A 56,417-nucleotide genomic window follows, 5' to 3' on the forward strand; every position below is an offset into this window, starting at 1 on the left:
CGCAGTAGTGCTGCCCGCCAATGGCGGCCCAGATGTTCTGTTCTCCGCCGTAAATGCCTTCCCGGCTCATTTCGTGCGGCCAGGAACGTTCCTCCCCCGTGGGGGTATTGGCTCCGTGGAAGTTGACCATAAGCTTGTTTTTCGCCAGGTTTTCCGCTACGGCGTCGTAGAAGTCCAGGCGTTCCTGAGAGGCGGAGTCCATGAAGTCTATCTTGATTCCCCTGATTCCCGTTTTGGAGAGTGAGCTGAAAAAGCGGCGCATATTTTCCCAGTCATTGGCGGGGTTGTTGACGTCTGACCATCGCACCCATACCCAGATGCCTACGTTTTTGCCGGCGGCGTAGCTGGCCAGTTTGGCCAGCTTGTCCATGCTTTCCGGAAGTGATCGGCCCCATTTTTTCCACCCTTCGTCAACGAGGTGATATTCCCATCCGAATTCGGCAGTCATATCGACAAAGGCATATTGGTCGTTTTCCAGGACATTCCCGCGGTCCCACCAGGTCCAGGTGGAACGGCCCGGCTTGATCCAGGGGGCTTTGGAACCTTCCGGAAAAAGATTCCTGTCCGGTTCCGGAGCCAGGGAAGGGATGACGTCGTCCCGGACCAGGAAACGGGGGAACCCCTCTTTATGACCGGGTTTTACTTTGAACCTGTATGCCCCGGAATTCTCGACCGCGTCTATTAACCATGACCAAAGCAAAGCAACTCATCCTTCCTATTTCCTACCCGGACAGCGGACGCTGGTATGCTCCCGTCCGGAAAATCAAAATCGACGAACGGACGTACGCCCTAAGGATGGGGGAACCTGTCCAGCTGGGTACCGTCAAAGAGATTGAAAAAGAATTCCGGGTGGGCCGCCGCGTGCTGGCCCGCCTGGCGGACATTGGCGTCATTGAGCGGGTGCGCCCGTCTCCTTTTCAATCTATGTACTACTTTGCGGACATTGCCGCATTCCTTGAGCGGACGCGGACGGCCCCGGCGTTCTGGTCCTCCGTCCGCCGGGAGGCTTATCTGAACGGACCTTCTCCGCAAGATGCCTCCCTCCGGTTGTAATCTAACATTTTTTATCCTGGCCGCGGCGTGAAAGCCGCGGCCTGTTTTGTGCCATCATGCGAGCATGTTTTCACGTTCCCCTTTCCTGTGCGGCGACTCCCTTTCCCTGATGGAGTGCATGGACAACGATTGTTATCACGCCGTCGTTACGGACCCGCCGTACGCTTCCGGCGGCCTGACGACGGCGGAACGCAAGGCTTCCCCCGCCCGGAAATACCTGTCTTCCTCAAGGTATCTTTCTTTTGATAACGACACCAGGGACCAGAGCACCCATTTTTTGTGGTCCGTCATGTGGATGCAGGAGGCAATAAGGATCACCCGGCACGGCGGCTGGCTGATGGTCTTTTCCGACTGGAGGCAGCTTCCTTTGACCTCGGACGCCTTGCAGGTGGCCGGGTGGACATGGCGCGCCGTCGTCACCTGGGACAAGACGGAGGCTTGCCGCCCACACCAGGGCATGTTCCGCAACCAATCGGAGTTTATCCTCATTGCCACGCGCGGCAGCATCGGCAAGGAGCAGGACCGCCCGCGCGTGTTTCCGGCTGGCGTTTTCCGGCATTATCTCAAGCCTTCCGACAAGATGCACCTCACAGGCAAGCCTGTTCCGCTCATGCGCCACCTGATGACGGTTCTTCCTCCCGGTTCCCGCGTCCTCGACCCTTTCATGGGGAGCGGGACGACTCTTGTTGCCGCCCGCGACCTGGGACACGTCGCTCACGGCATCGACCTTTCCCCGGATAATGTTCGCATTGCCGCGGACCTCCTGGGCGTTCCTGTTCCCTGACCGCGGCCAGCCCGCGGAGAGTTCGCCGGGCTTCCGCGAGACACGCGCGGACCGCTGGCGGGAGTGTCTCACATGGGACAAATGACCCTTACGATTTTTCAAAATTGACCCTTACGGGCATTTATGGGCTTAACTTCTTGCGCCACCCTTCCATTTTTCCCCGGAACGCACGTATTTTCAACCGTTTTCAAGCTTCTTCAAGAGAATTCAACCCTTTTCAAGCATTTATGGTTGGTCACAATGCTGGGCATTTTGTATTCCCAGGGGTGGGGGGTGGATTATTCCGCAGAGATGGTCATGAGGCTGTCCAAACTGTTGGCCGGTTCCGGTTATGATTTGTCGTGGCTCACTTTGTCCGCCCCCATTTTAGCCCATTGGGAGCTTCTGGGTCAGCAGGAGGGAACTTATACGCGGATGTGCTGTTCCATTCCGGACAGGAAGATGAACCAATTTTCAGGCGTGCGTCTGGTGCGGACTTCCAAAGAGGGGGGAAGTCTCTTTATTGACAAGGTGATCCTGCTCAGGGATGGGCAGGAAGTTATGTCCCGTTCTTTCCGTTCGGCTCTTACCCAGGAATCTCCTGTTCTGGAGGTGTCCATGAATATGGATGATTACGCAGAGAATGTAGAGAATTTCGAGTGGTCAATAGAAGTGATCATGGCTCCGGCCAACACATGCGGCATCATGGAAATGATGCGGAAAAAGGAGCTTTCCAACGGTAAAGAGAAGCAGATTTGATGGAAAGCTGCCGGAGCGGTCTGGCGGATACGCGGTTTCGTATTCCTGCCGCAACCCCGTTCCCGGCATGGAAAGGGGCAAGAACTGTTTTCCGGGTTTTCATGTTTTCCCATGGGTGAATTCAGCCACGAGATGACCGCAGCGGATTTAAATGTTTTTCAGCATGTCCAGCGTTTCCCGGAGTTTGTCCGCGGGAGCGGCGCTTGCCAGCCGCGGGAATTTGTTGGACAACAGGATAAAATCCCCGTTTCTGGTGAGCATCAGGCGCTGCCCGCTGATTTCCACCATGGAGATGTTGGCATGAGATGCCAGGATTTTGATTTTGTGGGAGTCCAGCAGGTGGCGCACCGTTTCCGGCGCGGGGCCGAAGCGGTCTTCCCAGGCGCGGAGCAGATTGTCCGCTTCCTTAAGGGTCCGGACGGTGGCCAGATCCTTGTAGGCGGAGATGCGCAGGGCCGCGTCACTAATGTATTCCCTGGGAAGGAAGGCTCCCAGATAGTCCTTGCGGGATTTTGCGGCGAACTGCGTTTCGCTGTTAATGATAAAGTCCGTTCTTAGAGCCGCATCCGGACGGGGGGCCGTGCGTTTGCCCTGCATCTGGGCGATGGATTGCTGGAGAAGCTGGCAATACAGGTCAAAGCCTATGGCGGCGATGTGGCCGCTCTGCTGGGTTCCCAGCAGGTTGCCCGCACCGCGTATTTCCAGGTCCCTCATGGCAATTTTGAAGCCGGAACCCAGTTCCGTATACTGTTTGATGGCGGAGACGCGTTTGCGGGCGTCTCCCGTGGCGGCGGCGGATCTGGGGAGCATGAGGTAGGCGTAGGCCCGGTGGCCCGCACGGCCCACGCGGCCGCGGAGCTGGTAAAGGTCCGCCAGTCCGAAGCGGTCCGCGCGGTCAATGATGATGGTGTTGGCGTTCGGAATGTCGATGCCGGATTCGATGATGGTGGTGGCCAGCAGGATGTCCGCTTTCCCCTGCACGAAGGTGCGCATGACCTTTTCCAGTTCTTCTTTAGGCATTTGGCCGTGGCCGATGACGATGCGGGCCTTGGGCACCAGGGCCTGGATGCGGTCCCGGAACAGTTCGATGGTTTTCACGCGGTTGTGCAGCAGGAAAATCTGTCCTCCGCGCTCCAGCTCGCGTTCCATGGCCTTTTTCATGATGCGTTCGTCGTAAGGGCACACGCTTGTCTGGACGGGCTGCCGGTTGACGGGCGGGGTTTCAATGGAGCTCATGTCACGTGCTCCCATCAGGGCAATGTACAGGGTGCGGGGAATGGGCGTGGCGGACAGCGTCAGCACGTCAATTCCCTTGAAGCGTTCCTTGAATTTTTCCTTGTGCCTGACGCCGAAGCGCTGTTCCTCGTCAATGACTACCAGGCCCAGATTTTTCATGGATACGTCATCGGAAATGAGCCGGTGCGTGCCTATGACGATGTCCACAGCTCCCGTTCTGAGCCCTTCCAGCGTGGAGCGGATGTCCGCCGCGCTGCTGAAGCGGCTGAGCATTTCAATACGTACGGGGTATTCGCTCATGCGTTCCTTGAACGTGCGGAAATGCTGTTCCGCCAATACGGTGGTGGGGACCAGCACGGCCGCCTGGCGGCCTCCCGTCACGCATTTGAAGGCGGCGCGGATGGCAACTTCCGTTTTTCCGAAGCCCACGTCTCCGCAGATCAGGCGGTCCATGGGGCGGGTGGATTCCATGTCCGCTTTCGTCTGGGCGATGGCGCGGAGCTGGTCCTGGGTTTCCCGGAAGGGAAAGGAGCTTTCAAATTCCCACATCCATTTGCTGTCCGGGGGGTGGCTGTAGCCTTTTCCTGTCTGGCGTTCCGCCTGGACGTTGAGGAGCTGGGCGGCGTAATCCGCCACGGATCGTTCTGCGGATTTTTTGGCGCGCTGCCATTTGGAGTCCCCCAGTTTGTTGAGTTCCGGCGTTTTGCTTCCCAGGCCTATGTATCGTGAAACCAGGTGAGCCTGGCTGAGGGGGACGTGCAGGATCGTGTTGTCCCGGTAGAGGATGTTCATTTCCTCGTCTCCGGAGTCAGGGGAGGCGGAAATGTTGATGAATTTGCCGATGCCGTAGCTGGTATGCACCACCAGATCACCGGGATTGACGTCTTTCAGGGATGCCTGCGCGCGTGCCTTGCGCGCCTTGTCTTCCCGGCTGGCGCGGCGGCGCGCCGTAGCGGACTGGTACCTGCCGAACAGTTCCGAGGAAGAGAGGACGGCCGTTTTCGCTTCCGGGATGCTGAACCCTGCCGGAAGTTCTCCGCGAAGAGGGGTGATGGACAGCAGAGCGGGCGTTCCGGCGCAGATGTCCCGGAAGCGTTCTTCCTCCCCTTCATTGGGGAAGAACATGCTGACATTCCATTTCCGGTCCAGCCATTCCCGGATTTGGCGTTCCGCCAGTTCACGGCGCATTTCCTGCATCACGAAGTCCCCCGCCTCAAAGCTGCCCAGGGGATTGTCATGGATGGCAAGGGAGAAGTCTTCTTCCCCCGCCGCATTTTCCGGGGGAGAGGTGAGGATGCATACGTTCCCCCGTTCCTTGCAGAAAGGGGCGGTAATAACCAGGTCGCCCGGTTTGATCCAGTCCCGCAGGGTTTCCGCGCCCTCGGCTTCCGTCAGTATGAGGTTGACGTGTTCCGCCTTGCGGAAGGAAATCTGGGAATCCACATCAAATTCCCGGATGGATTCAATTTCGTCGTCAAAAAACTCCAGGCGCACGGGGTGGGAGGACTGGAGAGGAAAGACATCCAGGATGCCGCCGCGTCGGGACCATTGCCCGCGGGAAATGACCTGTGGAACACCTTCAAATCCCGCTTCCCCAAACTGCCGTATCAAGTCGTCCGGTGCGTGCGTCTCCCCCGTTTTCAGGGTGATCCCCTGGTTTTGCATGCCGTCGGGGGACGGAACCTCATCGTTCAGGCTGCCTTCCGTTAAAATGATGGTTTGCCCGCCCGTGCGGCTGGAAGAGATGCGGTGAAGGATATTCAGACGTTCCGCGGCGAGCTCCGGGTCCCCCATTTCCTCCCCCAGGGCCACCTCTTTTTCCGGAATGAAGAGGAGGTGGCGCACTCCCCAGGTTTCCAGTTGGGCTGCAAGGGCTTCCTGAGCCCGCAAATGGGGCGCGACCACCCAGGCCCGTGCGGTATCCGGAAGGGTTCTGATACACAGGGCCGCTACAAACGGCACCCCGGGCAGGGAAGTATGGTCGAAAACCGCCTGTTCCTCTGTGCCCAGTTTTGCCAGTTCCCGGTGAAAGGGGGCGGTACGGGCTACCCTGTCCATCAGGGCGGATATGGAAGCTTCTTCTGCCATGCGTGTCTGTGAATCCCTGTTGAGGGAAGTGTGCCGCCTTTCCCTCCCGTGTCAACGGTTTTTCAGGGCACAAACCGCCCTTCGTTTTCCGTCGGGGGACTGTTTCCACGGCACGCCGCGGCATAGTTCAGGAAGAGGAACGGAAGCGGATTTTAACGCCGGCCTTGCGCCATTTCTGTTCAATTTCTTTGGCCAGTTCTTCATAGCTCCGTCCGTCAAGGAGGAGTTTCTGAGCTTCCTTTTCACTGGTTCCGGATTGAATGGCTTTCATGTAATTCTTGATGCGCCGGGCATCGCCCTTGCCGTCCATGTGGTAAAAATAGTAGGCCATCAGGGCGGCCAGGCCGTAGTTCAGGTTGGCGTTTTCTCCCGTGAACTGGGAATAGGGCATGTTCATGTAAGCTTCCAGGCCGGGTGCCTCAAAGTCATCCCCAAGGGCCCGTCCCCCCGTATTTTTTTTGCCGTATTCCGTCACGCGGGAGACAATGTGGGATCGGTTGGCTCCAAAGTTGAAGCGGCCACCGGCATAGGGCGTCATGCCCATGTATTCCGCGGAGCCTTCACAAAACCAGCTGGCCTGCTTAGCCTGCGAAGACATGAGCTGGTGCGTCAGTTCATGGATGAGTGTGGAAGCGTCCTTGTCACGGTCAATGACGTATGTGCTTCCCATGGTTTTGACTCCCAGGGAATCGAACGGAACCAGAATTCTTCCGCGGTCCCCTGGCCGCGTTGTCCCCAGGAAGATGCCCGCCGTGCCTTCGCGTCCGCCGTTTTCCAGATAGGTGCTGAATTTTTCATACAGGTAGGCGGGGAATTTGGCGGAATCGTCATGGGCAGGGGAGTTTCCTATAGGAAGGGTTTTGTTGGCCAAGTGGGTGGCCTCAAAGAGGAGGCCCAGGCGCTTGATCATGCCGGTGCCCAGCTTGGCGTCGCAGATAAAGCGGAAATGGGGTGTTTCATAAATATATTCTCCCGGTTCCTCCTTGATGGTTTCCACCTTGAAATTGTCCGGGCATTTGACGCTCCTGGGCCACGGCAGGTGGTAATTGTCCGCCGTATTGGAGGGGAGTGCCCCACCTTTTTCCTGTTCCGCGATGAAATCCCTGTCTTCCCGGGAGAGCTGGGAGAGGGGAATGGAGACGGTTTGGCCGCCGGAACGTTTCAGCACGGCTTTCTGGCCGTCCAGCCTGATGAATTCTGCTTCCAGTTTTTTCCCTTGGAGGTTGGTCCAGGTGCGCCCCTGTGCAAGGGGGGTAAGGAAAAGGGCGAACAGAGTTCCCGCCGCCAGGCAGAGGCGTGCGGGCTTTTTCATCAGGGGTAAGACGGGAGGCATGAACATAATTGCGTTTAATGTTTGGGACGCGGCAGCATCAGGAGCAGCAGCCCGCAGAACAGCATCAGGCATCCTGCCGCCGCCAGGGTGGTGGTCAGCGGAACGCCCTGATCCTTGAACCATCCCCCAAAGAAGGAGATGAGGGCGCCCACGCCGGCGGATGTGAGGTTGAGGAGGCCATAGCCGGTTGCGGAATAACGCTCGTCGATATGGGAGCGTAGCACAGGCATGAGGGTGGCGTCCAGTGATCCCTGCGCCAGCCCCTGCGTGGCGACCAGACCCAGCATGAGCACGAGCGGGACGGTGATGTCCCAGCCGAAGATGCCGGGCAGCAGCGCCAGAACCACCAATGGGCCGGATATGGTGAAGGTGATGCCCGGCACCAGGGCGCGGGCGCGGGCGTTGCGCCTGTACCACATGTCCGCCAGGATGGCGCCTCCCAGCACGGCGACGTATTTGGCCACGGAGCTCCACAGGGTGGCGGCGGGGCCCGCTTCCGCGGAGGAGAGCTGGTATTTGTCCTGAAGCAGGGTGGGATACCAGGTGAGAAGGAACCAGTTTCCGGCTCCGGCAAAGGCCACTACGGCCAGTAGCATCCACATGGGGCGTCCGCTCAGAAGGCTGGAAAGGACGGCTCCGGTGGAAAGTTTGGAAGAGGGTTCCTTGATGGCCTGTTCGTCATTGTCCACATTGAGCAGCACCGTTTTTTTCTCCGGTACGGACGGTTTTTTTGCCTGGGCCGTATCCGCCGGGGCTTTGGACGGATCTTTCAGGAACAGGATGAGGATGACGGCGTACGCCACGCCGATGAGGCCGAACAGGGCGAATGTCATGCGCCATCCCGTCCATGAAGCCATGGTGGCACCGAAACCGGCGACGGCCATGCCTACATAGATGCCGCTCATGTGCAGGCCCGTAGCGATGGAGCGCGTGCTGCCGCGGTGGTAGTCCGTAATCAGGGCCAGGGCGGCGGGGATGTAGAACGCCTCGCTGATGCCCATGGCGCCTCGCGCAATGAGCAGGGAAGTGTAATCTTCCGCATGGCCGGTCCACCATGTGACCACGGACCAGACGACGAGAGAGCAGAGGATCATCAGCCGGCGGCTGTAGCGGTCCGCCAGAAAGCCGCCCACCGGGCTGAGCAGGGCGTAAATCAGCAGGAAAACGGAGGTGACCATGCCGAACTGGGCTTCCGTCTGTGGAATGTCCCGTACGATGGGTTCATGCAGGGCGGAAAGGAGCTGGCGGTCAAAATAGTTCAGCATGACCACAAACCACAGGACAATGACGGCTACCCAGGCCCACAGGCCCGGCTTGGTGTTCGGGTCCGTGACGGAGGCAACATTTTTAACGCCGTTGCGCACGGCGGAGACGATGATGATCGCCAGGACGATGATGGTCAGAATGAGAACGGCGTAATCAACCGTGCTCATTTCAAAGTGGTAACCTGCGGAGGCGGAGGCGTTTACGGGAGTCCGGACGCCCGGGGCCGTTTCCCCGCTGATGGTCATGATTTCAGAGCCCCTGACAACGGCGGGAACCGTGGCGATGCCCACGGGCCATTCCCCCTGGCGCGTCCATGTGTTTCCGATGACGTCGTAGACCAGGATATCCCGGGACTGCGCCACAGGCCTGGACGGGTCCGGCGAGTTGCCGCGCTTGTCTCCGCCGATCAGGAGAATGGAGTTTTCCCGCACCGGGGCGGGACCCGCGGCGGCGGCTACGGGCATTCCCGGTCCGGCAAGCTGCTGCCTGCCGGAGGAGCCCCATTTGGAAGGGTCCTTGGACGTCATGTCGTAGCCGATCATGTCGGAAAGATACGTCCTGGAGGTTTCTCCGGAGTTATCCCTGGACAGGGAACAGCCGCCTATGATGAACAGGGTGCTGTCGCAGACGGCAGCGGTGGAGAGAATGCGCCCCTCTCCGGGAAAAGGGGGAAGGGAAACCCATTTCATTTTATCCGTGTCCGGCGTGGTGTCCAGCATGTAGATGGTATTGAGTGCGGTTTCCGGCTGCTCCCGGTCTCTGCCGCCGATGACGAACAATTTGTTCCCGTGGGCGGCGCAGGAGGCTTCCGTTACGGGGACGGGAAGGGGAGGAAGCTTTTCTACGGAGCCGTCCGTTTTAATCAGCAGGGCATCTTTCAGGATGCCCTGAGCATTGTGGCCTCCGGCCACAGCCAGCCCCTTGCCCACGCTGGCAAAGGCGGCGTAACCCAGCGGGACGGGCAATGTTCCCGCCTTGCTCCACTGGCCGTTGCGAAGCTTGAAAATATCCTGGTAGTAGGTTTTGGGGCCGCGTTCCTCCGGAGTTGAGGCGCCCGGCGCAGCCTGGGGGAAGTTGGCGCCCCCTGCGGCGATGACGGACTGGCTGCCGTCGTCTTCCGTGACGGTTCCGGCAACCATGCCGGCGCGGCCTGCCGGGTCCGGAAGGTCGGGAACAGTTCCGGACGTCCGGACATCCACGGAAAAGGAGGCGTCAGCGGCCGGAGCCGCGATGAGAAGCAGGGCTGCCAGAGCGGAGCCGCAAGCCTTGGAAATTCGGGTAAGGGAGCGTGTCATGTGCATATGTTGAGAGGTTTAATTGGATTCCGGTCAAATCAGGGGAGGGAGATGCTCCACACTTCAGGAGAGCGCCTGCCGGGTTTGAGCTCTCCGTTCACGGCCGCGAAACGATCCTGCCACGCGCAACACGGAAGGACAGCCCTGGGCGCGGCGATGGGGCCTGCGTCGTGCCATGTCATGTCTGCCGTGTCCAGGCACAGGGATTGGTTATTGAAGCCGGGATTAGTTTGGGGAGTGTATTTTTTTCCGGAGCCGTCATCCCCCCCAAGCAGGTAAATGACGCCGTTTCCGGAAACCGGGGCCGGGGTGGGGGCTGCGGCGATGGCGTAAGGCATGTCCGGCAGGCGCGTCCATCCGTGTTCCGGAGTATAGCTCCAGGCTTCCTTCAGCAGTTCCCGGACCTGTTGGCCGTCCTGTTCCCGCAGGCCGATGCCGCCGAGCACGTACAGGGCTCCGTCTGTTGCGGCCATCTGATGCAGGAAGCGGCCGCGGCCCGGCAGCGGGGCCTGTTCCAGCCATCCCTGTTCCGTCCGGCGTGTGTCCAGCATGAAGACCCGGTTGGTGCAGTCCTGCTCGCCGGGGCGTTCGCACCCTCCTGTAAGATAGACTTTCCCGTCCAGGACGGCAGCCGCCGTATATGCCAGGGCGATAGGGAGGGAAGGGAAAGGATGCGTGGTGACAGTTCCCTTCGCGAGATTCAGCAGGTAAACGTCTTTCCGGTGCCCTTCCTTGCCGCAGCCGCCGATGCACAGCAGGCCTTCCCTGATGCCGGCGGAGGCGCCGTATGCATAAGGCACGGGCAATGTGCCGGCCTCTTTCCATTCGTTTTCCCCCGGAGAGAGCGTAAAGATACGGTCCGTCCACGTTTTGGCTCCCCCTTCAAGCATGGGCTTTCCCGGGAAATTGGTACCTCCTGCACAAATCATTATTTCTCCGCAGGTCCCTGCGTACATGCCGGCGAAGCCTTCCGGATCGGGAAGGGCGGGTAAAGGTGTCCAGGATGAAGAATAGCGGCTCATAATACGTGTAAATGACTCGCCATATACTAGCTAAAAACCGGCGGCTGCGCCAGTATTAACCTCTGGTCCTATTTTTTTGAATAAATTCCTTTCCTTGCGCCTCTTACCAACGTAGAAGAGGTTAATCATATGAAAACAGGAACCCGTTTGTTGATTTTATGCCTCCTGGCTCCTGCCGCCCTGGCGGAAAATATGTCCCTGCGGTCCGGCAGGGTGCTGAAAGACGCCGTTGTGGTGTCTTCCGGAGATGATTTTGTCAATATCCAGTACACGGACGGGGTGGCCAAGGTTTCCTATAAAGATTTGACGGATGCCCAGCAAAGGGATTACAGGATGACGCCGGATGAAGTGAAGGCCAGGCTGGACCAGCGAAGGATGGAGGAAGCGGCGCGCAGAAAGAAGGCGGAAGAAGCCAGGAAGGCGGCCGATGAAGAAGCCAGGAAGATCCGGGAGTCCCTGTCTGAGGCGGAGCGGCATCCCCGCTATCTGGAAGGGGCGGATATTTCCCGCATGTTTTTGCTGATGGGGGAACTTACCAAGGTGGAGGCGGAGGTTATGGCTCTGCAGTGGAATGCCCTGGAAGCGGACCGTGTGGGTTTGCCGGAAGACGCCCGCGTTTTCCGCGCAAGGGCGGCAGCCTATCAGGAGCAGATAAGCGCCATCCGTAAAAAAAGGGAAACCGCAGAACAGTATTGGCAGGATTTGGAGAAGAAATACCTGGCCTTGAAAGACGGTACCCAGAAGAAGATTGCAGATTTGAATAAGCAGGTTTCCCAATTGCAGGGGGAAGTGAGGGAGGTGGCCAGCCAGCCGAGAACGGAACGCATCATTGTCCCTCCGATTATCAGGACGTGGAATTACCCGCCGCCGCCTGTCATTATCCGGCCCCAGCCGCCCCCTCCCCGTCCCGTGCCTCCGCGTCCGATACCTTTGCCCGTAAAGCCGAGTTTGTACAGAAGTTAAAGATGCTCCGGAGCGTTCCCTTTTCTGTCCATGGGCCTGTGCCGTTTACTGGAAAAAGGGACGGACGGATGGGAATACGGGGAACAGGCCGCCCGTGCGGCTGCCGCCAAGGCCTGCCGGAACATTCCTTTGCCGCGGAGGGAAAGCATCAGATTCCGGGCAGGGGGAACAGTTTCATGCGGCCCCCCTGGAAGGAGGCCAGATGCCTGAATCCTGCCTGCCGGGCCAGTTCCCCGGCCCGCTTGAAATCCCGCCCTACATCCTCCGGCCTGTGGGCGTCTGAACTGATGGTGAGGGGAATTCCCGCCTCCGCCGCCATTTTCAGGAATTGCCCGTCCGGATATTGTTCCCCGCACTTGTTGTGCCAACCGGCTGTGTTAAGTTCCAGGCAGGCTCCGGTTTCCCGCATGGCTTCCAGCGACGGTTCATAATAACGGCGCAGGTCTCCAGAAGGGCGGAAGCCGAATTTTTTAATCAGGTCCGCGTGCCCCATGATGTGGAACATTCCGGAGGCGGCCATGTTCCGGAAGCGTTCCCAATACTGTTCCCATGCGTCCTCCACATCCGTCCGGTGCCAGAAATCCATCCTGTGGGGATTGTCGAATTCCTCCTTTTCCCCCAGATAATGGACGGAACCGATCAGGTAATCCCATGCGTGCAGGCCCTGCAGGTGCTCTATCCATGGTTCGATGCCGGGAAACCAGTCGCATTCCAGAGCGGAACGGACCGTCAGTCCGTGCAGCGCGGCGCATTCACGGGCTTCCGTGAGCCAGTCCAGGTAGGCCGGCATGTCCGCCTGCTTCATGCGCCAGTCGTCAAAAGGTTCCCCAGGCATCGGGGCATGGTCTGAAATGCCGTATTCCCGGAGTCCGGCTCGGACGGCTGCCTGCACATATTCCTGCGGAGTGCCGGAGGCGTGCAGGCACAGGGGGGTATGGGTATGGTAATCGCAGTACATGGAGGGGAATGCCCATGCTAGCATGGCGGAGCGGACGGTTCAACCCGGAGGGATGTCTTTGTTCATTATTTGCCGTCTTTGACTTTATGAGTTGATTTTATGGACAGGATTTTTTAGAGTTGCGTTAAATAGGACACGTGACATATGAGTGACTGGCAAGGCTTTTCCCCGCTGAATGATTTTACAGGGCCGCTCCTGGATAACCTGAAGCGCCACCCCAAGCGCATTGTTTTTCCGGAAGGGGAGGATGTCCGCGTGCTGCGCGTGTCCCAGCGCTTTGTGGAAGAGCAGGCCGGCGCGCCTATCCTGCTGGGGAGGAGGGAAGTCATCACGAGAATGGCGGAAATGAACGGAATTTCCCTGAAATTCGTCCGTATCATTGAACCGGAAAAAAGCTCGGATCTTCAGATGTTCTGCGACCGTTATGAACGGGCGGAGCAGATGTTCGGCAACGGGTTGCCTATGAATACCCGTGAAATTGTTTCCGAACCGGTTCATTTTGCCGCCATGATGGTGCTCTACGGCCAGGCGGACGCCATTGTGGCCGGGAACATGAAAAGGGTGGCTTCCGTTTTCCGCGCAGTAAACAAGTACAGGCAGGATCCCGTTCCCACCAAGCCCCTGTTTGCCATTTCCATTGTGCTCGTTCCCGAATTTTCCAAGAAATTCGGCGGCCGCGGCGTCTATTTTCTGGCGGATACCGGGGTAAACCCTGAACCCACGGTGGAAAATATGGCCTATTTTGCCGTAGAGACGGCCAAAATGGCCCGCCACATGCTGGGTAAAAGCGTTCGCGTCGCCATGCTGAGCGCGTCCACTTCGGGCTCCGTTCCGGAACTGGCTGCGGACCGCACCAGGGCCGCTGCGGCGCTGGCGAAGAGCATGGTGCAGAAGGATTGCCTGAACAATGAAATCTCCATAGAGGGGGAAATCCAGATTGATGCCGCTCTGTCGTCAGATTCCTACAGCGTGCGCGTGCACCGCAACTCCATGCTTCAGCCAAGTGAGGTTTGGGTCTTCCCGACTCTGGATGCTGCGGATATCTCCAAAAAACTGTTGTGCATGATGCCGTCCGTATACAACTATGGCCTTATTCTGGGCGGTCTGCTCTTCCCGATTGCCCAGCTGCCGCGGCTGACAGATGAAGACAGGATGTTCGGTACTGCGCTGGTGGTGGGGAATGAAGCCATTAAATTCCACCTGTTGTATCCGCAGGGGGTTGCTCCGCTTTATTGACCGGGCGCGGCGTGTCCGTGACCAGCAGGCGCTTTTCCTTGCGTACGGCCAGTTTTCCGCCGGGCAGGGAAGTTCGGGAAGGGCCGTCCGTATTCAGGATGTCCATTACCCGGAGTACGGCGTTTTCCGTCAGGTCCGGAATATGTTGCCGGCGCAGGTAATCATGCACGGCGCATTGTCTCAGCTCCGCAGGAAGCAGGTTGATTTTCGGCAGGAACAGGCGCCCCTGGGGATCTGTCAGGTTCATGGAGTCCAGCGCCTGGGAAAGCGCCGTGCGGATTTGATTTTCCAGGCGGCAGGCACGTGAAAAGGGAAGGCTGGTGTCCCTTTGGAACAGCGCATTCAATTTGGGAATAATCTCATGGCGCAGGGCGTTCCTGGTATATTCGGCAGACTGGTTGCTGGAATCTTCCCTCCATGGAATATGGCGATGCTCCAGATAGGAGGTGATATCCTCCCGGGAAAAATCCAGCATGGGGCGTACGACGGTCAATCCGTTGGCCCAGGTGGAGACGGGGAACATACCGTGAATGCCGGAGGCACCGCGGCAGAGGTGAAGAAGGGCCGTTTCCTGCTGGTCGTTCCGGTGGTGGGCCAGAGCCACGAGAGCCCCCGGGTAACCGGCGGCCCATTTCAGAAACGAGGCCTGCCTGGCTTCCCTGGCCGCTTCTTCAATGGCTATTCCGCGGGTATGGGCCATACTGCGGACATTGACGCGTTCCCGGACACAGGGAATACCCAGGGTGGCGGCGTAACGGAGCACAAACATTTCCTCTTCCTCCGCTTCCGGACGCAGCTGGTGATTTACATGGCATGCAACCAGATTGCATCCCGGCATGCCGGACAGCAGGGAAAGCAAAGCCATGGAGTCCCTCCCCCCGCTGATTCCGGCAAGGACGGGGCGGCCGGAGCGGAGGAGTTCCGCGGACTGGCTGTCAAAATGGTCCGGTGTCAACATGGTGCTGCTGCGAGTGAATCAGGAAAAAGAGATCAAAGGAAGCCTGCAAATAAAAACCCCGTTTTCCGGGAAGGAAACGGGGTTGGAAAATTGCTGAAGGCAGTTCTTACTTGTTGAGCTTGGGCTTGCCTCCGCTGCGGCGGACGGTGCCGAAGCGCTTCTGGAATTTGTCGATGCGGCCTTCCGTGTCCACAAACTGGTTCTTGCCGGTGAAGAACGGGTGGGAATCAGAGGTGATACCGCAGGAAACCACGAAATGTTCAACCCCGTCAATAACTTCCGTCTTGGGAGAACGAACAGTGGAACGGGTGATGAAGCGGCGTCCGGTGGTGATGTCAACAAAAACGACCGGATTATACTGGGGGTGAATATCTTTCTTCATGGTGATGTATTGCGTTTCCGACGCAAGGGGAACGCAAGTATAAATATGTTTCATTGCATGTCAAGCATCCCCGCGTAAAAATAAGGAAGTTTGTGGATGACGGTTCGGGAGCTTGCGGAAGGAACGGTTGTGGAGATGATATGACGGAAAAATGGAGCAGGTGTTGAAGAGGCCCCCCTGGTGGGCGTGGTTTTCCCTGATGGGATTGGAAATCCCTTCTGCCGCCATTGCCTGGGCTTTTGCCGTCAGTCAGTCCCATCTGGTGGTAGTTTCCTCCCCCTGGCTGTATCAATTCCTGTTTGTGGCTGTCTGGTGCGTCAATATGCTGGACCGGGTGCTGAAAATATTCCGGGGCGGTTCCGCTGTCTACACGGATGAATGCCTGCTTTTTGCCAAAAAGCATTGTTTCGTTATCTCCCTGCTCATTATGGTGGCGGCCGTGACGGGGCTTTGGATCATGTTTTTCCAATTGGGTGTGGTTATTTTTCAATTTGCCTTTCTGCCTGGCGTCTGCAGTCTGCTCTTTCTCTATTTCTCTTCCAACCCTCATCAGAAAGGGAGCCTGTCTTCCGGATTCGTCATGGGGGCGTTTTTTGCCGCCGTTTCCTTCGCTACGGGTGCCGGAATACCGGCCTACTTTTACGGGACGGTAGGCGGCGGCTGGGGAGGCCAGCTTTCCGAACCCACCTGGTATCTGGTAGCGCTGGTCATCCTCTGCATGTTCAGCCGCAAACGGTGGAGTGAAGAAGAGGATGAGGACGGGCAGGATTCCGCCGACCGCGACATGGTATCCCTGGTATGGATGGGGGTGATAGTCATTTACGTTGTATTCTGTCTGGCCGCCGCCGCCAGGGAATATACCGGGGATGCGTGGATTTATTATGGGCTGGCAATGGCGGGGGCATTCATGTTTGTGCTGGACAGGCTGAAGATGAACATGCCTCCCCTCCTCCTGCACACGCTATCCTGGGCGGCACTGATTTTCCCATTGCTGTTGAGCGGTATTCTGGCGCAGGCTTCCTCCTGATTGGCTGGGCGGATTCCTGCTATGGAGCGCGGCAAAATACAGGGAAGTTGAAAAAATAATATTTTGTGGTTGCAATATTGGGAAGAGGATGATAGATTCTGCCCCGCAAGCACGTTCTGCGTGCAGGCAAGTGGCTCGGTAGCTCAGTCGGTAGAGCAGGGGATTGAAAATCCCCGTGTCGGCGGTTCGATCCCGTCCCGAGCCACCATTTTTTCTCCCAATTTCTAATCCCTCCTTTTTATACGGGAAGTAGCTCAGCCTGGTGGAGCGCCTGCTTTGGGAGCAGGATGTCGCAGGTTCGAATCCTGTCTTCCCGACCATTTTAAAGCCTGTGGATCAAATGATTTACGGGTTTTGTTTTTTGAGCTGTTCCCTGGTGGTTGTCCGTAAAATAGATGGAGTGGAAGCGGGGTATGCCTGGAAAGATGAAAAACACCCCTGTTGCGGCGGGGCGGCCGAACCTGCAGCCAGTTAAAAAAGCCGGAAATCTTTTGTGTCCGAAACAACGCGGACAGAAAGGCGATGCAAAGTTCTTGTAACACCCGTGTGCTGACGAAAGCCTGGTCCCGGCGGCCCGGATTTTTTCTGACGGCGGGGCGGATGAATAAGATTTGTTAATGTGCCGGGCTGAAAAACGGTGTAAAGAAAACCGCCGCGGGGTGGGAGGTGCGGCGGAATGGAGAAAATGATAGATGATAGAAATAGTTTTATTTCTTTTTTAGTATATAATATTCGGCCAGGACGCCCTGATTGACTGTGCCTTCTTTGTCTGACAGCATTACTTTGCTTCCATCAAGTATTTTATAATAAGATTTTTCATTGGAAGAGGATTGGGCCAGTTCCATCAGGCGGCCATTGATGAAATGATAAGAGCCTTTTGATTCGAAAATAGCGTCTTTTTCTCCTATGTATTCGCTTCTCAACACATAAGTGTTATCGTTGTTTAATGTTAACGCCGTCCTGATTCCTTCACAATCGGCAGCAGGAAGAATTCCTTCATAAGTGCCGTAAAAATTTAAATTCTCCAACTGTTTTTCTGTTTTTGTTTCGCCGCTCTCAATTCGAGAATGATGATTTTGGGGGGAATCACAGCCGGTTATGGCAACTAAACATGCGGTCCATAAAAAATTTATTTTCATGACAAGTTTTTTTCAGCTGGTGGTTTGTGACGTGCGATGCTTGATCCAATGGGGCAGGGAAGGGAGTACGTTCGTTTCCTGTTTTTCCGGTTTTGCCGTAATATAATGAAAGTCTATGGAAGGGGCAAGATATTTTCTTTTCATGGAGCCCGCGAGTATTGATGAATGCCGGATTAAGTAATTTATCCCGTTTTTATTCAACTTTGCCGGAAGAAGAGTTTTCCAACCGGGATTGAGTGTTTTGCAGTCCGTTTTGCGAAGATGTTGTTTTTTTTGAGGGGAGCCGAGTGTCTGGGGAAGCCCCCTCTTTGCAGATATTGCCGAGAAGGCTGGATTTTTTGCTTGAGATTAGGAAGAAGGATTGCAGAGTGGCTTGATGAGGCCCGGCCGACAAAAGACATTTTCCGTTTCCTGGCTGGCGGGGTTGGGGTGGTCGTTTGGCGGGTATGTGACGGGAACACTTCTGGCGGCGGGTGCGGGGGCGCTGGATTTTCCCTTGCTGGCGCAGGTGATGCTTTTGGCCGCGGCGGTTTGTTTTGCTGCCTCTCTTGTTTGTGCGGGAGCGTGTTTCCGGGGCAGCAAGATTGCCCGGTGGTACTTGCTTCTTGTCCTCGTGATGATTATGGTTGCGGTTCTGTTTGGGAATGGAGGCGGTTAATTAGTCATTTGTATATCTTTTGATTGACCGCGTGCGCGCGTATGTATACTTTCCGGTCATGCTCCTTCGATTCTTATCGAGTCTCTTTTTTGCGTCCGGCATTGTTTTGACCGCTCAGGCGAATACCCAGCCTTATCCGGATTCCGATTCTTCTGACGGATACGATACCGGTTTTTATGCAGAGGCTTATTCCGGCGGCTACGACAGCGCTCCGGCTCCGGCGGGGGAATCCGCCTCCAGGCCTGTTTTCCCCACGCAGTCCTATTTTGAATTGCTTGGCCCCATGGATTCCAGAAACGGGCGCGGAAGCGTGGATATCCAGAATTGGATGACGGATTTGAATTTGTGCAGGATGTCCAGCGGTTCCTGGAATTTTTCTTCTACGGCGGCCTTGCGTCTGAGCTGGTTTAATGGAAAAGGAGCGGATGAGATGGATGTGGACCGGCTGTACACGATTTGGCTGAATGTGAACGCCTCCTATGCCATCACGGGGAAGACGCGCCTGGTTTTCGGTGTGACGCCCCAGATTTCCACGGATTTCGATACATGGACGAGCCATAATATTTTCTTGGGAGGCCATGTTCTTCTGGCAGGCCCCTTGAACGACCGGTTCAGCTATGGAATCGGCATCGGCTGTTATCCGCAGCTTGGGGATTATCCTTTCCTGCCCCTTATCCAGTTTAAATGGGAAGCTTCCCGCAATTGGACGCTTCAGCTGGAAGGGGCCCGCCTTTCCTATATCAACAAGGTGAGCGATGGGTTGAAGTGGGGACCCTTCGTTTCCGTGGCGTCCGGCACATGGACGATTCACCATGACCGCCGCGTCCGCCAGTTTGCATGGATTTCCGGCGTCGCCGGCATAGGCGCCGATGTGGGGTTGGGTCACTGGGGCAGCGTGCGCCCCAGGCTGGTGGCGGATGTCGGTTTTTCCTTCGGGAATTCCGGCACTATCAAGACAAGCAACGGAAGCCATGATTTGGAAAAGTACCATTATGACCCCGGTTTTTATTTGCGTGCGGGGCTGCTATTTGAGTTTTGACCGGCCAACAGGATTAGCGAATACATGACAAAGGCCTCCGGTGCGTTGAATGTGCCGGAGGCCTTTTACATATGGGGACGTTTGAAGCCGGGACGGTTCCCGGAGGCAGTCAGGCTTCTTCAACGGAGGGTCTGCCCACGGAGTGGTATTCAAATCCTACGGCCCGGAGGTTTGCCGGGGAGAGGATGTTTCTTCCGTCAAAGATGATGCGGTTGTGCATGACTCCGGCGAGTTTCTGCAGATCCGCATTCGCATATTCGCTCCATTCCGTGGCGATGACCAGAACTTCCGCATCCCGGGCGCATTCGTACATGTCTTCCACCAGTTTGACCCCCATAGGGTTCAGAATGGGGGCCGCCGTGTGCATGGCTTTGGGGTCCGTAGCGGTGACAATGGCTCCTTCCCCGCAGAGTTTTTCACATAGTTTCAGGGCGATGGATTCCCGGACGTCGTCCGTGTTCTGTTTGAAGGCAAGGCCCCAAACGGCTATCTTTTTGTCCTTGAGGACCCACAGGCGGTCCCGAATTCTGTCCAGGAAGTGGATATGCTGGGTATCATTGATGTGTTCCACTTCCTCCAACAGGGTGAAGGGAATGCCCAGCGTGCGGCTGATGTTGATGAAGGCTTTGACGTCTTTCGGGAAGCAGGACCCGCCGTAGCCCAGCCCCGCGTTGAGGAAGTGGCGTGAGATGCGTTTGTCCATGCCGATGCCTTCCGCCACCAGTTCCACGTCTGCGCCCGTTTTTTCACAGACCTTGGCGACAGCGTTAATGTAGGAAATTTTCAGAGCCAGGAAGGAGTTGGCTGCGTGCTTGATGAGTTCCGCGGAGTTGACGTCCGTTTCCAGAATGGGGGCATGAATGGGCTGGTAAACGCGCTTGATGACGTTCATGGCCTGTTCCGAGTTGGCTCCAATGACAATGCGGTCGGGGTGCAGCAGGTCGTCCACGGCGCATCCTTCCCTCAGGAATTCTGGATTGGAGACAATGTCGAACTGAACATTCGGCCCCGCATAGTGCTTGATGGTCTGGCTGACTTTTTCCCCGGTTTTGACGGGTACGGTGGATTTGTCCACAATGACCTTGTATCCCATTTCTGGTTGGAGCGCCTGGGCGATTTCCCTGGCCACTTTTTCAATGTAGGTCAGGTCCACGGAACCATCCGTATTGGGCGGCGTGGGCACGGCGATGAAGATGACTTCGCTTTCCGCGATGGAAGCGGCGATGGAAGGGGAAAATTCCAGCCGCCCCACGGCTACGTTTTTTTTCACGAGCTCTTCCAGCTTGGGCTCGTAAATGGGGATGGCCCCGGATTGAAGAGTACGTATTTTTTCCGTATTATTATCCACGCAAATGACGTGATGGCCCATTTCGGCAAAACAGGTGCCTGTGGTCAGCCCCACGTAACCACTGCCGATAATTGTTAAATTCATAGTGTTAGCGTAAATATTGGTAAAAACTTAACTGTATGGAAAAGTAAGAGCAGTCAACCCCTGAGCATTATGGGATAGGGAATTTTTTCTGTCAAAATAAAAAGTTCCTGATTGAGCGCCTCCTTTCCTTGTGGTATAACCGTGACCAGACAGGAAAATATCTGTTTATTTTAATTTGAACGTTATGAAAACACCTATCACCGTTACCGTTACAGGAGCCGCCGGCCAAATTGCCTATTCCCTTCTGTTCCGTATTGCCTCCGGCAGCATGCTGGGGCCGGATCAGCCGATCAACCTGCGCCTGCTGGAAATTCCCCCGGCCATGAATGCTCTGGAAGGGTTGGTGATGGAGTTGCGTGACGCCGCGTTCCCGCTGGTTAATGAAATTGTCCCGACCAGCGATCCTGATGAAGCGTTCGCCGGCGCCAACTGGTGCCTGCTGGTAGGCTCCGTTCCCCGCAAGGCCGGTATGGAACGCAAGGACCTGCTGGATATCAACGGCAAGGTGTTCATCGGCCAGGGGCAGGCCATTGCCCGCAGCGCCGCCAAGGATGTGCGTGTGCTGGTGGTCGGCAACCCCTGCAATACGAATGCCCTTATTGCCATGCACAATGCGAGCGGCGTTCCCTCCGACCGCTTTTTTGCCATGACTCGCCTGGATGAAAACCGTGCCAAGAGCCAGCTTGCGGAAAAGGCCGGCGTCCATGTGACGGAAGTGACCAACATGGCCATCTGGGGCAATCATTCCTCCACCCAGTACCCTGATTTCACCAACGCCAGGATTGGCGGAAAGCCTGTGACGGAAGTCATCAAGGATACGGAATGGCTTAAGGGCGATTTCATTACCACCGTGCAGCAGCGCGGTGCCGCCATTATCAAGGCACGCGGCGCTTCTTCCGCCGCTTCCGCCGCTTCCGCAGCCGTGGATACCGTCCGCAGCCTGGCTACCCAGACTCCGGAAGGCGACTGGTATTCCGTGGCCGTTTGCTCCGACGGTTCCTACGGCATTGAAAAAGGTCTTATCTGCTCCTTCCCGGTCCGCACCACCAAGGATGGCGGCTGGGAAATCGTGCAGGGGCTGCCGGTTGATGCGTTCTCCCGTGAAAAAATTGACGCTACCGTTAATGAACTGAAGGAAGAACGTGACGCTGTTTCCTCTTTGTTGAAGCATTAATGTTGATTTGCTCTTGCGCCGGGTTTCCCGTTTTCGGGAAGCCCGGTTTTTTATGTCCTGAAGATTCCATAAACCTCATTTTCTGCGGGACAGAAGTTTTCTTCCGTGTTAAAAAAAACGATGGATGCAGCATCCGCTAGTTTATGGATCAGGACCGCATATTATACAGGGGAGAGGCTTTTACGCTGACCGGAAATTCCTTGCGCCAGGATGCCGCGCATTGGGCGGAGGTACAGCCGGACGGTCAGGTGAAAACCATGAAAAACGGCCGCTATTCCGAGTGGCGCATCTTTCCGGAAGCCGGGAACGCCCCGCATTACCGGGGAAATTTTGAAGTGCTTAATCAGGCTTACGGCCTGGCGTTGCATGAGGCTGGAGCCCTGCTTAATGAAGAAGGGACGTTCCGGACGGGAGCCAACTGGCCTACTGTGTGGACCCGGGATATTTCCTATTCCACCCATCTGGGATTGGGGTTGTGGAATGTCCGTGCCTGTATGAACAGTCTGAATGCACGGGTCCGGAACGGGGAGGTGGAGCAGGATACCGGCACGGGCGGTTCCTGGCCCATTTCTTCCGACCGTGTGGTGTGGGGGATGGCTGCGTGGGAAGTTTACTGCCTGACGGGGGATGCCGACTGGCTGTCCCTTTCCTGCCGGGTGATGGAAAAGACATGCATGAGGGATGAACAGGTGCTTGCGGCCACGGGCGGCTTGATGAAGGGGGAATCGTCCGTGCTGGACTGGAGGGAGCAGAGCTACCCTGCGTGGATGACTTCTGCCGATATTGGGGATTCTTGCAGCCTGTCCACCATGCTCCTGCATGCGGAGGCCCGCAAGATTCTGGCGCGGATGTTCCGGGAGCTGGGGCTGGAGGAGAAGGCCCGGGAGTGGGAGGAGAAGAGCGTTTCCCTGGCCGCGGTTATTGAGCGTTTTTTCAGGATTCCGGAACATGTCCTGTACGGGCAGTACCTGTACGGACGCGGGTATCCCGTACTGTCGGAGAAGGTGGATTCCCTGGGCAATCTGCTTTGCGTCCTTCTGGGGCAGGCTGGCGGTTCCCATGCCGCCGGGATGGTTGCCTCCCTTCCTCATGGCGTTTATGGCATTCCCTGCATCCATCCCCAGATGCCTGATAGCGTGCCCGCCTACCATAACCGCGCCATGTGGCCTTTCCTGGAGGGCTATTATGCGCAGGCCGCGGCGGCGGTGGAGAATGAATCTGCCCTGGCGCTGGCGGTCGCCTGCATGGTCCGTGCCGCCCTGTTGTGCGGCACGAACAAGGAAAATGTCCTTCTGAAAACGGGGCTGGATGAGGGGCTGCTGCTGAGTTCGGATAGCCAGCTCTGGAGTATTGCCGGCATGCTGGGCTGTTTTTACAAGGGATTGTTCGGCATCCGTCTGTCTCCGGATTCTCTGGAATTCCGTCCTTGCGTTCCAAAGTCTTTTGAAGGCGTTCATGAGTTGTCCGGGCTGGAATACCGCGGCATGACGGTAGATGTGTTTCTGCAGGGCTGCGGGCACCGGATAGCGCGGTGCCTGGTCAACGGGCAGGAGGCCCCTCCCGTCCTTTTGCCGGGCATGAAGGGGCGCGTTTTTGTGAAATTGGAGCTGGACGGCGGAGAAGAGGATGAAGGGGCGGTGAATTTAACCCGCATGGGCAGCAGCCTGGAGTCTCCTGCGTGGAAGGCGGCGCGCCATGGTATTGCATGGGAGTCTGTGGAAGGAGCCGATTATTACCGTGTTTACCGGAATGGCATCCCTGTGTCTCAAACGGAGTACTGCCATTATATCCCCGCACCCGGCCGGGGGGACGTGTCTTTCCAGGTGATGGCAGTCGCTCTGGATGGGAGGGAGTCTTATCTTAATGAACCCAATGATTATCCTTCTGCGGATTCCCGCATGGAGACGCGCCCCTGCGGCTTGAGCGGGGATGAAGTCTGGTTTTCCCGCGTCACGGAATCCCCGGACGCTCTTTGTTACAATGTCAATATAGATAAGCCCGGAGTGTACCGGGTGGACGCCTTTTTCGCTAACGGCACTTATGATGTTTCAGACGGGAATACCTGCGCCCTGCGCAGTCTGTACCTGAACGGCAGGCGCGCAGGCACGCTGGCTTTCCCCCATACGTCCCGTTCCGGAAACTGGGAGTATTTTATTTATTCAACGGCAGTGGAAACGGTGATGACGCCCGGTCCCTGCCGTGTGGAAGTGGTGTATGATTCCTTTTCCGAAAATATGAATCGTCTGGTGAATGATATGGTGATAAAACACCTTCGGTTTACCCGTATATCCTGATATTAGTTCATGAATGTTATGTCGAAACGTTTTTTTGCCTTGTTGCTGGTCCTGGGGTCCGGGATATGGAGTGTTCCTGCCATGGGGATGGATGAGGAGTCAGCTTCCAGGGCATCTGTTCCTGCCTCCTCGGACAGGGAGGGAGCGGAGTTTACCCGTCTGCCCGTCAGCTGGACGGTTAATCCCAGGGATGCCGCCAATGCCCGTGCCGCCTGGAAAACGCTGAGCGCCTATCATCGGGGCAAACCGAAGTCTTCCAGAAAATTGCATGTGGTTTACGTAACGTTCAAGGACAGGCCTGCCCTTGAAGGATACCGGGAACGGTATGATCATATTCTGAAGAATATTCAGGCATATTATGCGGACCAGATGCAGGCCAACGGTTTCCCTCCGCTCACATTCCAGCTGGATTTGGATGAACGGGGCAAGCTGGTTATTCATGATGCCTATGTGGATAAACCCATGAGCGAGATGAGCGTGCAGAGCTCCGGCCCCGTCTCCCGGGAAGCCGCCAGGAAGGTGCTGGCTTCCAAGGGGATTGATATTGAGAAGGAACATGTGCTGGTCGTTTGCCAGCTTCCGGACGGCGTGGGTCCTTATTACGGCGGCGGCTTCAGCCACCAGGGCACGGGGTGGACCTGTGACCAGGAAGGGCTGGATCCCGCCAGCTTTCTGGATACGGAAATGATGCAGGGCGGCCGTTTCAAGGTGACCAGGGGAAAGAACGCCACCATTTACATAGGCGGTACGGCCCATGAATTGGGGCATTCCTTCGGCCTTCCCCACACGGGCGACGGATGGAATTACCCCGACGCCGGAGCTTCCCTGATGGGCCATGGCAATTCCACCTACGGCGACGAGCTGCGCCATGAAGGGAAGGGTGCCTATTTGGCGCCGACGGATGCTTTGAAACTGGCCAGTGTTCCCCTGTTCAACGGGGTGGAGACGGAACTTCCCGCAGACGCCTCCTTCGGGCGTATGCTCGGCAAGTATGTCCCGGGGTCTTTTGAACGGCTGGAGGCCATTCCCGTTAAAGACGGATTGCGGCTGAAAGGGAGGGTTCATCTGACGCGCCCCGCGTATGGCATTGTTGCCCATTTGGATCCGCCCGGAGGTTCGGATTATGATTCCAATGCCGTGGGCGCTTCTCTGGATGAAAAGGGAGAGTTTGATCTCACCATCTGCAGGCCGGGATATAAGGGTGGTTTTATAGAAATGCGGGTGGCCGTATTGAATTGCGACAGCACGCGCAGCATGATTACTCTGCCCGTGTGGATGGATGCCCGGGGAGCCAAGGCCCCTTCTCTGGCCCAGATCGTTTATTTCGGGGATGTTCAGAATCTGTGGATACGGGGCCGCACGGAAGAAGCCCGGAAGGCGCTGGCGGAAGTGGAACGCAGGCATGGTTCCCGTTCTGAAGTGAAAGAATGGCTCCCTGTCTGGAAGCGCGCTCTGGGGCGCCAGGAGCCCGCGCTGGAAGTTGTTCCGGCGCAGATTCCTGCGGCAACCGCCAGTATCAGCCTGAATGACTGCAAGCCTTCCGTAGCCCAGGTGGGGTGGGCCGTTCCGTTGTGGGATGTCCTGTTCCCGTCGGATTTGGGGCCCGTGCCTTTCTTCCGGACAATCGGAAGGCCGGAACGTTTCATTCTGGCTCATGCCCCGGCTGTTTTTGCCTATGACCTGGATGGGCGTTGGAAGGAGTTCCGCGCGGATGTGGGGCTGCCCTTCGGCTCCCGCGGCAGCGTCAAATTCAGCGTGTATTTGGACGGCAGGAAGCTTATGGAATCCCCTGTGCTCAAGGATGGGGACTCCATTCCCGTGAAGACGGCGGTAGAGGGCGGCAGGAAGCTGGAAATCCGCGTGGATGACGCCGGAGACGGCAATGCCGCCGATTGGGGCATCATAGCCAACGGCATGCTGACCCGGTAAATTTTCTGCCCCACTGGCGGAGAAATGTGACATTAGGCTTGTCTTTTGCCCTTTCTCATAGTGTTCTGTGGGCTAGCCATGATTGGGACGATTGCAAAGCTATGGGGTGCGGCGGCGCTGGTTGCCGGGGCTTCCCTGTTTGCAGAAACGGCTGCGGAGCAGCCGCCCGTCCCTTCCTCTGAAACCGGGAAGGAAAATGCCGGAGGGAAAATGGCGGGCAACCTGCTTTCCGGCACTCTCATGCCGCAGATTCCCTCCAATATTTCCATTACCAATGACGGCGCCATCAGGGTGGAGGAATCCAGGAAGGTTATTTTTGAAGGACCGCATGTCCACATGGTTACGGATACCGGGGTGGAGGTATTTGCGGATTATGCCCAGGCGGATATGGACCAGGGCAAGGTGTTTCTGAAGGGGAACCTGGCCATTTACCAGGGTGACGGCAGGACAAGGACCAACAGCCTGGTACGCGCCGACAGCGCGGAGTTTGACTGGGAGAACGAAGTGCTTCTTACGGATGCCATCCGTGCGAAGATGGAGGGATTGATTCTGCGCAGCGGAAAGTTTGAATCCCGGAAGGATGCCGCCGGCAATACTTATCTGGAAGCCCTCAATGCCTCCGTCACGGCGGAAGACATCAGCGAGCCTCTCACCTGGATTTCCGCGGACAGGATACGCGTGTATCCGGAAGACAGGTTTTCTTTCAAGAACCTGACCCTTTATTACGGTGGCGTTCCCTTCTTTTATTTCCCCTACCTCAGCCATTCCCTTAATCCGGAAGTTGGCTACCTTCCCATCCCCGGCATGCGCTCCATCTGGGGGCCTTACCTCCTGAATGAATACGGGTTCCTGATGGGGAAAAAATGGTCGGACAACGGCATGCCTTCCGCGGATTACCTGGGAACCCTGCATGCAGATTACCGCACCCGGCGCGGTTTCGCCTACGGATTGGACATCCGCGACGTGCTGCTGGAAAAGGATTGTCCGGACATGACGGGGCTGTCCTTTTACAAAACCCATGACAAGGGTGTGAAAATCAACGCCGGTGATGATGAGTACCGTGAGCATCTGGATCCGGACCGGTGGAGGTTCGCGCTCCAGCAGATGTGGAGCCACAGGGTGAATCTCCGCACGGACTGGCGGTTGAAGGCCAACATCAACATGTTGAGCGACGAGTACATGCTCCGCGATTTTTATCCGGAAATTTATCAGCGTAATTCTTCTCCGGACAACACGGTGCTTCTTTCCCGTACGGACGATACGAATGATTTTTCACTGTTGCAGCGTTTTGTCCCCAATAATTTTTACATAGCGGACCAGCGGACGGAGTTCAGTTATGAGCGCATCAAGTCTCCCGTATTCCGTTCCCCCGTCATGTATGAAAGCCGCACCAGCTTCGCTTTCCTCAAGCAGTACGTTCCTCCGTTCATGCGGACGGAAATCCGGAACATGCTGGACGGGATGGACCCCGGAACTTCTTCCTATGATTACTGGGCCCGAATGCTGATGACGGACAGCTACAGCAGGTTCCACTCCTTCCATGAGGTTTCCGTTTCCAAGAAAATCATGGGATTCCTGAACCTGACCCCCAAAGTGGGCGGAGGCTATACGGGATATTACGGCGTGGAGGACTACAAACCGCTCAACCAGGGAATTTTTTACGCCGGAACGGATGCCGATTTCAAATTCTCCCGCCGTTATTCTTCCGTATATAGTGATTCCTTTGGGCTGAACGGCATGAACCATATTGTTCAGCCCCATTTTACGCTGGCGTATGTCAAAACCAACCGCCTGAGCGAGCTTTATCCCCAGATTGACGGCGATACCCCCACGACCAATCCCCCATCCTTGAGCATAGGCAGATACACGGAGATTGATTCCCTGTCCACGGGGCTTGTCTTCCGGTATGGATTGCGCAACATGCTGATGACCAGCCGGGATGCTAATTCCCACCGCTGGTTTTCCTGGGATGTGTTCATGGATGCCTATCTGCATGATCCCGTCAACCGTCGGGATTTTTCCAACCTTTTTTCGTTCATGCGCTGGAATCCCGTTCCCTGGATGGAATACCGGTCGGAAATGCAGGCTCCCGTTTTGGGTAAGGACAAGATTTCCGGCTGCCGTGAATACAACAACTCCCTGCGTTTCATGCCATGGCGTTCCACGGAGCTCGTCGTGGGGCACCGTTATTTGAACCAGCATTCCCTTCTGGAGGACAGCAGCCAGCTGGATTTGCGTATTTTGCAGCGCTTTTCGGAAGCCTGGGCTTTCAGCGGCAAGTGGCGTTTTTCTCTGTTGGACGGCAAGCTGGACATCCAGGAATACAATGTGTACCACAATATGGGATCCTGGTATTTGGGCGTGGGCGCTTTCGTTCGCAAGAACGGGAACAAAAACGAATTCGGGCTGGGCATCAGCTTTACCATCCAGCAGACCGGGGATTATATGCCGGTCAAATTCCTTTGATATCCGGAAAGGACACGGTTTTTTGCGGGGTTTTTCCCGGAAGCTTTTTCCTTTTTCAGAGGATTCGCGTTTTGAGAATGGGGTCTGCCCGGTGTGGGGTGTTGTTCCGGAGAGGGAAAGATATGTAGCTGGTCAGCAAGAGGCGGAAAGCCTACGGTTGGAAGGATGGAGAGCGGCCTGTTTCCGGCGTGCCGGGCAGGAAGAAAGGAAGAAGGGGTAAGGAGCCGCTGCCGCGCTTGTGCCGGAACCTTGGCTTGCATTCCGGCAGGGAAACGGGGAAAATGCCAGGGCATGGAACAAGCTGCGGCGGAAAACCGTCCGGCTTCCTGCACGAATAATCATACATGAATATGAACGCACAGGAATTGATCGAGACGCTGGAATGGCGTTACGCCACCAAGGTATTCAATCCGGACCGCCGCATTCCGGCGGAGGACTGGGAAGCCCTTCTGGAATCCCTGCATTTGAGCCCTTCCTCCCTGGGGCTTCAGATGTGGAAGTTCCTTGATGTCCGGGATCCCGCCGTGCGTTCCCGGCTTAGGGAAGTTTCATGGGGACAGCCCCAGGTTACGGACGCTTCCCATCTGGTGGTTTTCTGTGCCCGCAGGGATTTCAAGCCGGAAGACGTGCAGCGCTATCTGGAACGTATTGTGGAAGTGCGCGGTGTTGCCATGGACTCCCTGGACCAGTACCGCGCCCGCATTTTTGAACTGGTGGATTCCAAGTCTCCGGAAGTGCTGAAAGCCTGGCTGGAACGGCAGGTGTACATCGCCCTCGGGTTCATGATGAGCTGCGCCGCGGATCTCCGCGTGGACACCTGCGCGCTGGAAGGGATGGATCCGGCCGCCTATGACCGCATTCTTCATCTGGAAAATTCCCCTTATTACACGCTTTGCGCCCTGGCTCTGGGTTACCGGAATGAAGAGGCGGATAAGTACGCCCGTCTGGCGAAAGTACGTTTTGACCGGGATGAAGTCATTCCGGTCATCTGACGGAGTTTTTTACTAATCCCCGGTTTCAAGCAGTAGCCGCATGTCTTCCGGCAGGGGGGCTTCCGCGGTGAAGGTTTCTTCATCAAACGGAAATTCCAGCCGGCAGGCATGCAGCGCGTGGCGCGGCAGAACCAGCCGCTCCTCCAGTTCCCGGCTCCATCCGTGCTGGATGTATTCCAGATAGCAATGTTCGGACGGACCGTAAATTTTGTCACCCAGGATGGGATGTCCCAGGTGCGCCAGATGCACGCGTATCTGGTGCATGCGTCCCGTTTCCGGAATGCACCGAACCAGCGCCAGGGGGCCCCGGCGTGTATTCCATGTCCGTTCTTTCCGGAAAACGGTAGTGCATGCTTTTCCGGCTGGGTGCACGGCCTGTTTGACCCATATGCGGCTTTCCGCGACTTCCCCCTGTCTTAAAATGGGGGCGGTGCATGCTGTTTCCGTCCATTCAGGCCATTCCTGCACGATTGCCAGATATTCCTTGTGTATCAGGCGCCGCTGCATGGCTCTTCCCAGCTCCCTGGCTGCCTTTTTGTTTTTGGCGACCAGCGTCAGACCGCTGGTTTCCCTGTCCAGTCTGTTGACTAGGGAAAGGACGGCTCCGTTGGCTATTTCATAGCTTAGCAGGGCTTCCACGCCTTCCAGGAGGCAGGGTTCCTTTTTCCCGTTGGACGGGTGGACGATGAGGGGCGCTCCCTTGTCCACCACAATCCAGTCCCCGGATTCCGCCGCCACCTCAAAGTGCGGAAAACAGGCAATTGGTGCTTCGGAAATGGGAATCCACATGGCGGATGGGAGGTTTACAGCGCATCCGGACGGATAGGAGCCCATTCCCCCGGTTTCAGGTTCAGGCTGTCCAGATGCAGGGAGCCGATGGAAACACGGCACAGAGATAAGACGGGAGCGCCTACGGCAGCCAGCATGCGGCGAACCTGGTGGTATTTTCCTTCCGTAAGAATCAGCAGGGCGCGTCGCGGTTCCCGGATTTCCAGCAGGGCGGGGGCGCAGGGGCGGGTTTCCCCGTTCAGCGTGAGGGTTCCGGAGGCGAACAACTCTACGGCTTCTGTCGGAATGTCCTCCTCCGTGACGGCTTCGTAAACTTTGGCGACGTGATGGCGTGGGGAGGTCATGCGGTGGATGAATTTTCCGTCGTCCGTGAGGAGAAGCAGGCCGGAAGTTTCTTTGTCCAGCCGTCCTACGGAAGAAACCGCAGGGTTCCTGTGCCGCCACTGGAAGGGCAGCAGGTCGTAAATCAAATCCCCCTCCCCGTCGTCATGGCTGCAGGTGTACCCTTCAGGTTTGTAAAGGGCGGCGTACAGGCCGTCCGGGAATTCCACAGGTTCTCCGTCCAGTAGGATGCCTTCCGCCTGCACCTTGTCCGTGGGGGAGGAGCATGGTTTTCCCTTGAATGTAATGGAGTGGCGTTTGATCCAACCCGGCGCTTCCCTCCTGGAACAATATCCGTAGCGGGATAAAAGGGCATCCAGTCTCATGCGGCATATTTTTTCCTAACGGGAACAAAAAACAAGGTTGAAGTATGCCTCCCCGGCTGATAGCATTAAACTATTACATGCGGGGCCGCCCTGGTGGGGCGCTGCCGTTGTTCACCATTTACGCTTATATAGTTCCATGATTGAAACGATTACAGAAGAACAGTTGACTCCCCAGCAGGCCGAATTTTGGGTGCGCGCCCGCCAGGCGGTGGACATGAACAATTATCCCTATGCCGTCAGCCTGCTCAAGGCCCTGGTAAAGCAGCTTCCCGGTTTTCTGGAAGGCCGCAAGGCGTTGCGCGCCTGTGAAATCAAATTGAATCCGGAGGCCAAGAGAGGGGGGCTGTTCAGCGGCATGAAAATCAGCACCAGCAAGCTTACTTCTTCCAAAAAGGACGCGGCTACCCAGCTTTCCGCTTTGGAAGACGAATTGGAAAATGATCCTTACAGCATTCCGGTAAACGAGGCCCTGTACACGGCTGCCATGGAAGTAAATTTTCCGGATCTGGCCGCTTTTGCTCTGGAGACCGTTCGCCAGGGGCATCCCGGCAACAAGAAAATGCTCCACATGCTGGCCTCCCATTACGTTTCCCGGGATATGCCGGCCCAGGCTGCGGAAGTGTACCATGACCTTGTGAAGCTGGATCCCACGGACAGTGTGGCCGTAAAGAGCGAAAAGGACTGCATGGCGCGCGCCACGATGCAGCAGCAAAAGTGGGAGGAGGCTAAAAGCTTCCGGGACGTGATGAAGAACTCATCGGAAACGAACACCCTGGACAAGAGCGACAAGAAAGGGCTCACCCGTGCGGAACTGGAAGAGCGCCTGGGGCTTCTCTCCGCCCGTTACGCCCAGAACCAGCAGGATCTGGCCGTCGTGCGCGACATTGCCGGCGTTTATGAACAAATGGAAGATTGGGCCAATGCCTATTCCTTCTATAATTACGCGTTCAGCCTCAGCAACAATGATATTTCCCTGGAAAACAAGGCCTCGGAAATGAATGAGCGCTGCCGCAAGGCCCAGGTGGAGGAAATCCGCCGCCGCGCTGCCGCGGAGCCGGATAATAAGGAACTTCAGGAACAGCTTGCCCAGTTTAGCAAGGAAGCTGCGGAGCAGCAGGTGGCTTTGTGCCGCCAGCGTGTGGAAAACAACCCCACGGACCCGCAAACCCGTTTTGAGCTGGGCCAGGCCCTCTTCGACTGCGGCAATTACACGGAAGCCATTCCGGAACTCCAGCGTGCCCGCAACAACCCCCATATCCGCATCCGTGCCATGCTGTTGCTCGGCAAGTGCTATGACGCCAAGAACATGCATGATATGGCCCTGCGCCAGCTGGAGGAAGCCAATAAGGAATTAATAGAAATGAATGACACCAAGAAGGAAATCCTTTACATGATTGGCTTGCTTTATGAAAAGCAGGGCAAGAAGGGGGAATCCCTTGCTGCATTCCAGCAGATTTACGACGCCGAGTACGGCTACCGCGACGTAGCCAGGCGCGTGGAATCCTCTTACGGCAATTAGGGCGGTTCCCGTTTTGTGCCCGTAATGGGACGCCGTGTTCAAAGCCTTTGCCGGAAACGGCAAAGGCTTTGCTGTAGGAAGGTTATTTTTATTTCTGCGGACGAGAACCGTAACAGCTTTTATTCCGGCGGGCAACGGAGAGGGGCGGGAGACCTTGTGTTTTTTCTTGTCCGTTCCGGAAGGAACTGAAAAAATGAAGAGAGAGCAAGCTGATGCAGGCATTGCTTACGATTGATGTTCAAGGTGATTATTTTACGGAATGCACTGCATGCAGAGAATCCTGTGAGTATGTTGGCAACTGGTTAAGTATGGATATCACCAACGAATACGAAAGGATGCCGGATATTGGCTGCATGGGAAAGATTGGGGTTCTTTCTTATGAAATGCCAGGGAGGGAAGTCTTATGATTCTTTTGATTGGCGGCAGCACGCATACAGGGAAAACACTCGCGGCGCAGCGGGTGCTTGAAAAATATTCCTATCCCTATTTATCCATTGACCATTTAAAGATGGGGTTGATACGCAGCGGGATATGCCCTTTCTTTCCTGAAAGCCCCGATGAAGAGCTGACTCCCTTCCTCTGGGGCATTATCAAAGAAATAGTAAAGACCGCGATTGAAAACGGTCAAAATTTAGTGGTGGAAGGTTGCTATATTCCCTTTGACTGGAAGAAGGATTTTACGCAGGCCTGCCGGGAACGGATACGGTATGTATGCCTTATTTTTTCAGAAAATTATATTCAAAGGCATTATCATGATATCCTGAACCATGAGAATGCGATTGAACGGCGCATGGAGAGTTCTCCCGTTACGCAGGAAGAGTTGCTGCGTGAAAACAGGGACAATCTTGAAAAATGCAGGTTCTATGGCTGTGACTATCTGTTGATTGACGAGTCTTATAACGTGGAGATCATGTTGTAGAGAACAGAGGCTTCCCGTTGTCCGGGGAAGGAAAGAGAAGGTTATTCTAAATTGCTTGGTTTATAGGCGCAGGCGGTAAGAGAGAGGTTCTTCCTCTCTTCCTCTGTATTTTTTCCAGAACTGCCCGTGTCAGAGCACCTTGGAAAAAAACTCCTGCAGTCTGGGATTGGCGGGGCGGTCGATAACGCGGTCCGGAGGCCCTTCTTCCACAATTTTCCCTTTATCCATGAACAGGACGCGGGAAGCCACCTCCCGCGCGAACCCTATTTCATGGGTAACCACTACCATCGTCAGTCCTCCCTGCGCCAGCTCCTTCATCAGGGAGAGCACTTCTCCCACCATTTCCGGGTCCAGGGCTGATGTCGGCTCGTCAAACAGGATGACATCCGGATTCATGACTAGGGCGCGCACGATGGCGATGCGCTGCTTTTGGCCTCCGGAAAGCTGGAGGGGATAGGAGTGCCTCTTGCCGTACAGCCCAATGCGTTGGAGAAGGGTTTCCGCCTGGTCTGCTGCCTCCTTTCTGCTGGAGCGTCCCGTTTTAACCGGGGCGATGGTGATATTTTCCAGAATGGTCAGGTGCGGGAAAAGATTGAAATGCTGGAAAACCATGCCTACATGCTGGCGGAATTGATTGACGTCCGTTCCGGGAGAGGTAATCAGCTTTCCCTTGAAACGGATTTCTCCGGAGGTCGGTTCCTCCAGCAGGTTCAGGCAGTGCAGGAAGGTGCTTTTACCGGAACCGGACGGGCCTACGATGAAGACCACTTCACCCCGGTCAATTTTCGTGGTGACATCGTTGACTGCCGGCACGGAGTTGAATTCCTTAACCAAATGGCTGATTTGGAACATGGGAGTGTTTCCAGGATGTTCATTCATTGTTTTTCAGTTTTCTTTCCAGTTTGCCGAGCATCCAGCTGAACAGCATGACCACGGAGAGGTAAATCAAGGCCACGGCCGTCAGCGGCATGAAGGCGGTATAAGTCTGGCTCCGGATGATGTCGCCGCCCTTGGTCAGATCCTGGAGGGCGATATAGCCGGAGACGCTGGTCTCCTTCAACAGTACGATAAATTCGTTTCCCAGAGAGGGAAGTACATTTTTAAAGGCCTGGGGCAGGATAATGTAAATCATGGTTTGGGCATATCCCAGGCCGAGGCTGCGCCCGGCTTCAAATTGTCCTTTGTCAATGGACATAATGCCGCCTCTGATGATTTCCGCTACATAGGCGCCTGAGTTGAAGCCGAAGGCCACCACGGCCACCAACACTTTGCTGACATCCACGGAGCCGAAGATGACAAAATAGATCATGAGCAGTTGAACGACCACCGGCGTGCCGCGGATGGCTGTCAGGTACAGTTTGCAGAGGGCATTCAGGAAACGGAGATTGCCCGTTTTGTCATGCGTGGCGCGGATGACGGCCACCACAAAGCCCACCAGAATGCCCAGCAGAACGGAAAAGAAAGAGACCTCCACCGTCACCAGAAAGCCGTTGGTCAGGTATTTCCAGCGGCCTTCCTGCATGAAATTGACATAAAAGGATTCTTTCAGGTCCAGCCATGTATTTTCCAGCCAGCCCCCTCCGGAAGCGTGTTGTTCGGGACCGGCAGCGGATTTAACCTGCATGGCCGCATAAGCGTTCCGTATTTCCTCCAGCTTTCCGGAGGCTTTCAATGCTGCAATGGTGTCGTTAATATCCTGAAGGAGAACCGTATCTCCCTTGCGGACGGCAATGGCGTAGGATTCGGAAGTGAGGGGTTCCGGCAGAATTTCCAGCCGCTCATTGCCCGCTACGTACATTTTTGCCGGATCCTGGTCAATGACGGCGGCGTCCACCTTGCCTGCCGCCACGGCGGCCACAGCCAGCGCTCCGTTAGGGAAGCGTTCCGGCTGCTGGATGTTCCGTGTGACGTAAATGTCTCCCGTGGCCCCGTGCTGCACTCCAATTCTTTTGCCGCGGATATCTTCCCGCTTCCGGATGGGAGAACCTTTGGGAACGATGATAACCTGAGCGGCTTCCACATAGGGAATGGAGAAGTCCACTTTCCTCCTGCGTTCCGGCGTAACCGTGATTCCGGAGGCGGCTGCGTCCGCCTTCCCGGAAACTACAGCCGTAATCACGGAATCAAAGCTCATGTCTTCAATGACCAGCTCCCTGCCGGTGCGCCGGGCTACCTCCCGCATGATTTCCGGGTCAATGCCCAGGATGGTGTTTCCGTCCCGGAATTCGTAGGGAGGGAAAGTCGCTTCCGTCACCATCAGGATTCTGCCGTTTTCCGCCGCTGGTGCGCCGCAGCATAGGAGAAGCCAAAGCGTCAGCAGGGCTCCGAGATGATTCAGAAAGGAAATGGATGGCATGAAAGCAAGGGGGAAAAGGTGAAGTCTGAACCGGCGGGGTATATGATTTACCTGCCTGCAACGCAATAAAAAACTGTTTCTTCCCGGTTCCGGTTTGTCCTGTCTCACGGCAGGGAAGCGGAGTAGCGGGCCGGTCGGAGAGGAAATGGCAATGAATATGAATGGCATGAACCCGGCAAATACCCAGGATTTTTTTGTTTATTAGCAAGAGGGAGGAAATGTATCTTGTGATAATTTTCCCGATTAATTTTTCCAAAGGGAGGGAGGATCAGACTTCCTGCTTTGAGGGCGGTGTATATTTGGTTTTGGAAAATTGTCATGCATTCAGAATGTGATGCATGGCAGAACCATAGGACCGGGTGGAATACCGTGCAGAGCAAAAAAGTTTGAGGCCTTGCAGAATACTTCATTCTGCAAGGCCTCACGAATGGGAAAATGGTCGGGTTGACAGGATTCGAACCTGCGACCCCCTGCACCCCATGCAGGTGCGCTACCAGACTGCGCTACAACCCGATGAACTCGGACCGACCGGGGTCGTGTCTCATGACGGCGAGGTGTATATAGGAAAACTTTAGTGTTGGCAAGAGTCTTTTTTCATAGCATACCTTTTTTGTCATGAAGCAAGTTCAAGTTGCAGTCGTCGGGGCCAGTGGCTACACCGGGCAGGAATTGTTGCGCATCCTGCTGAACCATCGCGGGGTGAAGCTGGTGTGCGCTACTTCCCGCCAGTATGCCGGGCAGCCGTTGTGGGAGGTTTTTCCCCGTTTCCGTCAGGTTCCGGGTTCCGGTCTGAAGTTTACGGATTCCGATGTGGAGGCGATTGCCGCTACTGGGGCGGAGGTCGCTTTTCTGGCCCTGCCTCATGGCGTGGCTGCTTCCTATGCCCGCGGCCTGGTGGACAGGGGCGTGCGCGTGATTGACCTGAGCGCGGATTTCCGTCTGGACAGCCCGGAGGTGTACGAAGAGTATTACGGGAACCCCCACCCGGATACGGCCCTGATGCAGGAAGCCGTGTACGGCTTGCCGGAGTGGCGCCGGGAGGAGATTGCCCGGGCTCGCATTGTGGCTTCTCCCGGCTGCTATCCCACCAGCATTCTTTTGCCTCTCATTCCCTTGTTCAAGGCGGGCATGCTGGAGCCGGAGGACGTGGTGGTCTGTTCCGGCAGCGGCGTGAGCGGAGCGGGGCGCAAGGCGTCCATTCCGCTGCTGTTCTGCGAGTGCAATGAGAGTTTTCATGCCTACGGAGTGCCGAAACACCGCCATTTGAGCGAAATTGAACAGGAGCTTTCCCATGCCGCGGGGGAAACGGTGGTGATGTCCTTTACCCCCCATCTGATTCCCGTTAATACGGGCATCTGCTCCACGATTACGGCCAAAGTGAAAAAGGGGGCGGACCCCGAATGCGTCGGCCGCCTGCTGGAAGAAGCTTATGCCGCGGCCCCGTTCGTCCGCCTTCTGGGGCGCAACCAGCCTGCGGATACCAAGAATGTAACGCGGACGAACTGCGTGGACATTGGCTGGGCTTATGATCCCCGCACGAACCGCGTGATTCTGATGAGCGCGGAGGATAATGTGGTGAAGGGGGCGGGGGGCCAGGCCGTTCAGTCCTTCAATATCATGTGCGGATTTGATGAAACGGAAGGCTTGTGGGTTCTGTAGCTTTTTGATATGTTGAAAGACACTTTCAAGACGATGAATGATTCATCCTATATTCCGGTTGACGGGGGCGTTTGCGCGCCCCGGGGATTTTTGGGGAGCGCCGTAAGCTGCGGCATCAAGAAGCCTACAGCCACGCGTCTGGACCTGGCCCTGATTTATTCCACGGAACCCTGCGTGTCCGCAGGAACGTTTACGACCAACCGCGTGCAGGCCGCCTGCGTGAAGGTGAGCCGGGAGCATCTCCGGAAAGGAAATATCCGCGCCATCGTAGCGAACAGCGGGAACGCGAACGCCTGCACCGGAACCCGTGGGGTGGAGGACGCCAGGGGCGAATGCCGCAGCGTTGCGGAGCTTCTGGGGCTGAAGCCTGCAGAAGTGGCCGTATGTTCCACCGGCGTGATTGGCCTGCCAATGCCTATGATGCGCATTTACCCGAAGTTTCCGGAATTGGCGGAGGGGCTTTCCCGTGACAAGGGGCATGAGGTGGCCCAGGCCGTGATGACCAGCGACACGAAGGAGAAAATCATTGCCATTGAGTTTGTAGTGCAGGGTAAACCCGTGCGCATCGGCGCCTGCTGCAAAGGGGCGGGCATGATCAATCCCTGCATGGCGACCATGTTGTGTTTTATCACGACGGATGCGGGCGTTTCCCGCGATGTGCTGGAGCTGTGCGTCCAGTCCGGAGTGAAGAGTTCTTTTAACTGCATCACCATTGATGGAGACATGAGCACGAATGACACGGTTCTGGTGATGGCGAATGGGGCATCCGGCGTGAAGCTGGAAACTCCGGAAGATATTTACGCATTCCAGCAGGCTTTGGCCCATGTGATGCTGGAACTGGCCAAGCACATCGTGCAGGACGGAGAGCGGGTGACCAAGTTCGTCACCGTGCATGTGACGGGAGGCCGCACGGAGGATGAAGCTAAAAAAGCGGCGGAAGCCGTAGCCAAGTCTTCCCTGGTGAAGAGTTCCTGGAACGGGAACGATCCCAACTGGGGGCGCATTATTCATGCTGTGGGCTACTGCGGAGCAAAGGTGGACGAAGAGAAGATAGACATTGACATCGCCGGTCTGGCCGCCTGCCGCGGCGGCGTGCAGGCGGATACTCCGTCCGACGATTTGCGGCAGGCCGTGCAGGTTCCCGCGTTCCAGGTGGATATCAATTTGAATCGGGGCGAGTTTTCCCATACGGTGTATACCACGGATTTGTCTCCGGAATACGTGGATTTCAACCGTTCCGAGTATGCGTACTGGAACCAGGCGAAGGCGGACGGCCTGACCTGTTAACCGGTTCAGTCATGGCGCGTGGCAAATGCCGCCAGGGAAAGGCGGGGGGAATGGCTCCCTCCGCCGGGATGCTGATGGAGGTGCGGCGCCTTCTGGATGAAGGCGCTTTCCGCGCTTCCCGCGCCCAGCGTTTCTGTACCGGCGCTGCGGATTGCTGCCGGTTCCGCCTGACCGGGGAGACGCCGCATGTAACGCTGGGTGAGGCATGGGTGGCCTGGAAGGCGTGGCGCGCTTCCGGACGTACCCGGCTGGAGCTGCCTCCGGACGGGAGCTGCCCTTTTTTAAGCGGGCAGAGAAAATGCATGATTTATGAAGGCAGGCCGTTAGCGTGCCGCACTCATTTCTGCGTGCCGGCCGGGGGCGCCTTGCCCCGCCGGGAGGTCATTGACCTGATTCATGCGCTGGAAGATATTGACGCCGCGCTGGGCGGCGATGGCGCGTCCCGGCTTCCGGAGGCCGTGGAACGGCTGTCCCGAAAAGGCCCGGCGGACGGAAGGAAGAGGCGGCGATGACTGTCCGGGGTTTTGACGGCTGTCAGGTATCTATTTCCGGGCGGGGACATGTTTTCCCGCATGTGTTGATGACCGGAGCCACGTCAAGGAGATGGGATTTCCCGGGGAGGCAGGCAGGAAAACGACTTTTCAGTCCTCCGAGTCCGTTTTTTCTCTTTTTCCTGTTTGGAAGCCAGATGGCGCAGGGCGCTGGCGGCCTTTTTGTTGCCGTGCCGGACGGCTTTCAGATACCATTCTTCCGCCTGTTTATCGTCCTGCTCAATGCCGTAGCCGTGGGCGTAGCAGTTGCCCACATTAAACATGGCTGTGGCGTTGCCCTGTTCTGCCGCCTTAAGGTACCATTTCAGGGCTTCTTCCCGGTTGACGGGCGTTCCTTTTCCGTTCAGATGGCACCACCCCAGGTTGAGCTGGGCTGTTGTATGCCCCTGTTCTGCGGCTTTGGTGTACCAGTGGACGGCTTTGGCCATGTCCACTTCCATGCCCCGGCCGTTGCCGTAGCACCATCCCAGCGTGTATTGGGCCGTAATCTGGCCCTGAAGGGCTGATTTGTGATACCACACCAGCGCTTTGTCCAGATCCGGCTCCACGCCGAAACCGTTTTCATAGCACCAGCCCAGATTGTATTGGGCCGTAGCGTGGTTCTGCATGGCGGCTTCTTCATACCAGTAAGCGGCTTTCCGCGGGTTTTTGGGGGTCCCGCTTCCGTTGCCATAGCACCAGGCCAGGTTATACTGGGCGCGGGGGTCTCCCTGTTCCGCGGCCTGCTTGTACCAGTATACGGCCTGTTCCCAGTTTTTCCGGCTGGGGCTGTTGGCATAAATCCAGCCGAGGTTGAGCTGGGCTACCGCATGGCCCTGTTCCGCCGCTTTTTTGTACCACCCGATGGCCTGGTGTTCGTCTTTTTCCACTCCCAAGCCGTTGACATAGCAGAACCCAAGGTCAAATTGCGCGGTGGGGTGCCCCTGTTCGGCGGCTTTCCGGTACCAGTAAAAGGCCTTGTCGTTGTCCTGAGGGGCGCCGATGCCGTTGGAATAGGCCCATCCCAGATTGAGCTGGGCGGTAACGTGGCCCAGTTCCGCCGCCTGCTGGTAGCAGTAGAAAGCTTCCTGCTGGTTTTCCGCCACCCCGCGCCCCTGTTCGTAGTTGATTGCCAGCTGGAACAGTGCCTGGGCGTCTCCTTTCAGAGCTATTTGCTGAAGGGTTTCTACGTCGACGGAATAGGTGGAGACGGTGTTTTCCTGCTCGCCGTGGTTGTGGGAAGCGTCATTCATTTCACAGGTAACCGCACTGGGGAACACTGGGACAATTTTTGCTCTCCTGAACTTGTGCGCTCGCCGATTCTGCACATTTCCCCCATAAGAATCAAGACCCGTTTTTATTGGGGCCGGAGTTCGGAAAGCGTTACCGTCCAGCGCGCCTGCGGCGGGACAGGGCAAGGAATGAACCGCAGAGGAAGAGGATTCCGGCGCCGGGTTCCGGGATTCTCAGATCTCCCAGCGGAGCGGTGAAGCTCTGTATTTCCCCCAGGCGGATGCCCGACAGTCCCGCTTCCTCGTAATTATAACTGTACACGTCGTTTTCTCCATCCAGGCTGGTCAGATAAATATCGCAGTGGGAGGAGCCGTATTCGTCCGTATAGTCGTTCACGACTACTTTCTGGCGGAACATTTCCACAGCGTAGTCGTCCGAATCCGTCAGGTAGATAATCAGATTGCCGTCTTTGTCCGTGTCGTAGCCCCACATGGTGATGGCGTGGCCTCTCCCTTCTTCCCCGACGGTCAGCGTGGTTCCCCAGTTGTTGTTGATGCTGTTTGTCAGTTTCTGGTAAACGCCGCTTCTGGTGTCTCCTTCCCAGAAGCTGTATGCGGAAAATAAGGGGTTGTCAACAGCTCCTCCGCTTGAGGACTGCGGGACTGTCAGTCCCAGCTCTTTCCAGTATCCTCCGGGAGCTGTCGTCGTAGAAAGGCTCGGATAGGCGGTGGTATCCAGCATCCCGCCGTTGACCCACCAGTTGTAGGCCTGTTCCACGGAGCCTCCGCTGTTTGTCCAGTTCGTGGAGATGGTTTGGTAAATGGCCAGCTGGGCGACCTGCGGCATGACATCGTAAGTGGCGGATTTCCCGTTGGGCGTGGTGGATTTCAGGTCGCTTCTGGTATCCTGCCACCATTGGAGAACGTTGGATGCCGCCGCCGCCCAGCAGATATTCTGGTCATAAGGAAGGTACAGCCATTCTGTAGGCCGTGCGGAAACCGGAGGATTTAACGGGTTGGTGGGGTGGGGCTTGGTCCCCCATGTCCATTTGGTTTTTTTATTGCAATCATACCATCCGCCGGATTCGGAGACGTTTTCAAGGAATACGGGCGCGGCATGAAGCGTTCCGGGAAGTAACAACGCCGCCAGAGCCGAAGAGAGGAAACGGAGAGTCATAGGAAAAAGGAATACGTAATTCCTTTTTTTGTTAAAAAACAGGGAGGTCGTCAAGATAATAAATAGGGGAAGGAGACGAATAAACTCCGGGAGGCAGATTTTTTCCCGAAGACGCCGGGAACGGGATGTCCGGAGGACAGGACAGATGAGTGATTTTCAGGGGCTGCCGTTGTTAACGGGGGACGAGCCAGGGAGAAGTGGGCGATTCCGGATTGGACGCTACATCTGCGGGGGAGCCCTCGGCCACGATATTGCCGCCGTGCCTGCCGGCTCCGGGGCCCATGTCCACCAGGTAGTCCGCGGCATTGAGCAGGTCCTTGTGGTGTTCCACGCAGAGGATGGTGTGCCCGGCATCCCTCAGACGGAAAAGGGCTGCCAGGAGAAGGGCCACTTCATTGAAGTGAAGGCCGCTGGTGGGTTCGTCCAGAATGAACAGGGCCCTTTTCCCGTCTTCCGCCAGTTTCCAGGACGGGGCTTTGGCCAGTTCCGCAGCTATTTTTATGCGCTGGGATTCTCCGCCGGAAAGGGTGTCCGCCCTGCGGTTGAGATTGAGGTATCCCAGCCCTACGTCCTGCATGCTTTTCAGGATGGCGGCGGCTCTGGGCAGGGAGGAAAAGAATTCCGCCGCTTCGTCCACGGTCAGGGCCAGCGCCTGGGCAATGGATTTCCCTTTCCAGGTGACTTCCAGCGTTTCCCTGTTGTAGCACTGCCCCTGGCAGGCGTCGCAGGGCATTGCCACGTTTCCCAGAAAGTTCATGTCCACTTCAATCATGCCCGTTCCCTGGCAACGTTCACAGCGGCCTCCGCGAATGTTGGGGGAAAAGCGCGCCGCCGTATATCCCCTCTGCTTGGAAAGGGGGAGCTGTGCGTAAAGGGGGCGCAGCACCTGGAGCAGGCCGGTAGCGGTGGCCGGTGTGGAGCGCGGCGTTTTGCCGATGGGCGACTGGTCGATGACGACGAGGCGGTTGAAGTGTTCCGTTCCCTGCACGCGGAGCGGAATACCCTTTTTCCCGGAGAGGTCTTGCCTGACTGCGGGGATGAGGCAGTCCCGGACAAGGGTGGATTTTCCTGAACCGGAAGGGCCGGAGATGCAGGTCAGTGTGCCGACCGGGATATTCAGAGTGACGTTGTTGAGGTTGTGCTTGTCCGCACCGGTCAGTACCAGACGCCCCGCAGGAGCCGTCTTGCGTCCGGAGGCGGGCATATTTCGCTTGCCTGAAAGCCATTCTCCGGTGGGGCTTTCGGCATTTTCCAGTATCTCCGCAAGGGAGCCCTGTGCCAGAATACGGCCTCCGTTGGTTCCGGAGCCGGGGCCCATGTCCACCAGGTGATCCGCCGCGGTTAGAATTTGTTCATCATGCTCTACGACCAGTACTGTGTTGCCCTGGTTCCGGAGCGTCCGGAGAGCGCGGAGCAGGCGGTCCGTATCGGCGGGGTGCAGTCCGGCCGTGGGTTCGTCCAGGATGTAAAGGACTCCGGAAAGGCCGCCTCCCAGCTGGGAAGCCAGGCGCGCCCTCTGCAGTTCGCCTCCGGAGAGGGTGTTTGCCTGGCGGTCCAGGGACAGGTAGGAGAGTCCCAGCTCATTCAGGAAGCGCACGCGTTTGTTGATTTCCTCCATGAGCGGGGTCAATGCCGCCGCCAGGGAGGAGGGCGTTTTCAGTCGTTCCAGTTCTCCTGCCATATCTTCCAGAGGAAGAGCCGTCAGTTCCGCGAGATTGTAGGCCCGGTCCGGCGCAGGCATGGTGACGGCCAGGGCCAGAGGGGAAAGACGCTGGCCCCCGCAGGCGCGGCACGGACCGTTTTCCTGTTCATTCAGGCCGGTTCCCCGGCAGGAGGGGCATGCCCCCAGCGGGGAGTTGAAGGAAAAATGGCGGGGCGTAAGCTGGGGCAGAAGGAAGCCTGTTTCCGGATTGCGGTAGCGGGTGTGAAAGGCCCGGATTGAGGCTTCCTCTCCTGGTATGGTGATGATGGCCCGCACTTCGTCCGGATTGATACGGAGAGCCGTTTGCAGGGAATCCGCAATGCGCGAGGCCGTATTTTCCCCTCTGACGATGAGGCGGTCAATGACCAGGGCCGCGTCCGGAGGCGGGGGGACGGGGGAACTTATTTCTTCAATATCCCGCATTTCTCCGTTCCAGTAAACCCGGAGGAAGCCCTGCCGCTGGAAGTCGCCCAGCGTCGCTGCGGGATCCTGGGCCAGCAGGTTTTCCGCCGGAGCGGCCAGAATCAGGCGCGTGTGTTCCGGCAGGGAAACGAGTTCCTCCGTAATCCGGTCCGGACTCTTGCGTTCCAGTTCCTTTCCTGTCTCCGGGTCATGGGGCGTGCCGGCAGCCGCGTAAAGGATGCGCAGGTAGTCCAGAATTTCCGTGATGCTCCCCAGCAGGGTGCGGGAACTCTGCTGCCTGGCGGATTGCTCCAGGCACAGGGCCGGGGGCAGCCCGGTAATGCTGTCCACTTCCGGTTTTTCCGGTTGATCCATGCCCTGCCTGGAGCGTGCCGACAGGCAGTCCAGAAAACGCCTGCGGGATTCGGAAAAAAGCGTATCAAACGCCAGGGAAGATTTTCCGGAGCCGGAAGGGCCGCAGAATACGATGAGCTTGTTGGACGGAAGATCCAGATCCAGGTTCCGGAGGTTGTGCTGGCGCGCGCCGCGGATGGAGATGGGAAGATTCATGTCACGTAAGGCGGGTAAAGGCTCCCTGGTGCGTGCCTCCTTCCTCAATGATGAGGCGGCGCGCCGTGATATCTCCCAGGAATTTGGCGTGCCGGTGGATGGTGACGGTTTCATCCGCCGTAAGCGTTCCTTCCAGAGACCCCTGTATCCAGATGTTTTCCACGCGGATGGTTCCTGTGACCAGCACCGTCGTCTTTTTTTCCACCACCATCCTGCGGGCGCAGATAGAGCCGGAGATGTGCTGGTCCGTTTTGATTTTGCAGACGCCGCGGCACAGGAAGTCGCCGGAAGCCCTGCCGTATAAGACCAGGTCACGGCATTCGATGTTCAGCCCCTTCAGATCTGCATTGGCCTGCACGGTAACGCTTCCGCAGGTCTGCACCTTGGTCCGGTGCGTTCTGCTGTGTAAAATGACGTCGTCCAGTTTGATATACGCGGAGCAATGGCCGCACCTGGCGGAAACTGCCGTGGCGGGGACGGAAGTGATTTTGCGGCAGGAGAAGCATTCCACCTCCCGGGCAGGCGCCGGGTTGCTTTCCGCAGTTGGCGGGAGTGTCCAGGGCGGCGCCGGGGAGGGGTGGCTGATTTTCCCAGAGGGCGCGGCGCTGATCCGGGGGACGGGATGGAAGATGGGGTTCATGGAACAAAGAGGGCGGCAAAAGAACGGACCGTTCTTTTGCCGCCCTTGAAAGTAGCAGGCGGAGAGTTTTTTATTCCGCGTCAATATCCAGCGTGCTCTGGCTGGCCGGAGCAGGGGGGGCCGGCTCCGGAGCGAAGGCATGGACGGAAGCCGCCTTCTTGGCGGCGGAAGCTCCTGTAGCTCCTACCGTGGGGGCGCCTACGGTAGAATGGCCGATGAAGATTGCACCGCCTTCAATAGCCAGGGAGGCGGCCTGGATGTCACCTACGAGTTCCGCCGTGCTTTTCAGTTCCACGCGGTCCGTGACTGTTACATTGCCGATGACCTTGCCGTGGATGATGACGGATTTGGTGTTGATTTCCGCCCGGATGACGGCGTTCTGGCCTACGGAAAGCACCCCTTCGGAGGAAATGTCGCCTTCCACGGTGCCGTCAATCAGCAGGTCATCGGAAAAACACAGAGAACCGATTACCTCCACATCGGAGTTCAGCACATTGCGGGTCAGCTGCTGGACACGGGTGGTGGGGGCGTAGGAAGGCACGGCTTCCGCAACCGGTTCGGGAATGTCCTGGCTCTTGGCTACATCCATCCAGCTGGGGGTGGATTCAGGATTTTTATTGCCCTTGGGGGCGGGAACGGTAGTGAATGATCCAAACATGGCGTTAAAAAGAGGGGGTGAAAGGTAAGATGGGAGCTCTTGAAACTCGTCCGGTTTAATGTACATCACCCGCATGTGGATGTGAAACAATTTTCTCCGGCAGGGATAAAAAAATGTGTCTGTTTTTTATCGTTGCGCTGCCTTGGGCGTTCCGGTAGTGTGTGACCGTCTTTCCGCGATTGTTTTCTGTGGATATTTCCGTTTTGAAATGAGTGATTTATTTGAAAAAAAGCTGTTCCTTTCTCCGGCCGCGCGCAGGCGCGGCGGAAAAGCGGGCTTTGCGCTGGGCCGCATTCTTTCCGTCATCTTTTTCGTGATCGCGCTGGGAATGTTTTTCGGCGGTCTTTTCTTCTGGCTCCAGAAGCGCCAGGCATCCCTGGATTCCGGAGCGGCCGCGCGGATTTGCGCCACGCCGGAGATGTTGTCCGGAGAATTGAAAGCCGCTCTGAAAGACAGGGTGGACTATAGTTTCTGGCCTCCTTATCACATTTCTCCGATGGAAAAGCAGGACCTGCTGCGCAACTGCCTGGCGGAGGCACAGAAATATCTGAGCGCCGCGGATGTGGTGCAAAAATCCTCTTTTGTGTGGAAGTCCCTGCAATCGCTTCCTTTAATGGTCAGGCATTACGCCATGTCTCCGCCTGAGGCGATTGTCAGCAGGCCTAAGGGGCCTAAAAGCTTTGCCGTGTTTGAGGTGGAGGGGCATCCCTGCGCCCAGCTCCTGGTTGGTTTTGAAAAGACTCCCGATATGGAATTCTGTTTTTTCAAGGATGAACAGGATGGTTCCTGGAAGCTGGACTGGCAGCAGTTTGCCCGCTTTCAGCCGATGAACTGGGAGGATTTTGTACGGGGAAAAGGGGAGGATATTGCGGAATTCCGCGTATGGATGGTTCGGGAGCGCATGTCGGAAAATAAGGATGACTACGCATTTAAGCTGATTGCTCCCGGGATGAACGGTTCCGAAGAGCGCAGCATTGCCCGGCCCATGGTGTATGTCCCCAGAAAATCGGAAATGGGCAAGCGTTTGTTCATGTTGTTTAAGATCAATGAGGAGATGGAACATTCCCCATACCGGGTGTTGAACGCCAATGACGAGGCTGACATGCTCCGCGCGCGGGTTCTCCTTTCCCGCAGCAAAGAGCCCAACCGCAAGGGGGAATATTCCTTTACGCTGGTCAGGCTGCTGGGGGAAGGCTGGTACGGCCTTTCTTTCCCGGAATAAAAAGGAAGGATTGGGCCGGCCTCTTGCTTTGCGGAGGATGGGGATGCGTTTTACCGGCGGTGGAAACGGGGAGGGGGCCCTTCATGTGGGCGCCTGGGGCGGTGGGGCCGGAAAGGGGGCGGGCATGGCGTAAGGCGTGCGGCATGATGTCTGCGGCAGACGCCCGCCGGCCAGAAAGGGCCGTGGTAATGCGGCCTGGGGTTCCATGCAGGAACATGGCAGCCGCGGTAGATGTCCCTGATGACGTAAATGGTTGCGCCTGCAGGGGTATAGGCGTAAATGGGCCGTCCGCATGGGGAATATCCCCAGATGGGGAATCCGGAGGGGTCATACAGGAAAACGGCCTGCCCTGCCGCAGGTACGCGGATTTCGCCATGCAGGTGAATTCCGGCTTCCGCGACGGGGGAAGAAAAGGCCAGGAGGGCAGATATGGCGCTTCCGGCGCAGCAGGCAAGAAGATGGTTTCCGGCAGGGTTGTTGTTCATCGGTTTTTTGAATGGTGGTTGACGGCAGTTATCCGATAGAGCGGAGTCCCCGTCCCGTTTTGTGTAATTTTCCATGCCCGTCATTCAGGGAAGGGGTAAAGGGAATACCGTCTTGACCTGGAGGGGCGCCCCGGGCAAAGTGACCGCGTGACGAGATTCAGACCATGCATTGATTTACACGGCGGGCGCGTGAAGCAGATTGTGGGCGGAACCCTGACGCAGGATGGCGTTTCATTGCGCACCAATTTCGTCTCCGACCGCGGCGCGGCATGGTATGCGGATTTGTACCGCAGGGACGGTCTGAGCGGAGGGCATGTGATCAAGCTGGGCCCAGGGAACGACCATGTGGCGCGGGAGGCCCTGGCGGCATGGCCGGGAGGCCTTCAGGTGGGCGGCGGCATGACGCCGGAAAACGCGGAGGAATGGATTTCCTCCGGGGCCAGCCATGTGATTGTTACTTCCTGCCTGTTTGATGCGGAGGGAACGCTGCGGATGGACAGGCTGAAGGATCTTGTTTTCGCAGTGGGCGCGGAACGGCTGGTGCTGGATTTGAGCTGCCGCAGGGTTCAGGGAGGCTGGGCCGTGGCCATGAACCGGTGGCAGACTTTGACGGAACTCCGGGTAACGGCGGAGACGCTGGATGTTCTGGCGGAATATTGCGCGGAGTTTCTTATTCATGCGGCGGATGTGGAAGGGCTCTGCACCGGCATTGACCGGGAACTGGTGGAAATGCTGGGAAACTGGCGCCGCCTGCCCATGACATATGCCGGAGGCATCAGCCGCATTCAGGATATTGACGAAATAGATGCTTTGAGCGGCGGAACCATGGATGCCACGGTGGGGAGCGCTTTGGATTTGTTTGGCGGCGGTTTAATCAGGTATGGGGATCTGGTGGCCAGGCAGCACGGGAAGTCCGGCATGGAAACGGTATGAAACTGGCTCTGAAAGTTATTCCCAATGCGAAGAAGAGCGAGGCCGTGGGATGGGAGGAAGATCCCCGTGCCGGCCGCGCGCTGAAGCTGCGCATTGCCGCGCCTCCCGTGGAGGGAAAGGCGAACAAGGTCGTCGTCCTTTTCCTGTCCGCATGGCTGGACATTCCCCGTTCCTCCATCAGCCTGCTGCGCGGGGAATCCTCCCGGCTGAAAGTGGTGGAACTGCCGGACGGATGCGAGGGAAAACTTGCCCGGCTGCTTTCTGCGGAGGATATTTCCGGAGCTTAGGAAAGCCGGGCGGAAGGCAGGCATTTTCTTTATGCGTAGAAGGGTTGCATCAGGCGCGGTCCATTACGCGTCAAACGTCATCCATGTCTTAGCAGGCCGTTGACGCATCCGGTAAAAGAATTTACATTGCCCGCATGAGCGACGAAGAGAAAGAGAAAAACGCGGAAGCGGAAGAGCTGGAGGTGCAGGAACAGGTGCAGGATGCTCCTGCCGAGGAGAAGGTGGCGGAACCTTCCCTGGAAGAGGAATTGCTTAAATGGCGGGATACCGCCATGCGCACTGCTGCGGAATATGATAACTACCGCAAGCGCATGGTGAAGGAAAAGGAGGAATGCGCCAAGTTCGCCAATCAGCGCCTGCTGGAAGAACTTCTACCCGTCATTGATAATTTTGAAATGGGCATGGCCGCCGCCAGCGCAGATGCCTCCTCCATGATTTACATCGGCATGAGCATGGTGAAGAAGCAGCTGGACGAATTTCTCGCCGGCAATGGCGTGAGCGCCGTGGAGCCTGTGGTGGGAAGCATGTTTGACCACGCCACGGAGGAAGCTCTTCAGCGGGAACCCTCCGACCAGCCGGAAGGCACCGTTCTGCGCGTTATCCGCAAGGGGTATATGCTGAAAGACAGGCTTCTGCGCCCGGCGAACGTGGTTGTCGCCCATACTCCGGACCCCGAACCGCAAGTCTGACCGTTTTTTTAACATTCACGCCACATGGCTAAAAAAGATTATTACGAAATTCTCGGCGTTTCCAAGGACGCTACTGACGATGAGATTAAGAAGGCCTATCGCAAGCTGGCCTTAAAGTACCATCCGGACCGCAACCCGGACGACCCGTCCGCAGAAGAAAAGTTCAAGGAGCTGGGAGAGGCCTATGAGGTGCTTTCCGATGCGGACAAGAGGGCTGCCTACGACCGCTTCGGCCATGCCGCCTTTGAACAGGGCGGTCCCGCTGCGGGCGGCGGTTATGCCGGGGGAGGGTTCCAGGATCCGATGGATATTTTCGCCCAGATGTTTTCCGGAATGGGCGGTTTTGCGGATATGTTCGGAGGCGCCGGCCGCGGCGGCCAGAAAAGGTCCACCAAGAGACCCGGTTCCGATTTGCGCTATGATTTGGACATCACGCTGGAAGAGGCTGCGAAGGGATGCACCAAGAAGCTTGAGATTGAGCGTCTGGTGACTTGCAAGACCTGCCACGGTACCGGGGCCAGGGATGGAAAGGAAGCGTTCAAGTCCTGTCCTACCTGCCAGGGGCGCGGCATCATTACCCAGCAGAGCGGCTTTTTCGTCCAGCAGTCCACCTGCCCCACCTGCCACGGCACCGGGGAAATCATCTCGGACCCATGCCCCGTCTGCCGCGGGGAAGGGCGCGTCAGGGAGGATTCCCACATCACCATCCGTATTCCTGCGGGCGTTGCCACGGGCAGCCAGCTCCGCATCGCCGGGGAAGGGGATGCCGGGGTGCATGGCGGCCCTACCGGGGATCTGCACGTGTTTATTGACGTCAAACCGCACGATATTTTCCAGAGGGAGGGCAACGACCTGAGCTGCACGGTTCCGGTTCCGCTTTCCCTGGCTGTTTCCGGCGGCAGGCTGAAAGTGCCCACGCTGGAAGGCGCGGCCACCATCAAGCTGCCGGAAGGAACGCAGAACGGCATGATCTTCCGTCTGCGCGGCAAGGGGGTAAAGGCCCTTCGCGGTTCGGACGTGGGGGATATGCTGGTGGAGGTGGAGGTGGAAATCCCCTCCCGGCTTACCAAGGAGCAGGTGGATAAGCTGAACGCGTTTGCCTCTGCCCTGGATGAAAATCGGAACCAGCCGGCTTGCGTGGAGTTTGCCGACAAGGCGGCGCGTTACCTGAAGGGCAAATAAGGTCCGTTTCCCTTTTTCAGACATGGCCCGCTTTTTCCTCCCGCCTTCCGAATGGGCTGCTCCCGCCTGGGAGCTGCGAGGGGATGAAGCGCACCATGCCGCCAAGGTTCTGCGCCTGCAGCAGGGTGACTCCTGCATCGTGTTTGACGGTTGCGGCCGTGCGGCCCACGCTGTGGTGGCGGAACCTCCGCGCAGCTCCGGCGTGCTGCTGGTTCCGGGGGAGGAATGCCCTCCTTCTCCCCCCGTGGCCCATTTGACGTTGTGCCAGGCTGTTCCCAAGGGGGCCAACATGGATCTCATTATCCAAAAGTCTGTGGAACTGGGGGTTTCTGCTATTGTTCCGCTCGTGACGGACCGCACGATCGTGCGCCTGAATGCCCGGGAGGCTGAGGCCAAAAGGCAGAAATGGCAGCGCATCGCCTTGGAGGCCTGCAAGCAGTGCGGCCAGAACACGCTGCCGAAAGTGGCGCTTCCCGTTCCCTTTGCGGAATGGCTGCGCGGAGGAATTCCGGAAGGACTGAATATTATCGCCTCTCTGGCGCCCGGAGTGCGGCCGGTCAGGGAAGTGCTGGAGGCCGCTCGTTCCCGTTCCGTCCGTCACGCTTCTCTGCTGGTGGGGCCGGAGGGGGATTTTACGGACCGGGAGACGGCCATGGCGTTGGAAGCGGGGTTTGTTCCCGTCACGCTTGGCCCTATCGTTCTCCGGGTGGAGACGGCCGCCTTTTTCGGCCTGGCCGCCATGCGGTACGCCCTGGACTGAGTTTTTTCATACGCATTCCCATGTTTAAAAATATCATTTTCGACTGGTCCGGCACCCTGGTGGACGACTTGGCCCTGACGTTGGACGCCTCCAACTACGTCTTTTCCCAATACGGGAAACCCTGCATGAACAGGGATGAATTTCGCGCGGAATTCCAGCTTCCCTATCCGGACTATTATGCCCGGGTGCTCCCCCACGCGGATCTGGATGAACTGGAAGACCATTTCCGGTACGCCTTCCGCGTTTCCAATGCTCCGGTGGAAGTGCTGCCGAATGCCCGGGAATTCCTGGAGTTCTGCCGCGCGCGCGGCGTGCGCTGCTTTATTCTTACCAGCGTGGACGCCAAGGAGTTTGATACCCAATGCAGGGAGCTGGGCATGATGGAATATTTTGAAGCCATTCATGCGGGCATCCGCCATAAGGATGCCCACATTCATACCCTGCTGGCCCAGCATGGGCTGCATGCCCATGAAACCGCATTTATCGGGGACATGCAGCATGATGTGGAAACGGCCCATCACGCAGGCATCACATCCATTGCCGTCCTGACCGGCTATAATGACGCTGCGCAGCTTTCCAAGGCCAAACCGGACATGATTGTTCCGGACCTGCTTGTTCTGCGCACGCTGATGCGCCGTTACGCGCTCCCTTCCGATACGCAGGATTCCATTAACATCAACGGTCTTGAACTGGATACCTTCATCGGCGTTCCGGACGAGGAGCGCGCTTCCATGCAGACCCTGAAAGCGGACATCACTTTTTATCCGGAGGAGGCCTTGTCCGGACTGAACGATGATTTTTCCAGAACCGTCTGTTATGATTCCATGGCCCGTGCGCTCCGGGCGGAGGCCATGGCGCGCCCGCGCAAGCTGGTGGAAACGCTGGCGGAGGATATGGGAAAGGTTTGCCTGAAGGAGTTCGGCGCGCGGCACGTGGTTGTTACTCTGCGCAAGTTCATCCTGCCGCGGACGGACAGCGTTTCCGTAACGGTGCATGTTTCCCGTCACCGGTAGGAAAGAGGTTTTCTACCGGATATCCACCGCCTTTTCTTCAGGGATCTTTTTTCCGTCTTTGGTGAAAGTGTTTTTCTCCGCCTTGACGCTGCCGGTATGGCGAGTGCGGATGGCGGTTCCGTTCTTGAGGTCAAATGTGTTTCCGGTAATGGTGATGTTCCGGTGAACTTCCCCTTCCGGCCGTGGGGCGTGCGGCACGATCTGGATGACGGCTTCTCCGCATTGAATAAAGGTATTGCGGGAAATGGTCATATTCCTGACCACGCCGGATTCATACCAGCCGGAGGCGTCATCTTCCACCAGGATGGCGGGCATGCCCGTTTTCTCAAACCGGCACCGTTCAACCAGCACCGGCTTCCTGGTGGTAAGCAGGAAGCCCCGGGTGGGAATGTGGCGGCATACCGTGTTGCTGATATGGACGGATGGCGTCCATGTGACGTTTTCCACAACATCATCAGGCTGGATGTTTCCGGGATTGGGATGTTGCAGCGTAAGTTCTATTTCCTTTTCATTGAGTTGGTTGACGCCGGAAACGGTATTGGATGCATAAGGCACCAGCGTGTTGCTGGAAACATAATCGATCCGGTCTCCTGGGGCAAAGGCGTCAAAGCCGAAGGTCTGGGGATGCATGAACCGGACGGTGATTTTGTTGGGGGCCGGCCTGCCTACAATGCGCAAGTGGGTGCCATGAACATTGATGGCGTCGTCATGGGAGGCTCCCAGCACGCAATCCTTGACGATGATTTTTCCCCTGCATCCGGAAAAGTGCAGATTATCCGCCCAGGAGGAGCTGGTGCGGAGGGAGCGGGGGCGCGGAGCTATGTTCAAGTGGCTGAACATGATGTTCTCGCAGAACTGGGAAACGACGCCCATGCCGTGCATATAGTAAATATGACAGTTATTCCAGAGGATGTTTTTGCTTCTGTATTGAAAGAAGCCGCAGCAGTCCCTCCGGGTATTGCGGTTCTGGTAGGATTGGCCCGGTTTCATGGTTGGGGAGCCTTCCTTGAACGTGACGCTGATTTTTCCGGGAGACAACTCTCTGATGACTGTTTTCCCGGGGTCGAAACGGCCCTGGAAAGTGCCGGAGGCGGAATCAAAAACTTTGGAATACCCTCCCATGCGGAATTCCCATCCGGGTCCGTGCCAGGTCAGGTTCCCATCCTTCACTGTGTACAGGATTCCGTCCGGAATAGTTGCTTTCATGGTATCCCCTTCAACTTCCGTGACCAGAAATTCCCCCATGGTCGGATGCAGGTAATCAAACCCCAGGCCGTTCAGGGAAACGTTTTCCGCATGTTCCATGCAGACAAAGATGGCTTTTCCTTCCAGCAGGATGTCGGTGGCTCCCGGCTTTCCCTCCAGGCGTATGTTTTTGGCTTCCATCAGGCGGATAGCCATGGCCTTGGGCTCGTTGGGCGCATCGTTGGTGTTGGAAATCTGCGGTTTTCCGGTCATCAGGGCACCGTGTTTGAAGATATGCCTGCCGGGCATGAACCGGATGGTGACCGGGGCCTGTTTGGAACCTTCCCCCATCAGCGCCAGGGAGACGGCATGTTCCCCCGGATGGATGACGAGCGTATCTCCCCGCGCCATGATGAGACGGTTGGCCGGCGCCATGCTTTTCCACGCCGTGGATGGGGCCGTTCCCGGATTGCCGTCATTTCCCTTGTCCGGGTCTATATGCCAGACATGGTTTCCTGCGGATTGCGTGCGCTCCGTCCGTTCCGGATAATCCGCTGCCGGGCATGGCCCTGTCAACATTGCGAGAATAAAAAGCAGGGAGGCCACGGGGTTTTGCATGCTGCAACTCCTACAGGAACACGGTTTTCGGGACAAGGATAATTCTTGCAGGGCCGGGAGAAAAATCCGCAGCTTTTCCATGGCTCACCTGGGAGGCCCCTGTTTTTCATCCTTTCTGCCGGGGCGGGAAAGAAAGCCTACCAGCTTGTCATAATACGCTTTGGATTTGTCGTAGTAGGATTGAGGGTCAATATCCAGTTTGGTGCGGAACAGGAGCCAGAGCTTGTGGAAGGTGTTGACGCGGTAGCGGATGTCGAAAATACGGAAGCCGCTCGCCTTCATTTTGTCCAGAATGGTATGGTAAATGAGCGCCATGGCCTGCGCCGGAATAAGGGCGGCTTTGTCTTCCGGGCTGAGAAGGTTGTATTCCCTCTCCGCTTCCGCAAAGAAAGTTTCCGCCAGATCCGCTTCATATTTCAGCAGCTCCTGAAGCCGGGGGGAATACACCCTGCAGCGCAGGTCTTCCAGGGTGTATCCAAAGCGGTCCATATCCTCCTTGGGCAAATAAATGCGGTTGGACTTGCCGCAGTCTTCCGCCACGTCCCGGATGATGTTCACCATTTGAAGGGCATGCCCCAAGGCAATGGCGTACGGATAGGAGGCTTCTCCCGCCCCCATGATGCGGGCGGAGGTGAGGCCCACGCAGCAGGCTACGCAGTAGGTGTAGTCCAGCAGTTCATCGCGGCTGCGGGGCTGCTGCTGGCAGATATCCGAACGGCAGCCTTCAATCAGGTGCAGCATGGGAGTGGTGTCCAGCTCCAAATCCTGGATGAGGGCTATGATGTCCTCCTCCAGTTCCGTCAGTTCCAGGCCTTCTCCGCCGTTGATGACCTCCACCCAGCGGTTCAATGCGTCGTGGCGTTCGCGGGGAGTCATGCCCGGTTCGTCCACGATATCGTCCACCGTGCGGCAGAAAGCGTAAAATTCCGCCATATGGCGGCGTTCTTCTTCAGGAAGATCAATGAGGGCAAAGGCCAGGTTGGACTTGGCCTTGCTGGTGATGGTTTGGGCTTGAGTCATGTCTTGACGGAAAAAACGTGCCTGCGAAAGGGATAAAAATCATGGAATAAGGCCCCAGTGGGAAGTAAAGGGCCACAGGCAGAAGCTGGCGGGGCCTACGATGTTGTACTGGCGGACGGGGCCCCAGTACCGGGAATCAAAGGAATTTTCGCGGGTGGAATTGTCCCCCAGCGCCACGTATTCACGCAGATAGGGGCGTTTGCTGTCGTTGGACAGATGAACGGTTCCCCCTTCCGTGATGTAAGCTCTGCCGTCCAGCAGGCTCAGGGGGGCGGGAAGGGCCACGTAGCCGCAGGGCTGGTAGGGGGGCTTGCCGGAAGCGACCCTCTGGATAGTCCATTCCGTGGCTGGTTTCCCATTGACGATTAGCTGGGAGTTCTGAATGGAGAGGGTATCTCCCGGAATGCCGCAGAGGCGTTTGACGTAGTGGGTTCCTCCTTCCTGGCCGGTGCTGCTTCCCTTATTGGCGATGCCTTCGATGCCGCGTGTATCAAAGACGAAGACTTCCCCTCGTTCCGGCTTGCGGAAGTGGTAGGCCATTTTATTCACCACGATTAGGTCCCCGGCGTCAAAACGGGCATTGACGATTGTGTCTCCGGGCAGGTAGCTTCTGAACGGGGTGTGCCGTTCGGCTTCAAAGCGCGGTTCCTGATTGAGGAAGTAGCGGCGCGTTTCCGCTTCCGCTGCCGGAATTTCCAGCTTGGAGCCGTCATCGAAAATCACGTTGGTCACCGTGAGCAGAAGATACTTGGTGGCAGGTTCGAAACGGACGATTTTCTTTTCCTTGGAGGCCGTTTCGTGCACATAGGAGCCGCCGTACAGGATCATGTCCCCGATTTTCTGCATCAGGGTAGGATCCCCTTCCTGGGGAAGGGCGCGGATTCCGTTCAGGGAGGGCTGCATGGAACCGGTCGGGATGCGGAAGGGCTGGACTACATAACAGCGCAAACCCAGGAAAATGGCCAGAATCACGAACAGAACTTCCACGTTTTCCGCCAAGGCGGAAGGAACCGCTCCGGGGATGGATTCCAGCGTGGATTCCAGTTTGGCGGTAATGGTTTCCGCCTGCTGCCTGTCACCCCGGTAAAGGGCCGTTTTCAGCAGGTCGCGGCTTTCTTCAAACTCCGCCAGGCGTTCGGGAGGCAGAAGATCGCGATTGTAGTTGATGTAGCGGCGCACTGCTTTCAGGGCCATACGTCCTTTCCGGCGCCATTTGGGCGTGAACCAGGCCAGAGGATGATCCAGAAGAAACACCAGAACGGCGTTTGCAGCCGGAAAGCAATCGTAAAGGGCAGCTAGGATGGACTTGTGCGGGCTATTCATGAAGTACGGCATTCATGATGCCCCGTCCGGAGGCGTCATGGAAGTTTATTTTACGTTACGGAAGCCCCATTTTTCCAGGATTCAGCAAATT

50 protein-coding genes, 3 tRNA genes and 1 pseudogene (1 of these 54 cut by a window edge) are annotated in these 56,417 nt (G+C 57.0%); 28 read left to right on the top strand and 26 right to left on the bottom strand.

Annotated features, from left to right (window positions below; all coding sequences use genetic code 11):
• On the bottom strand, positions 1–700 hold a 700-nt coding region (locus WW58_RS08910; protein ID WP_046437007.1), incomplete at its 3' end, for a glycoside hydrolase family 97 catalytic domain-containing protein.
• Here WW58_RS08910 and WW58_RS08915 point away from each other — a divergent pair.
• The 3 genes from WW58_RS08915 to WW58_RS08925 all read left to right on the top strand — a co-directional run bounded on the left by WW58_RS08915 (position 688) and on the right by WW58_RS08925 (position 2,575).
• Entirely contained in the window at positions 688–1,053 is a 366-nt protein-coding gene (locus WW58_RS08915) for a hypothetical protein (protein WP_046435094.1), read from the top strand. The two genes, WW58_RS08910 and WW58_RS08915, sit on opposite strands and share 13 nt — an antisense overlap.
• 64 nt (positions 1,054–1,117) lie before the next feature.
• Entirely contained in the window at positions 1,118–1,837 is a 720-nt protein-coding gene (locus WW58_RS08920; protein WP_046437011.1) for a DNA-methyltransferase, read from the top strand.
• A 240-nt stretch (positions 1,838–2,077) separates the two neighbouring features.
• Positions 2,078–2,575 carry a hypothetical protein gene (locus tag WW58_RS08925; RefSeq protein WP_022197577.1) on the top strand — a complete coding sequence of 166 codons (498 nt, stop codon included), beginning with the start codon at positions 2,078–2,080 and terminating at the stop codon, positions 2,573–2,575.
• A 147-nt stretch (positions 2,576–2,722) separates the two neighbouring features.
• Here the strand turns inward: WW58_RS08925 and mfd are convergent, their stop codons facing one another.
• From mfd to WW58_RS08945, 4 genes are all read right to left on the bottom strand, one after another.
• Positions 2,723–5,899, bottom strand: coding sequence for a transcription-repair coupling factor (mfd, locus tag WW58_RS08930; protein WP_102758515.1), 3,177 nt, complete (start codon positions 5,897–5,899; stop codon positions 2,723–2,725).
• 127 nt (positions 5,900–6,026) lie between these two features.
• Positions 6,027–7,232: an SHD1 domain-containing protein gene (locus WW58_RS08935; protein WP_179219141.1), complete on the bottom strand. Its 1,206-nt coding sequence runs from the start codon at positions 7,230–7,232 to the stop codon at positions 6,027–6,029.
• Between the two features lie 14 nt (positions 7,233–7,246).
• Complete coding sequence (locus tag WW58_RS13395; protein WP_102758516.1) at positions 7,247–9,799, bottom strand: MFS transporter; 2,553 nt, start codon at positions 9,797–9,799, stop codon at positions 7,247–7,249.
• A 32-nt stretch (positions 9,800–9,831) separates the two neighbouring features.
• Entirely contained in the window at positions 9,832–10,815 is a 984-nt protein-coding gene (locus WW58_RS08945) for a Kelch repeat-containing protein (protein WP_046437017.1), read from the bottom strand.
• 129 nt (positions 10,816–10,944) lie between these two features.
• Between WW58_RS08945 and WW58_RS08950 the strand changes: the two genes are divergently transcribed.
• The gene (locus WW58_RS08950) at positions 10,945–11,778 is read left to right on the top strand and encodes a hypothetical protein (RefSeq protein ID WP_046437019.1); all 834 of its coding nucleotides are present in this window, start codon (positions 10,945–10,947) and stop codon (positions 11,776–11,778) included.
• 148 nt (positions 11,779–11,926) lie between these two features.
• Here the strand turns inward: WW58_RS08950 and WW58_RS08955 are convergent, their stop codons facing one another.
• The gene (locus tag WW58_RS08955; protein ID WP_022197570.1) at positions 11,927–12,760 is read right to left on the bottom strand and encodes a histidinol-phosphatase; all 834 of its coding nucleotides are present in this window, start codon (positions 12,758–12,760) and stop codon (positions 11,927–11,929) included.
• A 120-nt stretch (positions 12,761–12,880) separates the two neighbouring features.
• Between WW58_RS08955 and WW58_RS08960 the strand changes: the two genes are divergently transcribed.
• Positions 12,881–13,972, top strand: a complete 1,092-nt coding sequence (locus WW58_RS08960) for a phosphate acyltransferase (RefSeq protein ID WP_012420465.1) — start codon at positions 12,881–12,883, stop codon at positions 13,970–13,972.
• On the opposite strand, the gene tilS is transcribed toward WW58_RS08960, so the two are convergent.
• Positions 13,926–14,930, bottom strand: coding sequence for a tRNA lysidine(34) synthetase TilS (gene tilS, locus WW58_RS13400; RefSeq protein ID WP_102758517.1), 1,005 nt, complete (start codon positions 14,928–14,930; stop codon positions 13,926–13,928). The genes WW58_RS08960 and tilS overlap by 47 nt on opposite strands.
• Positions 14,931–15,036: 106 nt before the next feature.
• Positions 15,037–15,312 (bottom strand): type B 50S ribosomal protein L31, encoded by a 276-nt coding sequence (locus WW58_RS08970; protein WP_035196558.1) that lies wholly within the window; start codon positions 15,310–15,312, stop codon positions 15,037–15,039.
• Positions 15,313–15,463: 151 nt separating this feature from the next.
• Between WW58_RS08970 and WW58_RS08975 the strand changes: the two genes are divergently transcribed.
• From WW58_RS08975 to WW58_RS08985, 3 genes are all read left to right on the top strand, one after another.
• Positions 15,464–16,339 (top strand): hypothetical protein, encoded by an 876-nt coding sequence (locus tag WW58_RS08975; protein WP_012420468.1) that lies wholly within the window; start codon positions 15,464–15,466, stop codon positions 16,337–16,339.
• 132 nt (positions 16,340–16,471) lie between these two features.
• Positions 16,472–16,547, top strand: a tRNA-Phe gene (locus WW58_RS08980).
• 35 nt (positions 16,548–16,582) lie between these two features.
• Positions 16,583–16,659 (top strand) — tRNA-Pro (locus tag WW58_RS08985).
• 387 nt (positions 16,660–17,046) lie between these two features.
• On the opposite strand, the gene WW58_RS08990 is transcribed toward WW58_RS08985, so the two are convergent.
• The gene (locus WW58_RS08990) at positions 17,047–17,478 is read right to left on the bottom strand and encodes a copper resistance protein NlpE (RefSeq protein WP_022197567.1); all 432 of its coding nucleotides are present in this window, start codon (positions 17,476–17,478) and stop codon (positions 17,047–17,049) included.
• A 373-nt stretch (positions 17,479–17,851) separates the two neighbouring features.
• Here WW58_RS08990 and WW58_RS08995 point away from each other — a divergent pair, with 373 nt between their 5' ends.
• Positions 17,852–18,136: a hypothetical protein gene (locus tag WW58_RS08995; protein WP_146018386.1), complete on the top strand. Its 285-nt coding sequence runs from the start codon at positions 17,852–17,854 to the stop codon at positions 18,134–18,136.
• Between the two features lie 58 nt (positions 18,137–18,194).
• Complete coding sequence (locus WW58_RS09000) at positions 18,195–19,175, top strand: Amuc_1434 family mucin 2-degrading aspartic protease (RefSeq protein WP_143246985.1); 981 nt, start codon at positions 18,195–18,197, stop codon at positions 19,173–19,175.
• A gap of 109 nt (positions 19,176–19,284) precedes the next feature.
• Here WW58_RS09000 and WW58_RS09005 read toward each other — a convergent pair whose 3' ends face one another.
• A complete protein-coding gene (locus tag WW58_RS09005) occupies positions 19,285–20,607 on the bottom strand; it encodes a UDP-glucose dehydrogenase family protein (protein WP_046437026.1) in 1,323 nt (440 codons plus the stop codon).
• A gap of 184 nt (positions 20,608–20,791) precedes the next feature.
• On the opposite strand from WW58_RS09005, the gene WW58_RS09010 reads away from it, so the two are divergent.
• The 5 genes from WW58_RS09010 to WW58_RS09035 all read left to right on the top strand — a co-directional run bounded on the left by WW58_RS09010 (position 20,792) and on the right by WW58_RS09035 (position 29,462).
• Entirely contained in the window at positions 20,792–21,781 is a 990-nt protein-coding gene (locus WW58_RS09010) for a malate dehydrogenase (protein ID WP_046437028.1), read from the top strand.
• Positions 21,782–21,924: 143 nt separating this feature from the next.
• The gene (locus WW58_RS09015) at positions 21,925–24,075 is read left to right on the top strand and encodes a hypothetical protein (protein ID WP_046437030.1); all 2,151 of its coding nucleotides are present in this window, start codon (positions 21,925–21,927) and stop codon (positions 24,073–24,075) included.
• Between the two features lie 18 nt (positions 24,076–24,093).
• Positions 24,094–26,004, top strand: a complete 1,911-nt coding sequence (locus tag WW58_RS09020; RefSeq protein WP_046437033.1) for an NPCBM/NEW2 domain-containing protein — start codon at positions 24,094–24,096, stop codon at positions 26,002–26,004.
• Between the two features lie 78 nt (positions 26,005–26,082).
• Entirely contained in the window at positions 26,083–28,470 is a 2,388-nt protein-coding gene (locus tag WW58_RS09025) for an LPS-assembly protein LptD (RefSeq protein ID WP_046437035.1), read from the top strand.
• A 344-nt stretch (positions 28,471–28,814) separates the two neighbouring features.
• Positions 28,815–29,462 carry an NAD(P)H-dependent oxidoreductase gene (locus WW58_RS09035; RefSeq protein WP_022197559.1) on the top strand — a complete coding sequence of 216 codons (648 nt, stop codon included), beginning with the start codon at positions 28,815–28,817 and terminating at the stop codon, positions 29,460–29,462.
• Positions 29,463–29,474: 12 nt separating this feature from the next.
• Here the strand turns inward: WW58_RS09035 and WW58_RS09040 are convergent, their stop codons facing one another.
• Together WW58_RS09040 and WW58_RS09045 are read right to left on the bottom strand one after the other, a co-directional pair.
• Complete coding sequence (locus WW58_RS09040) at positions 29,475–30,251, bottom strand: RluA family pseudouridine synthase (RefSeq protein WP_046437213.1); 777 nt, start codon at positions 30,249–30,251, stop codon at positions 29,475–29,477.
• Positions 30,252–30,265: 14 nt separating this feature from the next.
• Complete coding sequence (locus tag WW58_RS09045) at positions 30,266–30,958, bottom strand: pseudouridine synthase (RefSeq protein ID WP_046437039.1); 693 nt, start codon at positions 30,956–30,958, stop codon at positions 30,266–30,268.
• Between the two features lie 136 nt (positions 30,959–31,094).
• Here WW58_RS09045 and WW58_RS09050 point away from each other — a divergent pair, with 136 nt between their 5' ends.
• The 3 genes from WW58_RS09050 to WW58_RS09060 all read left to right on the top strand — a co-directional run bounded on the left by WW58_RS09050 (position 31,095) and on the right by WW58_RS09060 (position 33,396).
• Positions 31,095–32,477, top strand: a complete 1,383-nt coding sequence (locus tag WW58_RS09050) for a tetratricopeptide repeat protein (protein ID WP_022197556.1) — start codon at positions 31,095–31,097, stop codon at positions 32,475–32,477.
• Positions 32,478–32,511: 34 nt separating this feature from the next.
• Complete coding sequence (locus tag WW58_RS13405) at positions 32,512–32,712, top strand: hypothetical protein (protein ID WP_128220526.1); 201 nt, start codon at positions 32,512–32,514, stop codon at positions 32,710–32,712.
• Between the two features lie 168 nt (positions 32,713–32,880).
• Positions 32,881–33,396 (top strand): zeta toxin family protein, encoded by a 516-nt coding sequence (locus WW58_RS09060; RefSeq protein WP_046437043.1) that lies wholly within the window; start codon positions 32,881–32,883, stop codon positions 33,394–33,396.
• A gap of 129 nt (positions 33,397–33,525) precedes the next feature.
• On the opposite strand, the gene WW58_RS09065 is transcribed toward WW58_RS09060, so the two are convergent.
• From WW58_RS09065 to WW58_RS09075, 4 genes and pseudogenes are all read right to left on the bottom strand, one after another.
• Complete coding sequence (locus WW58_RS09065) at positions 33,526–34,275, bottom strand: amino acid ABC transporter ATP-binding protein (protein ID WP_123052439.1); 750 nt, start codon at positions 34,273–34,275, stop codon at positions 33,526–33,528.
• Positions 34,268–34,918, bottom strand: coding sequence for an ABC transporter permease subunit (locus WW58_RS13785; RefSeq protein ID WP_046437217.1), 651 nt, complete (start codon positions 34,916–34,918; stop codon positions 34,268–34,270). The genes WW58_RS09065 and WW58_RS13785 overlap by 8 nt, the downstream gene beginning before the upstream one ends.
• 120 nt (positions 34,919–35,038) lie before the next feature.
• Positions 35,039–35,920, bottom strand: a pseudogene (locus tag WW58_RS13790) (transporter substrate-binding domain-containing protein); the annotation flags it as partial.
• 268 nt (positions 35,921–36,188) lie between these two features.
• A tRNA-Pro gene (locus tag WW58_RS09075) sits at positions 36,189–36,265 on the bottom strand.
• 102 nt (positions 36,266–36,367) lie between these two features.
• On the opposite strand from WW58_RS09075, the gene argC reads away from it, so the two are divergent.
• The 3 genes from argC to WW58_RS09090 are packed head-to-tail and all read left to right on the top strand — an operon-like array spanning position 36,368 to position 39,210.
• The gene (argC, locus tag WW58_RS09080; RefSeq protein ID WP_022197550.1) at positions 36,368–37,411 is read left to right on the top strand and encodes an N-acetyl-gamma-glutamyl-phosphate reductase; all 1,044 of its coding nucleotides are present in this window, start codon (positions 36,368–36,370) and stop codon (positions 37,409–37,411) included.
• 9 nt (positions 37,412–37,420) lie between these two features.
• The gene (argJ, locus tag WW58_RS09085; protein WP_022197549.1) at positions 37,421–38,698 is read left to right on the top strand and encodes a bifunctional glutamate N-acetyltransferase/amino-acid acetyltransferase ArgJ; all 1,278 of its coding nucleotides are present in this window, start codon (positions 37,421–37,423) and stop codon (positions 38,696–38,698) included.
• Between the two features lie 11 nt (positions 38,699–38,709).
• Entirely contained in the window at positions 38,710–39,210 is a 501-nt protein-coding gene (locus WW58_RS09090; protein WP_022197548.1) for a YkgJ family cysteine cluster protein, read from the top strand.
• A gap of 83 nt (positions 39,211–39,293) precedes the next feature.
• On the opposite strand, the gene WW58_RS09095 is transcribed toward WW58_RS09090, so the two are convergent.
• The 5 genes from WW58_RS09095 to WW58_RS09115 form a co-directional block, all read right to left on the bottom strand.
• Positions 39,294–40,481 carry a tetratricopeptide repeat protein gene (locus WW58_RS09095; protein ID WP_022197547.1) on the bottom strand — a complete coding sequence of 396 codons (1,188 nt, stop codon included), beginning with the start codon at positions 40,479–40,481 and terminating at the stop codon, positions 39,294–39,296.
• A 130-nt stretch (positions 40,482–40,611) separates the two neighbouring features.
• A complete protein-coding gene (locus tag WW58_RS09100) occupies positions 40,612–41,637 on the bottom strand; it encodes a hypothetical protein (RefSeq protein ID WP_022197546.1) in 1,026 nt (341 codons plus the stop codon).
• Positions 41,638–41,809: 172 nt separating this feature from the next.
• Positions 41,810–44,311 (bottom strand): excinuclease ABC subunit UvrA, encoded by a 2,502-nt coding sequence (locus WW58_RS09105; protein WP_046437047.1) that lies wholly within the window; start codon positions 44,309–44,311, stop codon positions 41,810–41,812.
• A 1-nt stretch (position 44,312) separates the two neighbouring features.
• Complete coding sequence (locus WW58_RS09110; protein ID WP_046437049.1) at positions 44,313–44,951, bottom strand: polymer-forming cytoskeletal protein; 639 nt, start codon at positions 44,949–44,951, stop codon at positions 44,313–44,315.
• Positions 44,952–45,021: 70 nt separating this feature from the next.
• Positions 45,022–45,609 carry a bactofilin family protein gene (locus tag WW58_RS09115; RefSeq protein WP_237970352.1) on the bottom strand — a complete coding sequence of 196 codons (588 nt, stop codon included), beginning with the start codon at positions 45,607–45,609 and terminating at the stop codon, positions 45,022–45,024.
• 208 nt (positions 45,610–45,817) lie between these two features.
• On the opposite strand from WW58_RS09115, the gene WW58_RS09120 reads away from it, so the two are divergent.
• Complete coding sequence (locus tag WW58_RS09120) at positions 45,818–46,831, top strand: hypothetical protein (RefSeq protein WP_128153882.1); 1,014 nt, start codon at positions 45,818–45,820, stop codon at positions 46,829–46,831.
• A 50-nt stretch (positions 46,832–46,881) separates the two neighbouring features.
• On the opposite strand, the gene WW58_RS09125 is transcribed toward WW58_RS09120, so the two are convergent.
• Complete coding sequence (locus WW58_RS09125; RefSeq protein WP_046437053.1) at positions 46,882–47,316, bottom strand: hypothetical protein; 435 nt, start codon at positions 47,314–47,316, stop codon at positions 46,882–46,884.
• 147 nt (positions 47,317–47,463) lie between these two features.
• Here WW58_RS09125 and hisA point away from each other — a divergent pair, with 147 nt between their 5' ends.
• The 6 genes from hisA (at position 47,464) to WW58_RS13415 (ending at position 52,180) form a co-directional block, all read left to right on the top strand.
• Entirely contained in the window at positions 47,464–48,249 is a 786-nt protein-coding gene (hisA, locus tag WW58_RS09130; protein ID WP_046437054.1) for a phosphoribosylformimino-5-aminoimidazole carboxamide ribotide isomerase, read from the top strand.
• A complete protein-coding gene (locus WW58_RS09135; RefSeq protein ID WP_022197539.1) occupies positions 48,246–48,536 on the top strand; it encodes a DUF167 domain-containing protein in 291 nt (96 codons plus the stop codon). The genes hisA and WW58_RS09135 overlap by 4 nt, the downstream gene beginning before the upstream one ends.
• Before the next feature lie 134 nt (positions 48,537–48,670).
• Positions 48,671–49,225 (top strand): nucleotide exchange factor GrpE, encoded by a 555-nt coding sequence (locus tag WW58_RS09140; RefSeq protein ID WP_022197538.1) that lies wholly within the window; start codon positions 48,671–48,673, stop codon positions 49,223–49,225.
• 24 nt (positions 49,226–49,249) lie between these two features.
• The gene (gene dnaJ, locus WW58_RS09145; protein WP_046437058.1) at positions 49,250–50,407 is read left to right on the top strand and encodes a molecular chaperone DnaJ; all 1,158 of its coding nucleotides are present in this window, start codon (positions 49,250–49,252) and stop codon (positions 50,405–50,407) included.
• Between the two features lie 22 nt (positions 50,408–50,429).
• On the top strand, positions 50,430–51,167 hold the full coding sequence (locus WW58_RS09150) for a 16S rRNA (uracil(1498)-N(3))-methyltransferase (protein ID WP_046437061.1): 738 nt from the start codon (positions 50,430–50,432) through the stop codon (positions 51,165–51,167).
• Between the two features lie 20 nt (positions 51,168–51,187).
• Positions 51,188–52,180 carry an HAD hydrolase-like protein gene (locus tag WW58_RS13415; protein WP_022197535.1) on the top strand — a complete coding sequence of 331 codons (993 nt, stop codon included), beginning with the start codon at positions 51,188–51,190 and terminating at the stop codon, positions 52,178–52,180.
• A gap of 12 nt (positions 52,181–52,192) precedes the next feature.
• On the opposite strand, the gene WW58_RS09160 is transcribed toward WW58_RS13415, so the two are convergent.
• The 4 genes from WW58_RS09160 to WW58_RS09175 form a co-directional block, all read right to left on the bottom strand.
• Positions 52,193–53,983: an alpha-1,3-galactosidase-related protein gene (locus WW58_RS09160; RefSeq protein WP_180975789.1), complete on the bottom strand. Its 1,791-nt coding sequence runs from the start codon at positions 53,981–53,983 to the stop codon at positions 52,193–52,195.
• An 84-nt stretch (positions 53,984–54,067) separates the two neighbouring features.
• Positions 54,068–55,003 (bottom strand): phytoene/squalene synthase family protein, encoded by a 936-nt coding sequence (locus tag WW58_RS09165; RefSeq protein ID WP_012420501.1) that lies wholly within the window; start codon positions 55,001–55,003, stop codon positions 54,068–54,070.
• A gap of 39 nt (positions 55,004–55,042) precedes the next feature.
• Positions 55,043–56,326, bottom strand: coding sequence for a signal peptidase I (gene lepB / locus WW58_RS09170; RefSeq protein ID WP_180975790.1), 1,284 nt, complete (start codon positions 56,324–56,326; stop codon positions 55,043–55,045).
• 55 nt (positions 56,327–56,381) lie between these two features.
• Positions 56,382–56,417: the end of an FAD-binding oxidoreductase gene (locus WW58_RS09175; RefSeq protein WP_046437067.1), read on the bottom strand. It continues 1,341 nt past the right edge of the window; the window shows 36 of its 1,377 coding nt (coding positions 1,342–1,377); the start codon falls outside the window, past its right edge; its stop codon occupies positions 56,382–56,384.

It is taken from the genome of Akkermansia sp. UNK.MGS-1, from assembly GCF_000980515.1.
GTDB classification, from domain to species: Bacteria; Verrucomicrobiota; Verrucomicrobiia; order Verrucomicrobiales; family Akkermansiaceae; genus Akkermansia; species Akkermansia muciniphila.

Bases quoted from the DNA above. Each gene is read 5' to 3' on its own strand.
- WW58_RS09000 (WP_143246985.1), top strand. From the start codon at position 18,195: ATGCTCCTTCGATTCTTATCGAGTCTCTTTTTTGCGTCCGGCATTGTT.
- WW58_RS09060 (WP_046437043.1), top strand. From the start codon at position 32,881: ATGATTCTTTTGATTGGCGGCAGCACGCATACAGGGAAAACACTCGCG.
- WW58_RS08925 (WP_022197577.1), top strand. From the start codon at position 2,078: ATGCTGGGCATTTTGTATTCCCAGGGGTGGGGGGTGGATTATTCCGCA.
- argC (WP_022197550.1), top strand. From the start codon at position 36,368: ATGAAGCAAGTTCAAGTTGCAGTCGTCGGGGCCAGTGGCTACACCGGG.
- tilS (WP_102758517.1), bottom strand. From the start codon at position 14,930: ATGTTGACACCGGACCATTTTGACAGCCAGTCCGCGGAACTCCTCCGC.
- WW58_RS09090 (WP_022197548.1), top strand. From the start codon at position 38,710: ATGGCGCGTGGCAAATGCCGCCAGGGAAAGGCGGGGGGAATGGCTCCC.
- WW58_RS09025 (WP_046437035.1), top strand. From the start codon at position 26,083: ATGATTGGGACGATTGCAAAGCTATGGGGTGCGGCGGCGCTGGTTGCC.
- mfd (WP_102758515.1), bottom strand. From the start codon at position 5,899: ATGGCAGAAGAAGCTTCCATATCCGCCCTGATGGACAGGGTAGCCCGT.
- WW58_RS08975 (WP_012420468.1), top strand. From the start codon at position 15,464: ATGGAGCAGGTGTTGAAGAGGCCCCCCTGGTGGGCGTGGTTTTCCCTG.
- WW58_RS09135 (WP_022197539.1), top strand. From the start codon at position 48,246: ATGAAACTGGCTCTGAAAGTTATTCCCAATGCGAAGAAGAGCGAGGCC.
- WW58_RS09115 (WP_237970352.1), bottom strand. From the start codon at position 45,609: ATGTTTGGATCATTCACTACCGTTCCCGCCCCCAAGGGCAATAAAAAT.
- WW58_RS09050 (WP_022197556.1), top strand. From the start codon at position 31,095: ATGATTGAAACGATTACAGAAGAACAGTTGACTCCCCAGCAGGCCGAA.
- WW58_RS09065 (WP_123052439.1), bottom strand. From the start codon at position 34,275: ATGAATGAACATCCTGGAAACACTCCCATGTTCCAAATCAGCCATTTG.
- WW58_RS08955 (WP_022197570.1), bottom strand. From the start codon at position 12,760: ATGCTAGCATGGGCATTCCCCTCCATGTACTGCGATTACCATACCCAT.
- WW58_RS09010 (WP_046437028.1), top strand. From the start codon at position 20,792: ATGAAAACACCTATCACCGTTACCGTTACAGGAGCCGCCGGCCAAATT.
- WW58_RS09140 (WP_022197538.1), top strand. From the start codon at position 48,671: ATGAGCGACGAAGAGAAAGAGAAAAACGCGGAAGCGGAAGAGCTGGAG.
- WW58_RS09125 (WP_046437053.1), bottom strand. From the start codon at position 47,316: ATGAACAACAACCCTGCCGGAAACCATCTTCTTGCCTGCTGCGCCGGA.
- WW58_RS09035 (WP_022197559.1), top strand. From the start codon at position 28,815: ATGAATATGAACGCACAGGAATTGATCGAGACGCTGGAATGGCGTTAC.
- dnaJ (WP_046437058.1), top strand. From the start codon at position 49,250: ATGGCTAAAAAAGATTATTACGAAATTCTCGGCGTTTCCAAGGACGCT.
- WW58_RS08945 (WP_046437017.1), bottom strand. From the start codon at position 10,815: ATGAGCCGCTATTCTTCATCCTGGACACCTTTACCCGCCCTTCCCGAT.
- WW58_RS08950 (WP_046437019.1), top strand. From the start codon at position 10,945: ATGAAAACAGGAACCCGTTTGTTGATTTTATGCCTCCTGGCTCCTGCC.
- WW58_RS09165 (WP_012420501.1), bottom strand. From the start codon at position 55,003: ATGACTCAAGCCCAAACCATCACCAGCAAGGCCAAGTCCAACCTGGCC.
- WW58_RS09045 (WP_046437039.1), bottom strand. From the start codon at position 30,958: ATGAGACTGGATGCCCTTTTATCCCGCTACGGATATTGTTCCAGGAGG.
- WW58_RS09105 (WP_046437047.1), bottom strand. From the start codon at position 44,311: ATGAATCTTCCCATCTCCATCCGCGGCGCGCGCCAGCACAACCTCCGG.
- WW58_RS09040 (WP_046437213.1), bottom strand. From the start codon at position 30,251: ATGTGGATTCCCATTTCCGAAGCACCAATTGCCTGTTTTCCGCACTTT.
- argJ (WP_022197549.1), top strand. From the start codon at position 37,421: ATGTTGAAAGACACTTTCAAGACGATGAATGATTCATCCTATATTCCG.
- WW58_RS09015 (WP_046437030.1), top strand. From the start codon at position 21,925: ATGGATCAGGACCGCATATTATACAGGGGAGAGGCTTTTACGCTGACC.
- WW58_RS09100 (WP_022197546.1), bottom strand. From the start codon at position 41,637: ATGACTCTCCGTTTCCTCTCTTCGGCTCTGGCGGCGTTGTTACTTCCC.
- WW58_RS08920 (WP_046437011.1), top strand. From the start codon at position 1,118: ATGTTTTCACGTTCCCCTTTCCTGTGCGGCGACTCCCTTTCCCTGATG.
- WW58_RS13785 (WP_046437217.1), bottom strand. From the start codon at position 34,918: ATGCAGGAAGGCCGCTGGAAATACCTGACCAACGGCTTTCTGGTGACG.
- WW58_RS09020 (WP_046437033.1), top strand. From the start codon at position 24,094: ATGTCGAAACGTTTTTTTGCCTTGTTGCTGGTCCTGGGGTCCGGGATA.
- WW58_RS13415 (WP_022197535.1), top strand. From the start codon at position 51,188: ATGTTTAAAAATATCATTTTCGACTGGTCCGGCACCCTGGTGGACGAC.
- WW58_RS09110 (WP_046437049.1), bottom strand. From the start codon at position 44,951: ATGAACCCCATCTTCCATCCCGTCCCCCGGATCAGCGCCGCGCCCTCT.
- WW58_RS08960 (WP_012420465.1), top strand. From the start codon at position 12,881: ATGAGTGACTGGCAAGGCTTTTCCCCGCTGAATGATTTTACAGGGCCG.
- WW58_RS08990 (WP_022197567.1), bottom strand. From the start codon at position 17,478: ATGAAAATAAATTTTTTATGGACCGCATGTTTAGTTGCCATAACCGGC.
- WW58_RS08970 (WP_035196558.1), bottom strand. From the start codon at position 15,312: ATGAAGAAAGATATTCACCCCCAGTATAATCCGGTCGTTTTTGTTGAC.
- WW58_RS09160 (WP_180975789.1), bottom strand. From the start codon at position 53,983: ATGCAAAACCCCGTGGCCTCCCTGCTTTTTATTCTCGCAATGTTGACA.
- WW58_RS08915 (WP_046435094.1), top strand. From the start codon at position 688: ATGACCAAAGCAAAGCAACTCATCCTTCCTATTTCCTACCCGGACAGC.
- WW58_RS09005 (WP_046437026.1), bottom strand. From the start codon at position 20,607: ATGAATTTAACAATTATCGGCAGTGGTTACGTGGGGCTGACCACAGGC.
- lepB (WP_180975790.1), bottom strand. From the start codon at position 56,326: ATGAATAGCCCGCACAAGTCCATCCTAGCTGCCCTTTACGATTGCTTT.
- WW58_RS09150 (WP_046437061.1), top strand. From the start codon at position 50,430: ATGGCCCGCTTTTTCCTCCCGCCTTCCGAATGGGCTGCTCCCGCCTGG.
- WW58_RS13395 (WP_102758516.1), bottom strand. From the start codon at position 9,799: ATGCACATGACACGCTCCCTTACCCGAATTTCCAAGGCTTGCGGCTCC.
- WW58_RS09095 (WP_022197547.1), bottom strand. From the start codon at position 40,481: ATGAATGACGCTTCCCACAACCACGGCGAGCAGGAAAACACCGTCTCC.
- WW58_RS09120 (WP_128153882.1), top strand. From the start codon at position 45,818: ATGAGTGATTTATTTGAAAAAAAGCTGTTCCTTTCTCCGGCCGCGCGC.
- WW58_RS08935 (WP_179219141.1), bottom strand. From the start codon at position 7,232: ATGCCTCCCGTCTTACCCCTGATGAAAAAGCCCGCACGCCTCTGCCTG.